40 protein-coding genes (2 of these 40 cut by a window edge) are annotated in these 57,671 nt (G+C 58.1%); 21 read left to right on the forward strand and 19 right to left on the reverse strand.

Annotation, left to right across the window (positions count from 1 at the left end; genetic code table 11):
* Together ileS and I2E69_RS02040 are read left to right on the forward strand one after the other, a co-directional pair.
* On the forward strand, positions 1–2,619 hold the 3' portion of the coding sequence (gene ileS, locus I2E69_RS02035) for an isoleucine--tRNA ligase (protein ID WP_195458480.1). 777 nt of this gene lie to the left of the window's left edge; the window shows 2,619 of its 3,396 coding nt (coding positions 778–3,396); its start codon lies off the left edge, out of view; the stop codon is at positions 2,617–2,619.
* Positions 2,620–2,699: 80 nt separating this feature from the next.
* The gene (locus tag I2E69_RS02040; protein ID WP_009598700.1) at positions 2,700–3,080 is read left to right on the forward strand and encodes a TraR/DksA family transcriptional regulator; all 381 of its coding nucleotides are present in this window, start codon (positions 2,700–2,702) and stop codon (positions 3,078–3,080) included.
* A 286-nt stretch (positions 3,081–3,366) separates the two neighbouring features.
* On the opposite strand, the gene I2E69_RS02045 is transcribed toward I2E69_RS02040, so the two are convergent.
* Positions 3,367–5,490: an LruC domain-containing protein gene (locus I2E69_RS02045; protein WP_195458481.1), complete on the reverse strand. Its 2,124-nt coding sequence runs from the start codon at positions 5,488–5,490 to the stop codon at positions 3,367–3,369.
* Positions 5,491–5,796: 306 nt separating this feature from the next.
* Here I2E69_RS02045 and I2E69_RS02050 point away from each other — a divergent pair, with 306 nt between their 5' ends.
* Complete coding sequence (locus I2E69_RS02050) at positions 5,797–7,632, forward strand: POTRA domain-containing protein (protein ID WP_195458482.1); 1,836 nt, start codon at positions 5,797–5,799, stop codon at positions 7,630–7,632.
* A gap of 90 nt (positions 7,633–7,722) precedes the next feature.
* On the opposite strand, the gene I2E69_RS02055 is transcribed toward I2E69_RS02050, so the two are convergent.
* Positions 7,723–9,675 (reverse strand): M56 family metallopeptidase, encoded by a 1,953-nt coding sequence (locus I2E69_RS02055; protein ID WP_195458483.1) that lies wholly within the window; start codon positions 9,673–9,675, stop codon positions 7,723–7,725.
* Positions 9,676–9,679: 4 nt separating this feature from the next.
* A complete protein-coding gene (locus I2E69_RS02060; protein ID WP_195458484.1) occupies positions 9,680–10,042 on the reverse strand; it encodes a BlaI/MecI/CopY family transcriptional regulator in 363 nt (120 codons plus the stop codon).
* Positions 10,043–10,252: 210 nt separating this feature from the next.
* On the opposite strand from I2E69_RS02060, the gene I2E69_RS02065 reads away from it, so the two are divergent.
* From I2E69_RS02065 to rpsU, 4 genes are all read left to right on the forward strand, one after another.
* Positions 10,253–11,074, forward strand: coding sequence for an ATPase (locus I2E69_RS02065; RefSeq protein ID WP_195458485.1), 822 nt, complete (start codon positions 10,253–10,255; stop codon positions 11,072–11,074).
* Positions 11,064–11,873 carry an N-acetylmuramic acid 6-phosphate etherase gene (locus tag I2E69_RS02070; protein ID WP_195458486.1) on the forward strand — a complete coding sequence of 270 codons (810 nt, stop codon included), beginning with the start codon at positions 11,064–11,066 and terminating at the stop codon, positions 11,871–11,873. The genes I2E69_RS02065 and I2E69_RS02070 overlap by 11 nt, the downstream gene beginning before the upstream one ends.
* Before the next feature lie 6 nt (positions 11,874–11,879).
* On the forward strand, positions 11,880–12,941 hold the full coding sequence (locus I2E69_RS02075; RefSeq protein ID WP_195458487.1) for a helix-hairpin-helix domain-containing protein: 1,062 nt from the start codon (positions 11,880–11,882) through the stop codon (positions 12,939–12,941).
* Between the two features lie 94 nt (positions 12,942–13,035).
* Positions 13,036–13,227, forward strand: coding sequence for a 30S ribosomal protein S21 (gene rpsU, locus I2E69_RS02080; protein ID WP_010263190.1), 192 nt, complete (start codon positions 13,036–13,038; stop codon positions 13,225–13,227).
* Between the two features lie 92 nt (positions 13,228–13,319).
* On the opposite strand, the gene I2E69_RS02085 is transcribed toward rpsU, so the two are convergent.
* The 4 genes from I2E69_RS02085 to I2E69_RS02100 all read right to left on the reverse strand — a co-directional run bounded on the left by I2E69_RS02085 (position 13,320) and on the right by I2E69_RS02100 (position 18,031).
* Entirely contained in the window at positions 13,320–13,661 is a 342-nt protein-coding gene (locus I2E69_RS02085; RefSeq protein ID WP_195458488.1) for a cupin domain-containing protein, read from the reverse strand.
* On the reverse strand, positions 13,658–15,244 hold the full coding sequence (locus tag I2E69_RS02090; protein ID WP_195458489.1) for a pectate lyase: 1,587 nt from the start codon (positions 15,242–15,244) through the stop codon (positions 13,658–13,660). The genes I2E69_RS02085 and I2E69_RS02090 overlap by 4 nt, the downstream gene beginning before the upstream one ends.
* 5 nt (positions 15,245–15,249) lie before the next feature.
* Positions 15,250–16,836 carry a pectate lyase gene (locus I2E69_RS02095; protein WP_195458490.1) on the reverse strand — a complete coding sequence of 529 codons (1,587 nt, stop codon included), beginning with the start codon at positions 16,834–16,836 and terminating at the stop codon, positions 15,250–15,252.
* Between the two features lie 124 nt (positions 16,837–16,960).
* Complete coding sequence (locus I2E69_RS02100) at positions 16,961–18,031, reverse strand: LacI family DNA-binding transcriptional regulator (protein WP_195458491.1); 1,071 nt, start codon at positions 18,029–18,031, stop codon at positions 16,961–16,963.
* A gap of 261 nt (positions 18,032–18,292) precedes the next feature.
* Between I2E69_RS02100 and I2E69_RS02105 the strand changes: the two genes are divergently transcribed.
* Genes I2E69_RS02105 through nagA form a run of 10 tightly spaced genes read left to right on the forward strand, consistent with a single transcriptional unit; the run spans position 18,293 to position 33,337 of the window.
* A complete protein-coding gene (locus I2E69_RS02105) occupies positions 18,293–19,060 on the forward strand; it encodes a rhamnogalacturonan acetylesterase (protein ID WP_195458492.1) in 768 nt (255 codons plus the stop codon).
* Between the two features lie 13 nt (positions 19,061–19,073).
* A complete protein-coding gene (locus I2E69_RS02110; protein ID WP_195458493.1) occupies positions 19,074–19,847 on the forward strand; it encodes a rhamnogalacturonan acetylesterase in 774 nt (257 codons plus the stop codon).
* 23 nt (positions 19,848–19,870) lie between these two features.
* Positions 19,871–23,059 carry a SusC/RagA family TonB-linked outer membrane protein gene (locus I2E69_RS02115; RefSeq protein ID WP_195458494.1) on the forward strand — a complete coding sequence of 1,063 codons (3,189 nt, stop codon included), beginning with the start codon at positions 19,871–19,873 and terminating at the stop codon, positions 23,057–23,059.
* 2 nt (positions 23,060–23,061) lie between these two features.
* Positions 23,062–25,005: a RagB/SusD family nutrient uptake outer membrane protein gene (locus I2E69_RS02120; protein ID WP_195458495.1), complete on the forward strand. Its 1,944-nt coding sequence runs from the start codon at positions 23,062–23,064 to the stop codon at positions 25,003–25,005.
* Positions 25,006–25,021: 16 nt separating this feature from the next.
* On the forward strand, positions 25,022–27,028 hold the full coding sequence (locus I2E69_RS02125; RefSeq protein WP_195458496.1) for a DUF5123 domain-containing protein: 2,007 nt from the start codon (positions 25,022–25,024) through the stop codon (positions 27,026–27,028).
* A gap of 13 nt (positions 27,029–27,041) precedes the next feature.
* Entirely contained in the window at positions 27,042–28,823 is a 1,782-nt protein-coding gene (locus tag I2E69_RS02130; protein ID WP_195458497.1) for a polysaccharide lyase family 1 protein, read from the forward strand.
* Positions 28,824–28,852: 29 nt separating this feature from the next.
* Entirely contained in the window at positions 28,853–29,617 is a 765-nt protein-coding gene (locus I2E69_RS02135) for a glucosamine-6-phosphate deaminase (protein ID WP_195458498.1), read from the forward strand.
* An 18-nt stretch (positions 29,618–29,635) separates the two neighbouring features.
* Positions 29,636–30,607: a hypothetical protein gene (locus I2E69_RS02140; RefSeq protein WP_195458499.1), complete on the forward strand. Its 972-nt coding sequence runs from the start codon at positions 29,636–29,638 to the stop codon at positions 30,605–30,607.
* 11 nt (positions 30,608–30,618) lie between these two features.
* Positions 30,619–32,085 carry an MFS transporter gene (locus tag I2E69_RS02145; RefSeq protein ID WP_195458500.1) on the forward strand — a complete coding sequence of 489 codons (1,467 nt, stop codon included), beginning with the start codon at positions 30,619–30,621 and terminating at the stop codon, positions 32,083–32,085.
* Between the two features lies 1 nt (position 32,086).
* The gene (gene nagA / locus I2E69_RS02150) at positions 32,087–33,337 is read left to right on the forward strand and encodes an N-acetylglucosamine-6-phosphate deacetylase (RefSeq protein ID WP_195458501.1); all 1,251 of its coding nucleotides are present in this window, start codon (positions 32,087–32,089) and stop codon (positions 33,335–33,337) included.
* Positions 33,338–33,574: 237 nt separating this feature from the next.
* On the opposite strand, the gene I2E69_RS02155 is transcribed toward nagA, so the two are convergent.
* Positions 33,575–35,731: a glutamine synthetase III gene (locus I2E69_RS02155; protein ID WP_195458768.1), complete on the reverse strand. Its 2,157-nt coding sequence runs from the start codon at positions 35,729–35,731 to the stop codon at positions 33,575–33,577.
* Positions 35,732–36,343: 612 nt separating this feature from the next.
* Between I2E69_RS02155 and I2E69_RS02160 the strand changes: the two genes are divergently transcribed.
* The 3 genes from I2E69_RS02160 to I2E69_RS02170 all read left to right on the forward strand — a co-directional run bounded on the left by I2E69_RS02160 (position 36,344) and on the right by I2E69_RS02170 (position 41,058).
* Positions 36,344–38,191 (forward strand): methylmalonyl-CoA mutase family protein, encoded by a 1,848-nt coding sequence (locus I2E69_RS02160; protein ID WP_195458502.1) that lies wholly within the window; start codon positions 36,344–36,346, stop codon positions 38,189–38,191.
* A 2-nt stretch (positions 38,192–38,193) separates the two neighbouring features.
* Positions 38,194–40,332: a methylmalonyl-CoA mutase gene (gene scpA, locus I2E69_RS02165; RefSeq protein ID WP_195458503.1), complete on the forward strand. Its 2,139-nt coding sequence runs from the start codon at positions 38,194–38,196 to the stop codon at positions 40,330–40,332.
* A gap of 132 nt (positions 40,333–40,464) precedes the next feature.
* Entirely contained in the window at positions 40,465–41,058 is a 594-nt protein-coding gene (locus I2E69_RS02170; RefSeq protein ID WP_195458504.1) for a hypothetical protein, read from the forward strand.
* A 67-nt stretch (positions 41,059–41,125) separates the two neighbouring features.
* Here I2E69_RS02170 and I2E69_RS02175 read toward each other — a convergent pair whose 3' ends face one another.
* The 11 genes from I2E69_RS02175 to I2E69_RS02225 all read right to left on the reverse strand — a co-directional run bounded on the left by I2E69_RS02175 (position 41,126) and on the right by I2E69_RS02225 (position 57,486).
* The gene (locus tag I2E69_RS02175) at positions 41,126–42,268 is read right to left on the reverse strand and encodes an iron-containing alcohol dehydrogenase (protein WP_195458505.1); all 1,143 of its coding nucleotides are present in this window, start codon (positions 42,266–42,268) and stop codon (positions 41,126–41,128) included.
* Between the two features lie 392 nt (positions 42,269–42,660).
* A complete protein-coding gene (locus I2E69_RS02180) occupies positions 42,661–44,691 on the reverse strand; it encodes a peptidylprolyl isomerase (RefSeq protein ID WP_195458506.1) in 2,031 nt (676 codons plus the stop codon).
* Positions 44,692–44,884: 193 nt separating this feature from the next.
* Complete coding sequence (locus I2E69_RS02185; protein ID WP_195458507.1) at positions 44,885–46,147, reverse strand: hemolysin family protein; 1,263 nt, start codon at positions 46,145–46,147, stop codon at positions 44,885–44,887.
* A 5-nt stretch (positions 46,148–46,152) separates the two neighbouring features.
* Entirely contained in the window at positions 46,153–46,983 is an 831-nt protein-coding gene (lptC, locus tag I2E69_RS02190; protein ID WP_229095329.1) for an LPS export ABC transporter periplasmic protein LptC, read from the reverse strand.
* 45 nt (positions 46,984–47,028) lie between these two features.
* Positions 47,029–48,366, reverse strand: a complete 1,338-nt coding sequence (locus I2E69_RS02195) for a tetratricopeptide repeat protein (protein ID WP_195458509.1) — start codon at positions 48,364–48,366, stop codon at positions 47,029–47,031.
* Between the two features lie 50 nt (positions 48,367–48,416).
* Positions 48,417–49,799, reverse strand: coding sequence for an OmpP1/FadL family transporter (locus I2E69_RS02200; RefSeq protein ID WP_229095330.1), 1,383 nt, complete (start codon positions 49,797–49,799; stop codon positions 48,417–48,419).
* Complete coding sequence (locus I2E69_RS02205; protein ID WP_195458510.1) at positions 49,774–50,514, reverse strand: type III pantothenate kinase; 741 nt, start codon at positions 50,512–50,514, stop codon at positions 49,774–49,776. The genes I2E69_RS02200 and I2E69_RS02205 overlap by 26 nt, the downstream gene beginning before the upstream one ends.
* Positions 50,511–53,849, reverse strand: coding sequence for a transcription-repair coupling factor (mfd, locus tag I2E69_RS02210; RefSeq protein ID WP_195458511.1), 3,339 nt, complete (start codon positions 53,847–53,849; stop codon positions 50,511–50,513). The genes I2E69_RS02205 and mfd overlap by 4 nt, the downstream gene beginning before the upstream one ends.
* Before the next feature lie 3 nt (positions 53,850–53,852).
* Entirely contained in the window at positions 53,853–55,403 is a 1,551-nt protein-coding gene (locus tag I2E69_RS02215; protein ID WP_195458512.1) for an Rne/Rng family ribonuclease, read from the reverse strand.
* A 386-nt stretch (positions 55,404–55,789) separates the two neighbouring features.
* Positions 55,790–56,062 carry an HU family DNA-binding protein gene (locus I2E69_RS02220; protein WP_019149670.1) on the reverse strand — a complete coding sequence of 91 codons (273 nt, stop codon included), beginning with the start codon at positions 56,060–56,062 and terminating at the stop codon, positions 55,790–55,792.
* 260 nt (positions 56,063–56,322) lie between these two features.
* Positions 56,323–57,486, reverse strand: coding sequence for a DUF418 domain-containing protein (locus I2E69_RS02225; protein WP_410489091.1), 1,164 nt, complete (start codon positions 57,484–57,486; stop codon positions 56,323–56,325).
* Positions 57,487–57,613: 127 nt separating this feature from the next.
* Here I2E69_RS02225 and I2E69_RS02230 point away from each other — a divergent pair, with 127 nt between their 5' ends.
* Positions 57,614–57,671, forward strand: the beginning of a protein-coding gene (locus tag I2E69_RS02230) for a response regulator (protein ID WP_195458514.1). Its footprint extends 1,493 nt past the window's final position; 58 of the gene's 1,551 nt are visible here — the first part of the coding sequence; it begins with the start codon at positions 57,614–57,616; its stop codon lies off the right edge, out of view.

Below are 57,671 nucleotides of genomic sequence, written 5' to 3' on the forward strand. Positions count from 1 at the left end.
GTCAAGTGCCGCAACCCCTATACCGACCAGCCGCAGACCGTCATCCTGGCCAAAGAACTCCTGGGTTCCTACTTCACCAAGAAGATGGAGGGAACCTATGAGATCATGGAAGGCGTATGGAAAGGCCCCGAACTGGAAGGCATCCGCTACGAGCAGTTGATTCCGTGGGTGAAACCCATGGGCGACGCGTTCCGCGTTATCGTCGGCGACTACGTGACCACTTCGGACGGTACGGGTATCGTGCACATCGCTCCGACGTTCGGTGCGGACGACGACCGCGTAGCCAAAGTCGCAGGAATCGCACCGCTCTTCATGGTCGACTGCGCCGGCAAGAACCAGCCGATGGTCGACAAGCAGGGCAAATTCTTCCGGATCGAAGACCTCGACCCGGAGTTCGTGAAGACGAACGTGGATACCGAAAAATACGGGGAGTATGCAGGCCGTTACGTGAAGAACGTTTACGACGAAAGGCTGTGCGATACCGATCCGACGCTCGACATCGACATTTCGGTGATGCTGAAAGCCGAGAACAAGGCTTTCAAGATCGAGAAACACACCCACTCCTACCCCCACTGCTGGCGCACGGACAAACCGGTGCTCTACTACCCGCTCGACTCGTGGTTCATCCGCACCACGGCGCTGCGCGACAAGATGATCGAACTGAACAAGACGATCCGCTGGAAACCCGAATCGACCGGAACCGGCCGCTTCGGCAAGTGGCTCGAAGGATTGGTGGACTGGAACCTTTCGCGCTCGCGTTTCTGGGGAACTCCGCTGCCCGTATGGGCCACGGAGGACTACTCGGAGGTGAAGTGCATCGGTTCGGTGGAGGAACTGATGGCCGAAATCGAAAAGTCGATCGCCGCGGGTGTGATGAAGGAGAATCCCTACAAGAATTTTAAGGTCGGGGACATGTCGCCTGAGAACTATTCGACGGCGAACATCGACCTGCACCGCCCCTATGTGGATTCGATCGTGCTCGTCTCTTCGAAGGGCGAGCCGATGAAACGCGAATCGGACCTGATCGACGTATGGTTCGACTCGGGCGCCATGCCCTATGCGCAGGTGCACTATCCGTTCGAGAACAAAGCCGGATTCAACCGGGTTTATCCGGCCGACTTCATCGCTGAGGGCGTCGACCAGACGCGCGGATGGTTCTTCACGCTGCACGCCATCGCCTCGATGCTGTTCGACTCGGTGGCCTTCAAGAACATCATTTCGAACGGTCTGGTACTCGACAAGAACGGCAACAAGATGTCGAAACGCCTGGGCAACGCCGTCGATCCGTTCGAAGTGCTCGACACCTACGGAGCCGATGCGACGCGCTGGTATATGATCTCCAATTCGCAGCCGTGGGACAACCTGAAATTCGACAAGGACGGCGTCGACGAAGTACGCCGCAAGTTCTTCGGAACGCTCTACAACACCTACTCGTTCTTCGCCCTCTACGCCAACGTGGACTCTTTCACGGGCCGCGAACCGGAGGTTCCGATGGAGAAACGTCCTGAAATCGACCGCTGGATCATTTCGCTGCTGAACACCCTGGTGAAGGAGGTGACCGAATCGCTCGAAGGCTACGACCCGACCCCGGCGGCCCGCGCCATCCAGGAGTTTGTGGGCGAGAACCTCTCGAACTGGTACGTGCGGCTCAACCGCAAACGTTTCTGGGGCGGCGGCATGTCCGAAGACAAACTGGCGGCCTACCAGACCCTCTACACCTGCCTGGAGACCGTCACGATGCTCGCAGCGCCGTTCGCACCGTTCATCTCCGACCGCATCTTCACGGACCTCAACGCCGTGAGCGGCCGCCACAAGGACGAATCGGTACACCTCTCGACCTTCCCGAAGGCCGACGAGAAGCTGATCGACGCACGCCTCGAAGACATGATGTCGCTGGCACAGAAAGTATCGTCGATGGTATTGGCCCTGCGCCGCAAGGTATCGATCAAGGTGCGCCAGCCGTTGACCAAGATTATCATTCCGGTGCTCGACCCCTCGACGGCAGAACATATCTCGGCCGTGAAGAACCTCATCATGGGCGAAGTGAACGTCAAGGAGGTGGAACTGATCGAAAAAACGACCGGGCTGATCACCAAACGCATCAAGCCCAACTTCAAAACCTTAGGGCCGCGTTTCGGCCAGTACATGAAGCAGATCGCCGCCCTGACCGCAACCTTCTCGCAGGAGCGCATCGCCGAGATAGAGGCCGCGCCCGAAACGGTGCTCGACCTCGGAACTGCGCAGATCACCGTGACGCCCGCCGATTTCGAGATCACCTCGGAGGACATGCCCGGATGGCTCGTCGCATCGGAGGGAAAATTGACCGTAGCGCTCGACATTACCGTCACGGAGGAGCTGAAAGCGGAAGGTGTGGCACGCGAGTTGATAAACCGCATCCAGAATATCCGCAAGGATTCCGGATTCGAGGTCACGGACAAAATCCGCGTCGAGATCGAACAGAAGCCCGTCGTGGCCGACGGAATCGCAAAATTCGCCGGTTACATCGCTTCGCAGACCCTTGCCGTGGAGGTACGCCCTGCCGCCGAACCGGCAGGCGAGGTGGTCGTCGAGACCGATGTGGACGACCAGCCGCTGCGTATCGCGGTGACCCGGATATAAATCCGATTATACAGAGTAAAATTTGGTATATTCGGAAATATTGCTTAATTTTACTTAAACCTTAAAGAGAGTAGACGACTATGGCAGACGAAAGAACCAGATACAGCGATGCCGAACTCGAAGAGTTCAAGCAGCTTATCCTGAAAAAGCTTGAGAACGCACGCGCGGACTACGAGCTGCTGCGCGCCACGATTACCCATACGGCCGACAACGATACGGAAGATACGTCCCCGACGTTCAAGGTCCTGGAAGAAGGCGCTGCAACCCTTTCCAAAGAGGAAAGCGGTCGTTTGGCTGCCCATCAGATGAAATTCATCCGCAACCTCGAAATGGCGCTCGTGCGCATCGAGAATAAAACCTACGGCATCTGCAAAACGACCGGAAAACTCATTCCCAAGGAGCGCCTGATGAAGGTTCCCCATGCAACGGAATGTATCGAGGCCAAAGAGGGCCGCAGATAAACGGAACGAAGAGGGGGCTTAGAGGCCTCCGAATCGGACAGCAAGTGGAAAAGACGACCTTCGGGCCGTCTTTTTTTGTGCCGTACGGGAGGGAAAACAGAGTGCGGAGAAACAAGGCGGTTATAACAGCAGCGGAAGGATGTGCAGGCAAAGGCGGCAATAAAAGAGGACAACGCGGCCATGAAGGGCGGAAAAGATCACAGCGCGAGCAACAGCCGGAATCGCGGCAAAACAAAAAAAGGACCGCCCTTTGCAGGGACGGTCCCGGTATCACGGCATCGAAGCCTTATTCGGTATAATGAAGATACCAGTCGGTATTCTCCCTGCCTTCGGACTCCACCCATTTGGTAAAGCCGAGGTAGTGCTTGTAGATGGGCTTCGACTCCTGGGTTACCCGGAAGCCATCCATAGCCTCCACACTGTCGTAGGCGATCTTGACGGCCCACGGAAGCTGCATCCCGCGGTCTTCCCCCTCTTTGGCCGTAATGTTCTCGAACGTGATGTAGAAGAGGCCCAGTTCCGGGTTCGACCGGTCGTGCGTACGCTTTTCGAACCACTCCATGTTAACTTCGGGCGAAGGCTTATACTCGGTGAGGTGCACCTCTTTGCCCGATTCGCCTCCGGCAAGGATAAACGGATTGAACGGAGCGTCGACGTAGGAAGCTGCCGGAATCGGGGTCCGGTAGGTATAGTTGGCCGTGAAGGTCACCTTTTCGGCCTTATTGGCATAATTCAGCAGTTTGTCGGCGACATAGACGATGTTGTTCGTGCGGTCGATCATCGGAGCGGGAGCGCCCGTACCGCCGGTAAAGGTCACATCGGCATTTGCAACGTTGTCGTCGACATAGGCAAACGTGTTGTTCAGCGAAGCGCCCGAATGGAAAATCGTAAAGTCGACCTTGGCGGAGACGATCTCGTTCTTCGAATTTTTGGTCTTCCCGGCAACGTATTTGACCACCACGTCGTTCATGTCGAAGTCCCCCTGGAAGGGCCAGATGTCCTCAAAGAGCAGCACTCCCTGATTGGTCACGGTTACAGGCTGGGGATCTTCGGGATCGACATCGGGAACAGGATCCGTGATGGCGCTCGGCACGGATGCCTGCACATTGAACACCAGGTCGAGGTAATCGCGTTTGGTTTTGTCGCCCGTTCCGTCGTCGAAACCGATGACTACGAAATCGCCGACTTTCAGCACGGCCGTATTCGGATACTGCGTAAGGCCCGGGGTCGAATAGTTCGCTCCGTAACCGGCAGCCGGATAACGCACGAGTTTCTGTGTTTCGGGATCGACAGCCAGATTTTTCCTCATGTCGAAACCGTCGCGGTAAAGCACCCAGCCCACCGAAACACCGGCCGGAAATTTATCGTGCATCGCTCCGTCGGCATCCACATATTTCAGTTTCACGCCTTCGCCCTTATACATCGAACCGATGTCGTACATATACGAAACCTCGATTTCAAACTTCTGCTCGATAGCGTTGGCGATTGCGATCGTCTGGAACTTGATGTCACCGACGCTTTTCGGCGGGTTGGCCGTGTCATAGCAGTAATAGGCCAATACATTGTGGTAAGCGCCCCAGTTCTGGATAAAGATCAGGTCCAACTCGGTCTCCTTCGAAACATGGATGTCGCCCGAAGAGAGGAACTTATCGTCGACGATTCCCATACCGTCGCCGGGCAGGGCCGTGCGAATGGCGTTCATGACATCGCCCGATATTTTCAGTGCATCCTTGCCTGCGGCATCGCTCCCGAACCGTGACTTGTCGACATAACTCATATCGGCCGGCCGACCGAAAAACTTGACCTGCTCACCGTTCGCAAGCGTCGTGACAGCGCCGTCGATACTCATGTGCCACTTGCCCAGCGTCAGGGTCCGGGACGTATACGCTTCGGGCTTGAAATAAGCGGTCTGAACCGTATTCATCGGAACGGATACGGCCCGCGTCGATTTTTTTGCAGCAGCACCCGTGGCAGCAGTTCCGGAAATACCGACAGCGACGGGAGTCGAGATCCGGCCGTTCTCCACCCGGGCAACCCGGAACCGCGAATCGACTCCGGCATACGGCGTGTAAATATAAATTTCCTTCACGTAGGCAGGAAGCGCCAGCGGTTGGTTGTAGGAGCCTTTGGAATCCGTAAAGCCCTTTTCGATAGGTTCAACGCCCTTTTTCAGAACTGCCTGGCCATCGCCATCGGTTTCAAAGGGGTTCTCAGCATAGACCTCAAAACCGACGACATAGCCCGCAGGCGTATCGTAGCTGAAGTTCAGATTGGAAGTCGAGACAGTCTCAAAATTGAAGACAGGACCATTTACTTTTTCGGACGGGCCTGTGCCGACCGAATTGTCCTTCACACAGCCGAATTGTACAAAAGCGGCCGCTAAAAGCGACAGTAGAGACGCAACTCTCATAAATAATTAGTTTTTAGTAAATAACGCCACGTCGATAATACGATATCGACCGGGCAAATGTAAATATAATTTCGTCAATTCCGCTCTTTTTCTGATCACATCCGATAAATATTTTTACCGATAGCGCCATCAATTTTACTTATACCCCGTTGCAATGCATTCCGGGGCAGAAAACTCCGATTCTGAGCCATATCCGCGATCTATACCTGCCGACGGTACGAAATAAATGCGGCTGCCGGGGTCCGAATCCTCAATTTAGGCCTCTGGACCGCACTTTTTGCCAAAAAAATCCGTTATCTTTGAACAATGTTCGTTCGGTTTTGCATATTCGTTCTGATCCTGGCTGTTACGGAAACCGTTGTTTTTGCCCGCACAGCAGGTCCCGGTATGCATACACCCGACCGCTTCACGCCGGACAGCGCGCGCGTGGCGAATCCCGACGCATCGGCACGCAACCAGCGCCTGTACGACAGTATCCAGTCGAAAACCAGCCGCCGTGCCGTACCCCGCATGCTCTACCGGATGCTCTTCGTAAAGCCCGTGCTCGACACGACGATGAGCGGTCGCGTAACCGACGAAAGCCGCCTGCTGGAGCCCTACACCGGGAAAACCATCGGCGACATCACCATTGAGCGGGAACAGATCTTCGAACCCGGCGGCAACTGGCTCGAACGCACGGCCAACAAGACCCACATGCTCACGCGCGACCGCGTCATCCGGCGCGACCTGCTGTTCAGTCCCGGCGACACGCTCAATCCGCAGCTCATCGTGCGCAACAAGCAGTTGATCCGCTCACGCGGCTACATCGCCGACATCGACGTGACGGTGCTCCCCGATTCGCTGGACTCGACGCGTGTAAACCTCCACATTACCACACGCGACAGTTGGACCATCTCCGTCGACGGAGGAATCCACTCCGAAGGACGCACGATGGTCGGCCTCTCGGACGCCAACATCTTCGGCTCGGGCAACAAACTCAAATTCATGACCAACTTCAGCCGCAAGGACTTCTCCTACGGCGGCAACATGGTCGAATACGAAATCCCCAACCTGCTCGGAACCTTCTACACCGCAGAGTTCGGCGCCGGGCGCGATTTTTACAACTCGACGCTCAACATGGGGCTGCGCAAGGAGTTCCTCAAGCCCACGGACTACGAAATCGGCCTTACGTACAGCGACATCAAGGCCAAGCGTTACATGATCGAGCAGGACACGTCGCTGCTGGTGAAGGAGCGCAACCTCGACGCCTGGGGCGGCTATTCGCATTACCTGCGAAGGATCAAATCGAGCGTTTACCTCTCGGGACGCTACAACTACCGCCGCGTCAGCCGCAGGCCGCTCGTGGCTCCGGATTTCAACCCCGCGCTGCACGACCAGGACGCCCTGCTGGTCAGCGGAGGTCTCTACCGCGAGAAATTCTACACGGCCAACATGATCTACGGATTCGGTACGCGCGAGTACCTCGCGGCGGGTTACAAAGCCGAACTGACGACGGGCTATTCGTGGGGCGAATTCAACGACGCCCTGTACCTCGGCACAAGTTATGAAACGGGCGGATTCAGCAAACTGGGGTACATCATGGGCGGCTTCACGCTCGGAAGCTACATCGACCTCGACAACGGCATGTGGCAGCGCAGCGCCATCGATATCGACCTGAGGTGGTTCTCGAACCTGTTCCTGTTCAAACGCAGCCGTATCCGCCAGTTCCTCGCCTTCAACTACACGCAGGGCTGGAACCGTTCGACGGGCAGCGACGAGAGCATCCGCTTCACGCGCGTCGACGGACTGCAGGCCCTCAAAGAGTATATCATCGGAACCAACCGCATGATCCTCAACACCGAAACGGTGGTATTCACCCCCTATCAACCGTTGGGATTCCGCATCGCCGTCTTCGGATTCGCCGACTTCGGACTGATCGGCTACTCGCCCAACATCTTCAAGAACGACTTCTTCACCTCGTTCGGACTGGGCGTGCGGCTCAGAAACGAACGGTTGGTGTTCAACACCATCCAGATACGCCTGGGCGTGGCCTTCGGCAAACGCGGGCTGGTCGAGAGCGAGTATTTCCGGCTCTCGAACTCGACGCGCATGGAACAATACCGCTACCGCCCGACGCGGCCCGAAATCGTCGAATTCAAATAAAAAGGCACAAAAAAGGGGAGGGATCAAAATTTGATCCCTCCCCTTTCGTGAACTTTTTATTTTGCTTATGGTATTGGTTATAAGCCTTTCCTATTTGCGGGCGCGAATCTCGACTACGCCCTTACGCCCCTTTTCGCCGTAACGTTTCACGGCCTCATCGCCTTTATAGACGGTCATCCGCTTGATCCGGCCCGGCTTCAAAGCGTCGACATCGGCCTGCGTGGCCTCCTTGCCGTTGATGTAGATCAGCGCGCCTTCGGGGAAAGCGCCGCTGACCGTTACCCGGCCCGTGGTGACCGAAACCGAATTCTCCGGTTTTCCCTGGACGGTTATCTTTTCGACACTCCCGGCGGTTTCATCCAGGGTTTTCCGCGTTTCGGACAACTGCGAGGCTGTCTCTTTTTGGGCCGCTTCGAGTTCCTTCTGGGCCTGGTCCAAAGCTTTCTGAGCCTGCTTCCAAGCGTCCGAATCCATGTACTTGCGGGCTTGCTTCAGCCCCTCACGGGCGGCTTCTATTCCGGCGGTCCCGGTAGAGAGGGCGGCATTCGCGGTTCGTACAGACATCTCCTTTGCATCGGCGGCACGTTTGGTCGTAATCGTTATCACGCCGTCGTAACCCATGTCCGCATATTTCGAAGGCATCGAGTTCTCCTTAAGTACGGAGATATTTTCGATCTCATTCGGATCGACCGAGTCGATCTTATAAACCTGCACGCCGTCGACAATATAAGCCGGATTCGATTTCAGCGACGAGTTGCTTTTAACCGTAAACTGATACGACTTCGCAATTCCGTCGGTATTCAGTTCGACCGTTCCGCCTTTCGGCCTCGTACCGTAACCGATCACCCGCACTTCGTCCGGCTTGTCCGTCCCGGCAGTATCCACCCGGGTAATCTTCACGACTTTGCCCTTCAGTCCCGCAGCCTGCACCGCACCGCCCGGTTCGCCCGTTTTTTTGAGTTCTACAAGAATCACGCCGTCTTTGCCTTTATCGCCGTAAGTCGCTACAGCCGTCGAATCCTTGAGCACGGAAATCGACTCGATACGGTCGGCATTGAGGCTGTCGAGCGTCTTCACCTCCCGGCCGTCGACCAGAATCAACGGCTGTTTCCCGTCGCCCGAAAATTTTACCCCCGAAACGCGGACCGTAACGGTTTCTTTTTTACCTTTGTCTTCCGGAAAGACATACGCGGTTCGGGCGAAAGCCCCGAGGGCAACGCCCATTAACGGCAGGAGAAGGAGTACTTTGGCTCCGGCCCACCGCGACGATTTTTTGCACAACATCATGGTAATACGGTTTTTAAGTTTACTGTGATTGAAGCTGTTGGCGACTGAGTACCACCTCCCGCCGGCAGCTTTCTTTATTAATAACAACTGATAACTCCGGGCATCGACGCCGCTGTCGAGCACGGCCTCGTCGGCTTCGTATTCGTGGATGGCCCGCAGTTCGCGGCGCAGCAGCCACATCGCCGGGTTGAACCATTGCAGGCAGCCCGCAACGTCGGTCACGATCAGGTCGAACGAATGACGCAGCCGCAGGTGGGCCCGCTCGTGGAGCAGGATCGCATCGCCGTTCTCGGCCAGGTCTTTTTCGGACATCACGATATAGCGTCCCCAACTGAAAGGCATTACGGCCTGTTCCGTACGCACCAGCACGGCCTTGTCCTCCAGCCGTTCACGGCGTCCGCTGCGGATCAGGCGCAGCACCCCGACGAGCGAACAGAGCGTCCACAGCAATGTTGCGGCGGCCCCGACAAGGAATGCCGCCCCGGCCAGCAGTTCCCACGGAAAAGGTTCGGGAAGCGGCTCCGCCACGGTTGTAGCCACAACCCCTTCTTCTGCCGGGAGTTCCGGGAGGACGGGCATTTCGCGATAGACCGTAATCACACACAGCGGCAGGACGAACGAAAGAACCATTGCCCCCAACACCACGATCCGGTTGAAGCGGTGGAATGTCTCACGGCTCAGCAGCAACTTGAAAAAGAGGTAGAAAACAGCCAGGCAAACGCCGACTTTCAGGCTGTAAATCATCAGGTCGTACATGGCTTTACCGGTTTTGGTTTTCGATACGGTCGATCAGTTCGCGCAGTTCACGGACCGAAATCTTCTCCTCCTCGACCAAGGCCGAGACGGCTCCGAGATAGGAATTTTCGAAATAACGGTTGATCACGCTGCCGAGCGTCGAACGCGAAAACTCCTCTTCGCTCACCACCGGGTAGTACTGGTAGGTGCTGCCGAACGAATTGTGGCCGACGTAACCTTTGGTTTCGAGCGCGCGAACCATCGTCGAAAGGGTGTTGAAATGGGGTTTGGGATCGGGCGAAAGAGCGACCAGTTCGCGTACGAACAGCGGTCCGTGCTCCCAGAAGCAGCGCATCAGTTCTTCTTCCCTGCGTGTCAGTTTTTCCATAGCGTCATACCGTTAATCTTGTCATCGGGAAAGGGCGCATATCCGGCCCGGAAACCCGGAAACCTTCCATTACCCCCGTAACCCAGGTCTTACATGAGCAAAGGTAACTAAAAAATATTCACATACAACTATTTTACATAGTTTTTTAACTAAAAAATTTAGTTAATCTGTTTTTTCCGGATTTTCAAGATTAATACGTATATTTGAATCATGGTACTCATAGCAGACAGCGGATCGACCAAATGTTCGTGGATAGCCGGCGACGGCGCACACCCGGCGCAACTGCGCACGCGGGGAATCAACGCCGTGCAGCACACGGCCGAACAAATACGCGAAGTCCTTGGGGAACTGCCCCCATGCGACGGCGTGACGGCCGTGCGGTTTTACGGCGCGGGATGCGGCCCGACCTTTCCGGAAGCCAGCGAGAAATTGCGCCGGGAGTTGGAAGCACACTTCAAAACGGACGACATTGCGATCGAATCGGACCTGCTGGGCGCCGCACGGGCGCTCTGGGGCCATGGGGAGGGCATCGCCTGCATCCTCGGCACAGGGTCCAACTCCTGCTGGTACAGGGACGACCGGATCGTGCAGCACGTCTCCCCGCTGGGTTACGTGCTGGGCGACGAAGGCGGCGGAGCCGTATTGGGGCGTAACCTGGTGAACGGCATCTTCAAGGGGCACATTCCCCTGAAAGAGGAGTTCCTTGCGGCACACGGGCTGAGTTACGAGGAGATCATCCGCCGGGTCTACCGCGAACCTTACGCCAATCGTTTCCTGGCCTCGTTCGCACCTTTTATATATGCACACATAACCCGTCCCGATATCCGGGAGATGGTACTCGCATCGTTCCGCGACTTTGCGGCCCGCAACCTGAGCCGTTATCCGGCAGGACTCCCGGTATCGTTCGTAGGCGGCGTGGCGGCCCATTTCGAAGCGTTGCTGCGCGAAGCGCTGGAAGCGGAGGGTTACCGCGTGGAAACCATCGTAGAATCGCCCGCCGAAGGGCTTTTGAAATACCATCATGGAACATAGAATTACGGAACAGGCCTCGGTTTACGACGACCTGCAGCAGATGTCGGTACACGACATCCTCACGGGTATCAATCGCGAGGACGCCCGCGTGCACGAAGCCGTGCGGCAAACCATTCCCGTCATGGAACAACTCGTCGAACGCATCGTCGAACGCATGCAGCGCGGCGGCCGGATATTTTACATCGGCGCCGGGACGAGCGGCCGGCTGGGCGTCACCGACGCTTCGGAACTGCCTCCGACCTACGGCGTGCCGTTCGATTTGGTGATCGGGCTGATCGCCGGAGGCGACGGAGCCCTGCGGCGGGCCGTGGAACATGCCGAGGACGACACCGAAGGAGCCTGGCGCGACATGGCGCCCTACCGCCCCACGGCCGACGATACGCTGATCGGCATTGCGGCATCGGGAACGACGCCCTACGTAATCGGCGGCCTGCGCGAAGCGCGTCGTCACGGGCTGCTGACGGGATCGGTCACCTGCAACCCCGCTTCGCCCGTAGCAGCCGAAGCGGAATATGCGCTCGAAGCGGTCGTAGGACCGGAGTTCGTGACCGGTTCGACCCGCATGAAGGCCGGAACGGCCCAAAAGTTGATGCTCAACATGCTGTCCACAGCCGTGATGATCCGCCTGGGGCGCGTCGAGGGCAACCGCATGGTAAACATGCAGTTGACGAACGACAAACTCGTGGCGCGCGGCACGCGGATGGTGGCTGAGGCTTCGGGGCTCGACGAAGCCGAATCCCGGAAACTGCTGCTCCGCTGGGGCTCGGTGAAACAGGCATTGGAACACGTAACGGAATAGGTTAAAATGGCAAACCTCTTTTCCAACCGCGAAATACGCGCGATAGCGGTATTCCTGCCGCTGGCAGGGCTGCTGATCGCAGCCCTGCAACTCGTGCGCCCGGCGGCCGATCCGGCTGCGGCACGCCTCGCCGAAGCGGAGATGGAAGAGGCAATGCCCGCAGACAGCGTCGTAATGACGCACTTCGACCCCAACACAGCCTCGCTCGACGAACTGCGCCGGCTGGGGCTGACCAAACACGAAGCGGTAAGCCTGCTGAAATACCGCGCAGCGGGGAAGGTATTCCGCATTCCCGAAGACCTGACGCTCTGCTACGGCATCAGCGACTCGCTCTACCGGAAACTCGAACCGTGGATCCGCATCGGCCGCAAATATGCCATTGCGCCCCACGAATACCGCACCGAACGCATCCTCCCCGAGCCGCTGGCTCCCCGTCCGTTCCGCATCGACACCGTGAGCGCCCGTTACCTGCGGGCCATCGGAGCCCTGTCGAAACGACAGGCCGACGTGTTCATCCGCTGGCGGGACCTGAGCGGTATTTACGACATGGAGGACCTGCGTGAATGCTATGTCGTGAGCGATTCCGTGGCCACGGCGCTGGAACCTTACGTCATCTTCCCCGAACGGAAGGTCTCCCCGGTCGAACAGCCTATCGAACTGAACACGGCCGATTCGGCGGCGCTGCGGTCGGTTACGGGCATCGGACCCAAAACCGTGGTGGCGATCATGCACTACCGCGAACGGCTCGGCGGATTCGTCCGCGCGGAGCAACTCGCAGAGGTTCCGGGAGTCAGGGAACGCAATTACGAAAGAATTTTGAAACAAATTTACTGCGATAGTTGCAAAATTCGGAAAATTGATATTAACTTTGCAAGCCCGAAAGTGTTGGGGAGACACCCCTATATAGCACCGCAGGCATTACGAAAATTGCTGAAAGCAAGACAGTTGAAAGGAGGTTGGAGTACCGCTAAAGAATTAGTAGAACAGAACATATTGACCCGCGGGGAGGCAGCACGGCTGGCTCCGTACCTGCAATTCGGGTCAGACAGCGGACCTGCCGACGAGTAAAACGACCATTTTCGGGGAAGATGCATCCAGGATGTACACCCCGCAGTTTTCAGACGAAAAAACGAATTTAAAACAATAAAAAACAAAGAATATTATGATTATCATGCCGGTAAAAGAGGGCGAAAACATCGAGCGCGCCCTGAAGAAGTTCAAACGTAAATACGAGCGCACGGGCGTCCTGAAGGAGCTCCGCCGCCGCCAGTACTTCACCAAGCCTTCGATTGCGAAGCGCGAGGCGATGCAGCACGCCGTATACGTGGAACACATGTACCGCGACGAGGAATAGGCCCTACGGGCTTCCGAAAACGGACGACTCTTTTCTGAGTCGTCCGTTTTTCTTTGCGGCAGCATATCCCGACACCGGGAATCGGGAAGGCCTTACTTCAAAAAATCGGCCCGCAGGGGCGAAAAGATGTCGAGGATCGTCCCGGCTTCGAGACAAAGCAGTTCATGCGGCTCGTCCGGGGCGACATAATATCCGTCGCCGGGACCGAGCAGCCGCCGGTCCTCTCCGACGCAGGCTTCGAAACGCCCGCTCACGACATAGGTAGCCTGGGAGTGGTAATGCGTGTGCCGCGCACCGACGGCGCCTTTTTCAAAAGCCACTTTCACCACCATAAGGTGCGGATCGTAGCCCATAATCTGGCGGCGGAGTCCTTCGCCGCAGGATTCCCACGCCGTTTCGCTTTCGGGAATAAAGGTGTTGCTTCGGGTTTTCATCGGTCTTGGTTATTTGCGAGCGATGCGATCAGCGTCGCCATGTTATCGATATAAGTCTTCAGGCAGACGCCTTCCACCGGTTCGGCGACCAGCGAAGCCGTGTTGTGCGGATCGCCGAGGGTCTGCTCGTAGGTATCGGGAACCGGATCGTCGGCATGCCCCGGTCCGATATAGGGGACCAGCACCCAGTTCAGCGGTCCGATCCAACGGCCCTCGCCGTCGAGCGAGGAGAGGATGTCGCCCACGCGCGCCACGTCGGCGGCGGCAATGGCCGGGGTATGGTAGCGCGGCAGTTCCAGACGGCCGTTGCCCAGCAGCGGGGAGTCTTTGGTGGCTTCGGCGACGGGAAGTGCGCAAAGCGCATCGTACTGCCGCTGGAGATCGTCGATATTGATTACGACGAGCGCGGCGTAATGACCGATGACGTTGTGCGGATTCTGGTCGATATAGTAAGTTCCGTTATCCACGTGTAACCCTTTGCGGTGCATGTACAGCGGCGTAAGCGTCCCGGGCTTGACGAAACGCGGACAGAGCAGGCGTCCCTTCCCCGGCTTGCGGCCCAGATCGGCCGCCGAAGCCTCGTCGAGCGCCGCGGCACGCAGGAAATCAAACGCCGCGGGAATGCCGTCGAGGAATTTACGATCGCCGGTCAGGCGGTAGAAATCCATCAGCAGGCGGATGCAGTCGCGGGTGCGGACGGTGGAGACCGCCGCCGGCTCGAAGTCGCGCGCCTTGGCAGGCGTGAGGTCGAGGTAGTACTGATCGGCCCAGCCCGCCGCGGGGGTTCCCTGCTGAAGGGTCCGCACGCAGTTCATGGCGCGGATCAGCGGCTCCGTGGCCCGGGCATCGCCCATCACATAGGCCACGTGCATCAGAATCTCGATGTTATTGGGAATTACGTCGTCGTTAAACGTGATGCAGGCCGAATAGTCGGGCGTGCCGTCAGCATCGGGGTGGTCGTCCATCAACGGCCAGCGCTGGGGCCATCCCCCGACGGGATACTGGCTTTCGAAGATCATCCCGATAGCCTTGTCGAGGGCCGGCTTGAACTGCGGGTCGTACTTTTCGAGGTAGATACGCATCAGGAAATTAAGCGCCGAAGCCGTCACGTCGTCATCGAAGGTGGCATTGCCGTAATAATGGCCATGCTCGCCCATGCCCCACGCATTGCGGCCGATGGTCTCGAACCACCGCCGCTCGGAGGCCGCCCCGGCCAGATCGAACTTGTAGTTCCAGCCTCCGCAGGGAAGCTGCCCCCGGATAAGGATGCGGGCCGAACGCACTGCCATATCATAGTAGTATTCATCGCCCGTGGCGTGATAGGCGTCGATCATCAACTGCCCCACTTCAGGCGTGCCCTTCTCGACCCAGACCATGGTGGGATAAGCCTCCAGTTCGCCCCAGCGGCGCGAAAGGTCCGTAGTGTAGTTCCAGACGAACCCGCCGTCGGTACTCACACGGTCGTACATGAATCGGGTGGCTTTTTTCATAGCCGGAAGCACCTTTCCGGAGTCGTTTTTCGGCGCAGCGACAACAGCCGACAGTCCGGCCGATAATAGGATCGACAATAGAATACGTTTCATTCGGTTCAGAGTTTTGCTTGGTTGTTCTGTGCATTGGTAATCGTTTCGACCAGGCTGTTCAGGTAACATTCGAGCCAGGTATAGCCGCTTTCGGAGTCAATTTTCGCAGCATCCGCAGGATCGGCTGGATCGAGTCCGTGCTGCTGCTCCCAGGCATCGGGAATACCGTCGCCGTCGCTGTCTTCCGGGACGGACGACTGCCGGTACTCGGGCCAGCCGCCGACGGCACGCTGCGTATCGACGAAGCCGCCCGTACTGCCGTTGCCGCCGTCCGTCACGGCAGCCGTTCCGGTACGCACGTCGCGGACAATGCGTTCGTCTACGGCGTCCCTCACATGCGAAGCTCCGGCCCACGCCAGCACGAGCGTATAGGCACGCTGCGCGTCATGCGTCGTGGTATGGCCTTCGCCGAGGCCATTGACGGGCATCGGTTCATCCAGCAACGCTCCCTTCTCGCCGCCGGTCTTCGCATAACGAACCCCGTCATAGTTCGACCGCGTGATCTCGCGGTTGCCCTCCATGACATTCCCGGACATGTAGAGCGTGGGATAAGCCGATTCGTAATAGACTTGTCCCTCCTTGTTATGAAGGTCCGGCGTACGTCCGTAAGCGGTGATAAATGCCGCCGGACCCTTAGCCGGGGTCGCCGGACCAGGCTTGTAATAGTTGCCTACCATGTTGAAACGCCCGCCTTCGCCGCCGTAGGTATTGTTGGAGCCCCAGTTGTAGACGACGTTATTCCGGAAATCCACCACGCCGCGGAAATCGTCCAACGCTACGTTGGGCAGGTACAACAGCGGATGGTCGAAACGCGGATTGCGGCTGTCGTGCGAAGCGAGGAGATTATGGTGGAACGAGGCGTTCTTTCCGCCCCAGATACCGCCGTAGCCGTGACTGCCCTTGGCGTGCAGCGAGCGGCGCAAGCTCTCGGAGAGGATGCACCACTGCATCGTGAAGTTTTCGTTGGCATAAAAGGAGGCACATTCGTCGGTACTCCAGCTGATCGAACAATGGTCGATGAGGATATTGCGGTGGTAACGGCCGCCGAGGGCATCTTCGTCGTGCGCAGCAACCCCCATTTCATCACCCATACGGAAACGCAGGTAACGCAGGATAACATTGTCGGCCCGCACGGCCACACCGAAACCCGCGATGCAGATTCCATCGCCGGGAGCGCTCTGCCCGGCAATCGTCACATCGTTACCCGTGATATTCAATCGCTTCTGGAGACGGATGACACCGGAGACCCTGAACAGAATCGTCCGGGGATATTTGCGGGTCACGGCCCAGCGCAGCGATCCCTCCTGGTCGTCGTCATCCAGGCGCGTTACATAGAGCACGCGACCGCCGCGGCCGCCCGTGGTATACATGCCGCCGCCCTCCGCACCGGGAAAAGCCGGAAGCGACACGGCCGGCTGCGGAGATTCCGCAGCCGGAACGCCAGGCACGCAAACAGCCGGGGAGTCCGTCCGGGAATGCGACGAAGTCCGCCCGACAGCCTGCGGACCGGTATCTTCCACGTGCCGCCACGAAATACCGGCCATCGAAACAACCGGAACGGTAAGCAGCAGGAACAGAAACAGTTTTTTCATATTTTTATCGGTTTTTCAGGTAGTTTCAGGCCTTTCGCGTCTTCGTTAACGTTAACGGAACGAAAAAACAAAAATACGATAATAAATCCGGTTTCCAAAAAATTCGGACCGGAACAACTTTTTTTTACTCTTCGGCGAGGTAGAAATCGACATTATAGCGTGTCAGGATATCGATCGTGCTGAAATTGTCGCGGCGACGCGGACGCTGCCGCAACACCAGAAAGTCGATCAATGACTTTACAGCTTTAAACGCCTCTGTATCTGTACGCTCTGCGATAAGCACAGAGATCGTACCATTCTTCAGAGCCCGTATATTTGCCTGAAGCATATCGAAGCCCAGCAACTTTTTGTCCCGGATTCCACGAATTTCCATCCAGTCCGAAATCAAATGCGCACGCGAATTAAACGTGATGATATGCTTTACATCGGGGTGTTCCTCGAAAAAAGCATCGAACAACCGCATGTTATAGAGGAAATCAAAGGGCGACATCGAACAGTCGGTGAGTGTGCAGCCGGGATTGTTGTCTTTCAAATAGGCCAGAAACCCCCGATGGCGGTTGAGCGTCGAATCGTTGGGAGGCGCCTCTCCGCGGTCGATATTGAAGCTGACAACCTCTTTTACGGCCGAATCATTACCCACAAGCAGGTCTGCGGCCAAATAGCCGCTCTCGAAAAGCGGCATGCCGAAATAAGCGAGGTAGTCGGTATTTTCCGGCTTCGTGTCGATATATGCGACCGGAATCGATAACGATGTCAACTGATGCACCAGACGGATGGTCTCTTCCTTATAAATAGGTGCAATGAAAAGGGCGTCGGGCTGCACGCCGATCGTATTGCGGCAAGCCCCGCGAAACGACTCCAACTCGAACTGGTTGTAGTAGAAAATCTTCAGGTCGATATTGAGCCCCTGCGACTGTTTTACGGCCCTGGTTATCCCATTATAGACCAGTTCCCAATACTCGCCGGTCTGGAAATAAGGGATGATGGCAACGATAGTGAACTCTTTCCTGCGCGACAGGATAGAAGCGTATATATTTGGTTTATAGCCTATTTCGTTAATTACTTTGAAGACCTTCTCCCGGGTTTTTTCCGAGACGCCCTCGCGGTTGTGCAACACGCGGTCCACCGTACCGATCGACACTCCGGCCGCCTGCGCGACCTGCTCCATCGTTGCTGTTTTATCCGATTCAATCATAGCCGACAACCTGATAGATTTGGGTTGAAAAAGTAGATTCTTTGAGTTTAACGAGTGTAAATATATCATTTTTTTTACGAAAAATTTGCATCTGGACTGAATAAATTATAGATTTGTAAACGTTAAAATATTCCAAAAAGCCTTTTACGCCCGACCACCAAAAGATCAACATATTTACAACCAACAATTTACACCACAATTAAACTCCAGAATAAAAACCGTGTACGTTAACGAAAATAAACCGAAAGAAACTTCAGTTCTATGAAAACCTCCCGATATTTCGGAATTCTCTTCGCCGCAGCCCTGCTATTTTCCGCAGGCGCATCCCGCGCCCAACAACGAATGCGGCTGTTCACCATCGGCGACTCGACCATGTCCTATAATAACAGGCCTTATGATCCGGCCTACGACCGGGGTTACGGCTGGGGCGACGCACTCAAACGGGTATTCGACACGACACGCCTCGAAATCCATAACTGCGCCCGCTCGGGCCGCAGTTCGAAAAGTTTTATCGACGAAGGGCTTTGGGACAAAGTGCTCGCACAACTGATGCCGGGCGACTGGCTGCTGATCCAGTTCGGCGGCAATGACCAGAAAACCGATCCCAAGCGCCATACCGACGCCGAGGCCTCGTTCCGCGACAATTTCCGCCGCTTTATCCGCGAGGCCCGCGAAAAAGGCGCCCGGCCCCTGCTGGCAACGTCGGTCGTACGCCGCCGCTTCGACAAGGAGGGAAAACTGATCGACACTTACGGCCCCTACATCACGGCTGTCGAGGCCGTCGGAGCCGAATGCAACGTTCCGGTCATAGACCTCAAAACGGCTACGTGGGAGCTGGTCGAACAGGCCGGCGTCGAAGGTTCGAAGCGCTATTTCAACCATATCGAACCGGGCATTACCGAACGTTTCCCCGAGGGCAACGCCGACAATTCGCACTGGAACTACGACGGGGCCTACGAGGTGGCCCGGCTTTTCAGCGCCGAACTTACCGAAACACGGCATCCGCTTGCCGCCTACCTGCAGAAATAAACCGTATACAACTATGAAAACTCTAAAACTTTTCCTCTGTGCATTGCTGCTGCTCCCGGCAGTGAAGGTCCTGGCCGAAGGCCCGGCGACGCTCTACACCATCGGCGACTCGACGATGGCCGAAAATACCAAGTGCGACGAAGACCCGGGCGATCCGGGCCGCGGCTGGGCCGAACCCCTGCAACGATTCTTCGATCCTTCGCAACTCGTCGTGCGCAACTGCGCCGTTTCGGGCCGCAGCACCAAGAGTTTTATCGACGAAGGCCGGTGGCAGAAGGTTCTCGACCGCATCGCCCCGGGCGACCTGCTGCTGATCCAGTTCGGGCACAACGACGCCAAGAAAAGCGACCCGAAACGTTACACCGACCCCGAAACAAGCTTTAAGGAAAACCTGCGCCGTTTCGTCAGCGAAGCCCGTGAAAAAGGCGCGACCCCGATCCTTGCAACCTCCGTCGTACGGCGGCAGTTCAACAGGGACGGCACGCTGCGCGATTCCCACGGACGTTACGTTCCGGCCGCCGCCGAAGTGGCTGCCGAACTGAACGTTCCGCTGGTGGACATGAACCGCCTGACGGGCGAACTCGTCCAGAAATACGGTCCCGAGGAGTCCAAAAAACTCTATCTCTACGTCGAACCCAACGTCGCCGAACGCTTTCCCGACGGCAATGCCGACGATACGCATCTCTGCGTCCGCGGAGCCGAGGAGTTCGCAACGCTCTTCGTCGAAGCCTGCGCCGCCTCGCACAACCCGCTGGGCAAATACGTGAACCCAACCCCCAACCGATAACCAACCCCCAACCTGAAACCGCTATGACCAAATTTTACCTGACCCTGTGCTGCCTGCTGTCCGCCCTTCTACCAGCGGCGGCCCAGCAGTTGACGGGCGTCGTGACCGACATCAACGGCGAACCGCTGCTCGGCGCCGTGGCGGCCCTCAAAGGCAAAACCACAGCTACGACGACCGGAGCCCGAGGCGAGTACGCTTTGCAGGGCGTGGACCTGCGCAGGGATACGCTCGTCTTCACCTACGTCGGGATGAAGAAACTCGAAGTGCCCGTCGCAGGCCGCACGAAAATCGACGTACGGCTCGAAGAAATGAATACGTCCATCAACGAAGTAGTCGTGATCGGCTACGGAACCGTGCGCCGCGCCGACCTCACCGGGGCCGTTTCGTCGGTTTCGGCCGAGGACATCGTCCGCACTCCCGTCAACAACATCGCTGAGGCCATTTCGGGTAAACTGGCCGGCGTACAGGTGCTCACCACCGACGGAGCCCCGGACGCCGAGGTGTCGATGTATGTCCGCGGGCGTAACTCCATCACCCAAAGCAGTTCGCCGCTCTACATCGTGGACGGCTTCCCCGTCTCGTCGATCTCCGACATCTCGCCCTCGGACATTCAGTCGATCGACGTACTGAAAGACGCCTCTTCGACAGCCATCTACGGCTCGCGCGGCGCCAACGGCGTAATCATGATCACGACCAAAAGCGCCCACCAGAACGGCGTCAAGGTGTCGTTCAACGCCTATGCGGGACTGAAATACGTGACCCCGATGCCCGACATGCTCGATCCGTACGAGTACGCCCTCTGGCAGTACGAGCAATCGGTCTACCGGAACGCCGTCGGTTCGATGTACGAGCCCTATTTCGGTGTCTACGAAGACATGCACCTCTATAAGAACTATGCGGGCAACGACTGGAAGAAGATCGTCTTCGGGCGCTCGGCCACCACGCAGAACTACAACGTGGCCCTCACGGGCAAAGGCGACAAGATGACCTACTCGGCCAGCTATACCCGCCAGATGGACGACGCGGTGATGATCACCTCGGACTTCGTACGCGACAATTTCACCTTCAAATTCCAGCACAAGCCCTCGCGCAAAGTCACGCTCGACTTCCAGACCCGCTTTTCAGACACGAAAATCTCAGGATCGGGCGCCAACGAGCAGAGCGGCGGACGCAGCAGCGACCCGCGCATGCGTTATGTCATGCAGTATTCGCCGATCCCGCTCAAAGGGCTCTCGATGGAGGGTTTCGACGACGACGAATTCTACAAGAACAGCGGCCTGTTCACCCCGACGGAATATATCCGCGACAACGACCGCATCCAAAAACGGCGCAACCTGGCGCTCTCGGGCGGTTTTAGCTGGACCATTGCCAAAAACCTGGTTTTCCGCTCGAACCTCAACTTCGAATTCAACTGGAACGAGAACCAGCGGTTTTTCGGCATCACGACCTACTATGCGCGCATGAACTCCGTGGTTAAGGACCATCCGGCCATCGAACTGACGAATACCGATTCGCGCCGCATCTCCAACTACAATACACTCAGCTACGACTTCAAGGACCTGCTGCCGAAGAAACACCGGCTCAGCGTGCTCGTCGGACAGGAACTGAACACGACCAAATCGCGGACGCTGACCACCGACATCGACGGATTCCCCGTCACCTTCTCGTCGCGGCAGGCGTTTCGCTTCACGACCGAAGGCACGGCCGTATCGACCAATAACTTCTATGCAACGCCCGACAACCTGTTCTCGTTCTTCACGCGTATCAACTACTCCTACGACGACCGCTACCTGGTAACCGGCACGCTGCGCGCCGACGGATCGAGCAAGTTCCAGAAGAGCGAGCCCTGGGGTTATTTCCCCTCGGGAGCCGTTGCCTGGCGCATCTCCGAAGAGTCGTTCCTCAAGGACGCCGAGTGGCTTTCGCAACTGAAGCTGCGCGCCAGCATCGGACTGGCGGGCAACGACAACATTCCCGGCGGCCAGACCCTTGCCGAATATACGTCCGACAACACACAGTTGCTGCCCTTCGAAACATCGGTCTCCTACTGGTCGCAGGGCAAGTACATGACCAATCCCGACCTGGTGTGGGAAACCACCGTATCCCGGAACGTGGGACTCGATTTCGGGTTCTTCAACAACCGCCTGAGCGGTAACCTGGACCTCTACCTGAACACCACGCACGACCAGTTGATCCTCTTCCCCATCAAGGGCGCGGGCTACACGCACCAGTACCGCAACATGGGCAACACGCAGAACAAAGGTCTCGAACTGGCGCTGAACGCCGTGCTGGTCGACAAACGCGACTATTCGCTGCAATTCTCGTTCAACATCGCCATGAACCGCAACAAGGTGCTCGACCTGGGCGGACTGGACCGCATCGAAGCCTACTCTTCGTGGGCCTCGACACAGATCGACTACGACTTCGTAGTGATGCCGGGCCAATCGCTGGGACAGATCTGGGGATATGTCTCCGACGGCCGTTACCCGGCTTCCGACTTTACATGGACCGGTTCCTCGTGGCAGGCCAACGAAGGCGTGCTGGACAATTCCCACATCGCCGGCAACGGCTGGGGTCCGGGCGCCGTGCGGTTCCGCGACCTGGGAGGCGACCCCGACGCCATTTCGGCCGGAACCGACCGCACGGTGCTGGGCTGCACGCTGCCCAAGGCTACCGGCGGTTTCTCGCTGGCGGGACGCATCAAGGGATTCGACTTCAACGCCAACTTCACCTATACGCTGGGCAACAAGATCCTCAACGTCAACAAAGCCGAGTATACCTCGACGGCAGGCTACCGCTACCAGAACCTGCTCACGACGATGGATTCCCGCAACCGCTGGCAGAGCATCGACGCCGCAGGACAGCGCATCACCGACCCGGCTCTGCTGGACGAAATCAACCGCGGCACTTCGATGTGGACCCCCATGAGCGCTTATCGCTACGTCAGCTCCTACATCGTCGAGGACGGTTCGTTCCTGCGTCTCAACTCAGCTACGATCGGCTACTCGCTGCCCGACGCACTGCTGCGCAAAATGCGACTGAGCCAGTTGCGCATCTACGTCACGGGGACGAACCTCTTCTGCTGGACCGGCTACTCGGGCTTCGACCCCGAAGTAGACACCCGGCGCTCCACGCCCCTTACGCCCGGCGTAGACTATTCGCCCTATCCCAAGACCCGGGGCTTCATTGTCGGACTTAACCTTACCTTCTAAAGATGAAAACGCTGAAAACAATCATACTCTTCGCCGCGGCGGTCTGCCTGAGTTCCTGCCTGAACGACTTTCTGGAGGCAGAGACCGAGTCGTCGTTCACAGGCGAGGCGATCTTCTCCGATCCCACGCTCGCCACGGGAGCCGTGATGGGTATCTACGAGTCGATCAACTACAACTCGTTCAACGGCCGTCTGTGGGCTTATCACGGGTATAACAACGACAGCGAACGGCATCTCAGTTCCACGTCGGGCGTCACGCCCGCCCAAAACGACAGCCATTCCGCCTATGCCGTCTACAAATACAGCGAGACGGACAACTATTTCGGCGACGCTTTCTCCTACGCCATGATCGCTATCGAGCGGGCCAACAACTGTATCGAGGGACTGCGCACCTACGGCAACACGGAACACAATGCCGACCTGGCTTACCTGCTGGGCGAGGCGCTCTTCCTGCGCGCCTGGATTTACTACGAACTGGTGGGTATCTGGGGCAACATCCCGGCCCGCTTCGACGCGCTCTCCAACACAAACCTGTATGCCGGGCGCGCCGACCGCGACGTGATCTGGAAACAATTGCTCACCGACCTGGAGGAATCCGCGCGGCTGATGCCGTGGCCCGGTCAGGGCGTCACGAGCACGGTATTGCGTCCCAACCGCGCCGCCGCCAAGGCATTGCGCGCCCGCATCGCCCTCACGGCAGGCGGCTACGCCTACCACCTCTACGGCGAACTGAACACCGCGCAACTGAGCGCCGACCCCGAACTTACGGTCGAGAAGACCTACACCATCGCCCGCGACGAGTGCCGCGAAATCATGCAGCACGAAGGCAGCGGATTCATCCTCGAAAACGACTTCGCCAAGATATTCAAGGACAACTGCGCCGTGAAAGTCTCGGCCGGAGGCGAACCCCTCTGGGAACTGCCCTTCAAATACAATTCGCGCGGCAACTGGATGGTTGCGGCGGGCGTTTACCACCGCGGCCCGGGCGGCAGCGGGACCATCTCGTCCGACAGCGACCCCTATACCAGCGTCTACATGGGCGGCACGATGGGCGTCGTGCCCACGCTCTATTACGATTTCGACGTAAAGGACAAGCGACGCGACATCTCGGTCGTAGCATTCCGCTGGGCCGACGGCGTACAGGAACTGACGCGCCCGAGCATGATGACCGGCGGCAAGCTGCGCGCCGAGTGGAAAGACCCGTCGATGGCCAAATTCTCGGCAAACGCCAACGACGGCATCACGCCCATCGTGCTGCGCTATGCCGATGTACTGCTGATGTTCGCCGAAGCCGACAACCGCCTCAACGGCGGTCCGACCGACGACGCGAAACAGGCGCTCCAGCGTATCCGCGAGCGCGCTTTCGGCACGTCGCAGGCCGAATACGTCGCCTCGGTCTCCGGCTCGGAAGCCGACTTCCTGAAAGCCATTCAGACGGAGCGGCGCCTCGAATTCGTCGGCGAGATGATCCGCAAACAGGACCTCATCCGCTGGAACCTGCTGAAGGCCAACATGGACCAGGTAAAGCAGGACATGTACGACCTCAGGACACTCTCGGGCAACTATGCCGACGTTCCGGCTTACGTCTTCTGGAAATACAAGAGCAACGCCGCCGGAGAGCGCGAAATCGTCTGGTACGGACTCAACCGCGGCGAAACGGCGCCCGGAACCGAAGGACAGCAGGTCACCGACCAGGCGGCACTCGATGCCTGGATGAAAGCCGGGGGCTGGCGCAACTGGAATCCTTCGGGCAATGCCGAAGCCGCACCCGCCACTCCGTCGCTGTGGATCACCTCGTCGCCCACGTCGGGTTACCTCTCCGACGCTTACATCGAAGCACAGTACCACACCGACCCGGACCGCAGGCTCGACATGCCGCTGCCCTCGTCGGTCATCATGAACAGCCAGGGCCACCTGAACAATGCCTCACTGGGCTATAACAACTAAAACCGTGCGACCAACCATGAAAAACGCTATCCATATCCTGAAACTACTCGCCGCGGCCGTACTGGCAACAGGACTCGGAGCCTGCCAGGATGCCGCCGTCGAGGTGTACGATGCTTCGCTGAGCAGCCTGCTCCGCCCCTCAGCAGTCAGGGCAATCGCCAACGATTCCGAAAACATCACCGTCTCATGGCGCGGCGCGGCCGGTTCGTTCCGGCTCGAATATGCCCTGAGCGCCGATTTCGCAGGCGACATCGCCGTCATCGAATCCATCGAAGGCAACAAATACACTGTCGGAGAACTTGCAGAAGCTACGAGTTACTACTTCCGCGTAAAGAGCCTATCGGACAAAACGGGCGTCTCGTCGTCGGAATACTCCGCCGTAGCAACGGCCCGGACGCTCACCGAACCGAAGATACCGAACGTCAAAGCCACCTCGGAAATGGTTTACACCACTACGCCGTGGTCCGTAACCTGCACCGTGACGATGACCTGGGGCGACAGCGAAACCGAGCCGGAAGCCATCACCGAGGTACGCGCCACACCGACCGAAGGCGGCGAACCGCTTCTCTTCCCCGTTTCGGAAGAGGAGGCCGCGGCGCAGCAAATCGCATTCAGCGAAGGCGTGCTCACCGACACGGAATACTCGCTGGAACTCTACGCCGGGAAGAAGATGCGCGGTTCGTGCACGCACCGCACCGTTCCGGGACCTGTTCCGGCGCTCTACGCCTCGGCACATCTCGACTTCACGACCGACCCCGTCAGCGCCTCGGCGGAAATTCGCTGGGAACTCTATTACGTCGAACCCGAAACGCTCTCCGAAATCGTCCTCGCGCGCAAAGGTTCCGAAACGCCCGAACAGCAGGTTCCCGTCACTCCGGCCGACATCACCGCAGGCTCGATGACCGTGACGAACCTCGCACCCGGCGCGGAATACACCGCTACATTGAAAGCCAAGGACGGGCAGGCGGTCGCCTCGTCCGAATTCACGACCCCCGCAGCACCGTCATCCGATGTGATCGTAGCACGTCCGGGCGATGACCTCGCCGCGATCATCAGCGATCCCGACCGCCAGCGCGACACCGTCTACCTCGTGGCAGGAGAATATACGTTCACCGAAAATGCGCCCGTAGTAACGCGCAACCTGGTGCTCACCTCGGACGATCCGTCGCGGACCGTCGTCAACGCCGGAACCGCTTTCCGCGGCTCGGGGACCTTCGATCGCCTCGTATTGCGCAACATCCGCTTCAACTGCGCGACCTACCTGTGCCAGATCACCAACACCGATTACGACATCGGCCTCTACCGCATCGAAAACTGCATCGTGGACCTCAATTCGGGCGCCACGGGCAATTCGACGCTCTTCAGCACTTCGGGTACGGCGGCAAACGCCTCGCTGCAAATCCTGCGGACGTTCGAAGTCGAAAATTCGCTGGTCTTCGCCAACAAGGGACAGACGCAGAATATCGTCTACACGATGTCCTCGACCTCGGGTATCCCCCGGTTCGGCAAACTCCTGCTCCGCAACTCGACCTTCGCCAACTGTGCCCGCGGACTGGTGGCGAACTCCGGACCGGAAGACTATGCCTTCGAAGTCACCATCGAAAACTGCACGCTCTACAACATCGCGTGCGGCGGAAACTACGCGGTGGTCGACATCCGCAACAAGGGAAATGCGAACCAATCGAAACGCTCCGTCTCGCTGCGCAACTCGATACTCTGGTTCGGCGGGTCGAACTATAAAATACTCCAGTTTGCCGGAAGCGGCGAGGGGCAGTATGTTCCCAAGGAGCAGATCGACTGCGCGAACTTCTACCACTTCGCCGCGCAGACCCCGACGTTCGGGTCGAGCGCCTACAACATCGCCGATCGGATGACCGCCTACAACGGCGCGCCCGCCGACCTGTGGCAGAACCCCATGGCCAACCCGTCGGCGGCCGGAGCCTCGTTCCGGATCAAGGACCAGTCGGTACGTGCCGCACAGGAAGCAGCCGGAACCACACTCGGCGATCCCCGCTGGGAATAAAGCATACAAAACGATGAAACGAACCTCTCTCATAGCCGCCATCTGCCTGCTCGCCGCCTGTACGGACGGCGGGCAGCGGCAGGGCGCTCCGCTGAGCGCTTCGCGCAACGACGAAGCCTCCTTCGAAGCGGTCGAAGGGACGACCGTGCGGCTGGAAGAATACCTGTGCGTCACGGGCGGCACGCCGCCTTACAGCTATGCAACCTCGCTGCAGGGAGATTTCACCCCCACACTCGAACGCACCGTACCGACGCCGGAACATTCCCCCGTCGAATACGGCGTCTACGCCTGCGACAGCGAAGGCAACCGTACGAAGAACCCGGTGGTCGTCTCGCTGCAAATCCGCCCCGCCGCCGGAGAACGGACACCGGCGTTCCCCGGCGCCGAGGGCGGCGGACGCTACGTCACGGGAGGCCGCGGCGGCAAAGTCTACTACGTCACCAACCTGCTCGACGCCTACCCCACGCCGCCCGAGGGATCGCTGCGCTGGGCGCTGACGCAGCCCGGCCCCAAAATCATTATGTTCAAGGTCTCGGGCGTCATCCCGCTCGCAGCGAAACTCTACATCCGCAACGACGGGCGTTACGCCGGGCAGGGATGCGACATCACCGTTGCGGGCGAGACCGCCCCGGGCGACGGGATTTGCCTGAAGAACTGGCCGCTGGCGATCACCTATGCCGAAAACGTCATCGTCCGCTTCCTGCGCTTCCGCCTCGGGGACGAATTCGACACCGGATCGGCGCAGGACGCCTGCGAAGGACAGAGCAGCGACGGCGTGATCCTGGACCACTGTTCGATGAGCTGGAGCGTAGACGAGTGCGCTTCGTTCTACCGCAACCGCAATTTCACGCTCCAATGGTGCATCCTCACCGAAAGCCTGCGGTTCTCGACCCACGAAAAAGAGTCGCCGCACGGTTACGGCGGCATCTGGGGCGGCCGCGACGCATCGTACCACCACAACCTCATCTCGCGTCACGACAGCCGCAACCCGCGCTTCGACGCCGCATCGAGCTATCCCGAGGCCTATCCGGCTTCGGAATGGCGGGGCAACGTCGATTTCCGCAACAACGTCGTTTACGGCTGGGGAGGCGAGGTCTCCTACGGCGGCGAAGGAGGGCACTTCAACCTGGTGAACAACTACTACAAGGAAGGCCCCCACTCTCCGGCCCGCAACCGGTTCCTGACGGCCTACGCTGCAACTTCGCTGACACCGGCAGGCATCCCGGCAGCCTATCCCGAGATTTATATCGACGGAAACCGCTACATGACCCGTTCAGGCACGGGACTGTCCCGTATCGAAACGGACAACTACAACGGAATCGTCTGGTCGGGCGCCGGAGGCGAGGGAATGCCCTCACCGCCGGGGCGTATTGCGGAACTCCCCATCGGGGGCACGACGGGCCACACGGCGACGCAGCGCGCCGACGAGGCATTTCTCTCGGTCGTCGAAAGCGCAGGGGCATGGCCGCGCGACAAGGTGGACCTGCGGGCTGCGACCGATGCCCTCGACGGCACGTCGACAGGATATACAGCCTCGGCAGAACCGAGCAAGGCGGGACTGATCGACACGCCGTCGCAGGTCGGCGGATACCCCGTCTACGAAACCGCCGAAGCCCCCGTGGACAGCGACGGCGACGGGATGCCCGACGCCTGGGAGCAAGCCCGCGGACTCGACCTGTCGGATGCGGCCGACGGCGCGGCCTACACCCTTTCGGAAACCTATACCAATATAGAGATATATCTGCACGAATGTGCCGCGGCACTGCTCCGCGGAAAACGCATCAACGAAAAATAAACAACAAACTTTTTAAACTATTCAACGACATGGTAACCCGATTGACCAAAGGACGACTCAAAGTCACGATTTCTGAAACCCGCGCCGAACTGGGCGAGGTGGCGGCCCGCGAGGTGGCGGCATACATCCGTTCACTGCTGGACACCAAACCCGAAGTGAACATCATCTTCGCTTCGGCCCCCTCGCAGAACGACTTTCTCGCCAACCTGCTGCTGGAAGAGATCGACTGGTCGCGCATCAACGCGTTCCACATGGACGAGTACATCGGCATCGACCCCCATGCCCCGCAGGCGTTCGGGCAGTTTCTGCGCGACCGCATCTTCTCGAAAAAGAACTTCAAATCGGTGAATTACATCGACTCGAAGGCCGCCGATCCGGCTGCCGAGTGCGAGCGTTACGCCGGACTGCTCAGGCAGATGCCCGCCGACATCGTATTCCTGGGCATCGGCGAAAACGGCCACCTGGCTTTCAACGATCCCCACGTGGCGTTCTTCGACGACCCGCTCTCGGTCAAGACCGTCGACCTCGACCCGACGTGTATCCGCCAGCAGGTCAACGACGGCTGTTTCAAGAGCATCGAAGAGGTCCCGACGCATGCTTACACGATCACCATTCCCGAACTGCTGTTCGTAAAGAAACTCTACGCCATCGTGCCCACCATCGCCAAGGCAAACGCCATCAAGGGCACGTGCGACGGCCCGATCGTCACATCGTGCCCGGCATCGATCCTGCGTACGCACCGCGACTGCACGCTCTACGTGGACCGCGACAGCGCTTCGCTGGTAAACAAGTAACCTAAAAAGGTACAGAAAATGAAAAATTTATTAGTAACTTGCATCTGTGCGCTGCTGGCGTTTCCGGCAGGAGCCGCCACCCGGCACGTCACCGCGGGCGACGACCTGGGACGGGCGATCCGCACGCTCAAAGACAATGACACGCTCGTGGTCGCGGCAGGCAGCTACACCATCGAAAGCACGCTGCCCGTAAAGCGTAATACGGTCATCGTAGGCGAAACGGGTGCACGCCCCCGCATCGCTATCGGACCGTTCCGTATCGGCATCGGGGCCGAGCACCTCGTACTGCGGGGTCTCGCCCTGACGCTCGGCAGCAAATTCCTCGTCGACACCCCCTCGGAAGGGAGCGTGGAGATCGGCCTTGTCGCCATCGAGGATTGCACGGTCGACCTGGGCGGCGACACGGGCGCCGGACTGGTCGGCAGCCGTACGCCCGGCTCCGGACGCAACCGCATCGGAGAGATTCGCGTGAAGGACTGCGTGGTCTTCAACGGAGGGTTTCCGCAGCACTTCGTCTTCTCGGCGGCCAGCACGTCGCAGACCGAGGTGGGAAAAATACAACTCGCCAACAGCACTTTCGCCGATATGGCCCGGGGAGCCATCGTGACCAACGCCGCCATGCAGACCCGGATCGAGATCGACCGCTGCACGTTCTACGACATCAACCGCGCGGACAACAATGCCGGAACGATCCGGCTGAGCAATGCCGCAGCCGACATTCGCGTCACGGAATCGGTCTTCACCTTCGCAGGTCCCGCCAGCCGCTTCATCGTCGTGGGTCCCGGCAGCAAAGTCGAAGTGGAGAATAGTTACGCGACAGGCGAACTGGCCTCGATACCCGGTGCACGCGGACTGAAACGACTCGCCGCAAAGGCTGCCGAAGCCTACGAAGCGCCCGCCCGCAATCCGCTTGCGGAAGGGGCATCGCTACGCCTCGGCCAAGATATGACGCCCGGTCTCCAGATCGGGGATCCCAGATGGAACAAATAAATGAAATGAATATGAAAGTCAATGGATTAAGATGGATCATACTGAGCCTGATCATGCTCGTATCCATCATCAACTACCTCGACCGCGGTACGCTCAACTACATGTGGGTGGCCAACACCAAAAGCGAATACCCGGCCGACAGGGCAGTCTTCGATGCCGCAAGCGGCACGTACACACTGACCGCCGCAGACGGCACGACGATCGTCGCGGCTGCCGACCGTGTCGCACAACAGGCCGACGGCAGCTACGTCTACACCGCCGTAGGCGGCATCGCCGCCGAGCTGGGAATTCTCGACCCCGCCATGCCCGAAGCCGAATTCAAAGCGCAGTCCAAAAAACTGCTGGCCGACATCACGATCTTCTTCATGATCGCCTACGGCCTGAGCCAGCTTTTCTCTGGAAAACTCTACGACCGCATCGGCACACGCCGCGGCTTCGCCTTCTCGGCCCTGCTGTGGGGCGCAGCGGACGCCTTCACGGCCTTCGCCGCCGGATTCAAATCGCTCACGGCGTTCCGCTTCATGCTCGGGCTGGGCGAAGCGGGACCGTGGCCCGGCACGACCAAGTCCAACGCCGAATGGTTCCCGACCAAGGAGCGGGCCCTGGCGCAGGGGTTGTTCAACGCCTCGACCTCGGTAGGCTCGATCCTCGCCCCGATCGTCATTTCGTTCCTCTACCTCGCATTCGGCTGGAAAGCGACCTTCGCCGTAGTGGGTTCGCTGGCCGTATTGTGGATCATCCCCTGGCTCTGGGTCAACAAGAAGGGACCCAAGGAACACCCCTGGATCACCGACAAAGAGCGCGACTACATCCTCTCCGGCCAGCCCGAGGGGCACAAGACCGAGCCCTGCCGCTGCAAAAGCTGGGGCGAGCTGCTGCGCGAACGGAAAAACTACGCGCTGATCGTGGGCCGCTTCTTCATCGACCCGGTCTGGTGGATTTTCGTAACGTTCATCCCCATCTACCTGATCGAAGTCTTCAACCTCGACATCCGCGAAGTGGCCATGTCGGCCTGGGTTCCCTACGTGGGTGCAGCCATCGGAGCCTTTGCCGGCGGATGGTTCTCGGGATTGCTGCAAAAGCGCGGACGTTCGCTCAACTTCGCCCGCAAATGCTCGATGATCGTCGGCGTGTGCATCGCCCTGCCGGGCGTCGTGGGGGCTACGATGGCTTCGTCGGCAACCTTCGCCGTGGTGATGATGGCCCTGATCCTGGGCGGCTACCAGTTCGTACAGTCCAACCTGATGACCCTGGCCGCCGACTTCCATTACGGCCGCACGGTCGGCTCGCTGGCCGGCCTGGGCGGAGCCGCAGCCGTATTGGGAACCATCCTCGCAATGATCGTCGTGCCGATGATCACCCGCGCGGGCTGGGCTCCGTTCTTCGTTTTCGGCGGCCTGCTCTTCCCCGTATCCATCCTCGCCGTATTCCTGTTCGGCGGACGCATCCAGAATATCGACGAAGAAAAACAGCAATAACATGAAAACCTTACTTTCCATTTTCGGACTGCTGGCATGCTGCCTTCCTGCGGCAGCCGAAGCGCCCCACCGGGTGAAGATCGTCAACGCGGCAGTGGTGATGCCCTCCCGAGTCGTGGAAAACGCGACGATCCTGATCGAAGACGGCCGCATAGCAGCCGTCGGAGTGGACCTCAAGGATGCGTTCGAAGGCGCCGAGGTCATCGATGCCGCAGGCCGCTACGCCGCCCCCGGCTTTATCGACGTGCACTGCCACGGCGGCGGGGGCCACGACTTCTCGGACGGCACGGTCGAAGCGATGCTCGGCGCCGCCGAAATGCACGCACAGCACGGCACGACGCTGATCTACCCCACCACCGCTTCGTGCTCCAACGCCACGCTTTTCAGCCTGTTCGACACTTACCGTAAAGCCGCGAAGCGAAACACGCGCGGCGCAGCGTTCGGCGGCATCCACATCGAAGGCGGCTATCTCTCGATGGAGATGAAAGGCGGACAGGACCCGCGCTACATCAAGAATCCCACGCCGGAAGACTATAACGCCATCCTTGCCAAAGGCGGCGACCTGATCGCCCGCTGGACCTTCGCGCCCGAACTGCCGGGCAGCGCGGCGCTGATCGGCGAACTCTCCCGCCGCGGCATCCAGATGTCGATGGGCCACACTTCGGCGCTCTACGACGAGGCCGTCGACGCCTACGACGCCGGCGTGAACAGCATCACCCACTTTTACTCGATGTGCTCGGGCGTCACACGCCGCAACGCCCTGCGTTACGCGGGCGTAATCGAGGCGGGCTACCTGCTCGACGGCATCTACGTCGAGACCATCGGCGACGGCATCCACCTGCCCGAACCGCTGCTCCGGCTGATCTGGAAAGTGAAAGGCCCCGACCGCATCGTCGGTATCACCGATGCCATGCGCGGCGCGGGTATGCCCGACGGCCCCACCATCCTGGGCAGCCTCGACGACGGCATGGCGGCCATCATCGAGGACGGCGTAGCCAAACTGCCCGACCGCAGTTCATTCGCCGGATCGGTCTGCACGACGGACCGCGTGGTGCGCAACTACGTGACCAAAGCGGGCGCTTCGCTGCCCGAAGCGGTACAGGTGATGACGCTCTCCCCGGCACGGCTGATGCACATCGACGACCGCAAAGGCTCGATCGCCCCGGGCAAGGACGCCGACATCGTGCTTTTCGACGAAGGGATCGACATTTCGCTGACGATGATCGGCGGGAAAGTCGTCTACCGGAAATAGGAACCGGAGAACACCCGGTTGTTAAAATCAAAGAAGCCGGAACAGGGGAATACGCATGTATTCCCCTGTTCCGGTTTGTCGGTGTTATGCGGAAATCGCCGCTTACAAAGAAATGGTTTTTGATTTCAGGGGAACGGTTTGCGTTTAAACGAAGTGTGGCACGGATGGGTAGTATCGAAATACGTCCCATTCGTGCCACACGAGAGCAAGCGTAAAGATGCCCGCTGAAATCGAAAACTATCGCAGGAAGAGCAGTTCGCGGTATTTCGGCAGCGGCCAGATCTGGTCGTCGACGATCTCTTCGAGCTTGTCGATATGGCGGCGGATCTCGTCGAAGCAGACCGCGACGGTATCGTGGTAAGCGATCGCTTTTTCACGCGGGTCTTCGATCCGGTTGGCCACCTTGCGGGCGTCGACCATCTCGTCGGTGAGTTTCTGGATCGAAGCCGTATGGTCCTGAATCCGCTTGATCAGTTCGATGTCGGGCGCAGCGTTCAAACCCGGAATCTGCGACATCTTATAGACTTTGTCGAGCAGCACCGCCTCGTATTTCGAGGCGATGGGCACGATGTGATTCATCGCCAGGTCGCCCAACACGCGGCCCTCGATCTGGATTTTCTTGGTGTAGGTCTCCCACTTCACTTCGGTACGGGCTTCGAGCTCGACTTTGGTGAAGACACCCATGTCGCCGAACATCTTGAGGCTCGCCTTGTCCAGGTAGCGGTCGAAGATCAGCGGCGTAGAGGTCTCGCAGTCGAGGCCGCGCTTCTTCGCCTCGGCCTTCCATGCGTCGGAATAGCCGTTACCGTCGAAACGGATGGGCTTGCAGGCCTTGATCATCTGTTTGAGCACCTCGTAAATGGCCTTCTCCTTCTTGGCGCCGGCCTCGATCTTGGCGTCCACAGCCTTCTTGAATTCGGTCAGTTCGTTGGCCATGGCCGAGTTGAGTACGATCATCGCCTCGGCGCAGTTGTCCGACGACCCCACGGCGCGGAACTCGAAGCGGTTGCCCGTGAAGGCGAACGGCGAAGTCCGGTTACGGTCGGTATTGTCGAGCAGCAGCGTCGGGATATGCGAAATACCGCTCATCTTGAAGACGTTCTTGGCATCGAACCGGATGGCATCGTCGCCCTTTGAAGCGGCCAGCTTGTCCAGCACGGCCGAAACCTGTGTCCCGAGGAAGGTCGAGATGATGGCGGGAGGCGCCTCATTGGCGCCCAGGCGATGGGCATTCGTAGCGCTCATGATCGACGCTTTCAGCAGCCCGTTATGCTTGTATACCGCCGCGATGGCATTGACCAGGAAGGTGATAAACTGGAGGTTCTCCGAAGCGGTCTTGCCCGGGCCCATCAGGTTCACGCCCGTATCGGTTCCCAGCGACCAGTTGTTGTGCTTGCCCGAACCGTTGATACCCTTGAAAGGCTTTTCGTGGAGCAGCACCCGGAACTGGTGGCGGCGGGCGATCTTATCCATGATAGTCATCAGCAACTGGTTGTGGTCGTTGGCCAAGTTGGCCTCCTCGTAGACCGGAGCCAGTTCGAACTGATTGGGAGCTACCTCGTTGTGACGGGTCTTGACCGGAATACCCAGTTTCAGGCACTCGTATTCGAGGTCCCGCATGAAGGCCATCACGCGCGTCGGGATCGCCCCGAAATAGTGGTCTTCGAGCTGCTGGTTCTTGGCCGATTCGTGGCCCATGAGCGTACGGCCCGTAAGCATCAGGTCGGGACGCACGGCCCAAAGGCTCTCGTCCACAAGGAAGTATTCCTGCTCCCAGCCCAGGTAGCAGAAAACCTTCTCGACATTCTTGTCGAAGTAGCGGCACACCTCCGTGGCGGCCTTGTCGACGGCCGTCAGCGAACGCAGCAGGGGGACCTTGTAATCGAGCGCCTCGCCCGTATAGGCGATAAAGACCGTGGGGATGCAAAGCGTCGTATCGACGATGAAGGCGGGCGACGTGGGGTCCCAGGCCGAGTAGCCGCGGGCCTCGAACGTATTGCGAATGCCGCCGTTGGGGAATGACGAAGCGTCGGGCTCCTGCTGCACGAGCAGCTTGCCGGAGAACTCCTCCAGCACACCGCCCAGGCCGTCCGGCTCGGCAAAGGCGTCGTGTTTCTCGGCAGTACCGCCCGTCAGGGGTTGAAACCAGTGGGTATAGTGGTCGGCGCCGTGCTCCAGCGCCCACTGGCGCATGCCGGCTGCGATGCTGTCCGCAACTTCACGCGTAAGCGGAGCGCGTTTTTCCATCGTTTCGAGCAGGACCGCATACGTGCGCTTGTCGAGATACTTCCGCATGGCCGCACGCCCGAATACCTTCTTCCCGAAATAGTCGGAAGGGCGTCCCTCGGGGATTTTCACTTCGACGGCCGTGTGATTTATGGCCGCATCGACCATCTTGAATCTGAGTAATGATGACATATACCTGACTGATTAAGGATTAGTGTTCGTAAGAAAAACCGCGCGGGGAAGAACCCAATAATTGCAAACTAAAACCTAACCAAAATTCAACCGGACAACTGCCTCTCGGCAGAACGTGCCGACCTGACTATCCGGGGCGCTCCCCCGCTGCGGTACAACTTTTGTTCCGGTTACAAATGTACGAATAATTCCAGAATATTCATTTTACAAAACCACTATTTTTTCGAAAAACAGTCTATTTTTTCATCATTTTTGCGAAAAACAACTCATTTTTCACGCATACACCTCGAAATTTTCAGCATTTTTCGGAAAAATACACCCATTTTCACACCAACTACTGAAAAATATCAAATTTTGATTTTTCAGAAAATTAAGGGTATTTAGACCAAAATTACACCAAATAACCTCTAAAATATTAATCCCGGTTTTGAAATGCCCGAAAATAAAACAGACACCGGAATCGACAAAAAATCCGGCGCACTGTTATTTTAGTAACAATTTCTTGTTACAATTAAGTAATTAATTTGTACCTTTACGTGCAATTTTGAAACATATCGAAACTATACTCATACTAATCTCTAAATAGTCATGGCAAATACCAAACGTGAAAAGCTGTTCACCGAGTTCCCGCCGGTTCCGACCGAGAAGTGGGAGGAGGTGATTACAGCCGACCTGAAAGGAGCCGATTACGAGCGTAAGCTGGTGTGGCGTACGGGTGAAGGATTCAACGTCCGCCCCTACTACCGCGCCGAAAACCTCGAAGGCATCCAGTTTCTGGGCTCGCAGGCAGGCGAGTTCCCGTACGTCAGAGGTACGCGCAGCCACAACCGCTGGAACGTACATCAGACCGTCGAGGTAAAATGTCCCAAGGAGGCCAACGCCGAAGCGCTGAAGCTCCTCAACTCGGGCGTCGACTCGCTGGGCTTCTCGATCGCGAAGGAAGGCTTCACGGCCGAAGAGCTCGACCAGTTGCTCGACGGAATCTCGATCCCCGCGATCAAAATCACCTTCTGCGGCGTGCAGACGGGTAGCATCGCCGACCTGGTGATCGCAAAACTCGAAAAGGAGGGCCTTGCAGCCGACGCGCACGTGGCGTTCTCGATCGACCCGCTCGTGAAAGGGCTTTCCCAGAAGGGCGAATTCTGCTCGCCCAACGGCGAGAAGTGCTTCGCACGCATCGCATCGCTGATCGAAAAGACCCGGGAGTACAAGCACATCCGCATCGTGACCGTTTCGGCCGGCATCTTCTCGAACGCCGGATCGACCATCGTCGAGGAGCTCGCATTCGCACTGGCCGCCGGTAACGACTACATCGCCCGCCTGACGGACGCCGGTGTAGACGCCGAACTGGCCGCCCGCAAGCTGCGCTTCTCGTTCGCGGTGACTTCGAACTACTTCCTCGAAATCGCCAAGTTCCGTGCGGCACGCATGCTGTGGGCCAACATCGTCAAGGGTTACAATCCCGCGAAGAACTGCGCCTGCAAGATGTACATCCACGCCCGCACGGCGGACTGGAACCAGACCGTTTACGACCCCTATGTAAATATGCTCCGCGGCACGACAGAGGCTATGTCGGCTATCATCGCCGGTGTACACTCGCTGGAGGTTACGCCGTTCGACAACGCCTTCGAAACCCCGACGGAATTCTCGAAGCGCATCGCCCGCAATGTCGAACTGCTGCTCAAGCACGAGTCGCACTTCGACCAGGTCGTAGACCCCGCAGGCGGTTCGTATTACGTCGAGAACCTCACGCAGTCGATCGCCGCCGAGGCCTGGAAGCTCTTCCTCGAAATCGAGGAGAAGGGCGGCTATGCCGAGGCATATAAGGCCGGCTTCATCAAGGAGCGCGTAGCCGCTTCGGCCGCCGCCAAGGACAAAGCGATCGCAACGCGCCGCCAGACGCTGCTCGGCGCCAACCAGTTCCCCAACTTCACGGAGGTCGCCCCGAAGGAGATCACGGCAGAAGCCGTTACCCGTCCCGTTGCCGAAGGCAATGTCCTCGCACCCTACCGCGGCGCCATGGCCTTCGAGGCGATGCGTCTGCATGTAGACCGCTCGGGCAAGCAGCCCAAAGCGTTCATGCTTACCTGCGGCAACCTGGCTATGGCCCGTGCCCGCGCCCAGTTCTCGTGCAACTTCTTCGGCTGCGCCGGAATCCGCGTACAGGACAACACGTTCTTCAAGTCGATCGAGGAAGGCGTGAAGGCCGCACTCGAATCGAAGGCCGAAATCGTGGTAGTCTGCGCTTCGGACGACGACTATGCAGAGGCCGCGCCGAAGGTGAAGGAATTGCTTGCAGGCAAGGCCATCCTCGTGGTTGCGGGCGCTCCCGCATGCACGCCCGAACTGGAGGCCCAGGGCATTACGAACTTCATCAACGTGAAGTCGAACGTCCTCGAAACACTGAAGTTCTACCTTAAAGAGATGGGAATCTAATCATGAGAGCTAAATTTTCAGAACTGACATACGAAGCAGGCGGGCAGAAAAGCTGCTGCGCCTCGAAAGGCTGCGGACAGGTAGAGCCGTGGCTGACGGCCGAGCGTATTCCCGTCAAGGGCGCTTACACGGCCGAAGACCTCGAAGGCATGGAGCACCTGAACTATGCGGCAGGTATCGCCCCGTTCCTGCGCGGCCCCTACTCGACGATGTACGTGATGCGTCCGTGGACCATCCGCCAGTATGCCGGCTTCTCGACCGCCGAGGAGTCGAACGCATTCTACCGCCGCAACCTCGCCGCAGGCCAGAAGGGCCTGTCGGTAGCCTTCGACCTCGCTACGCACCGCGGCTACGACGCCGACCATCCGCGCGTGGTGGGCGACGTGGGCAAAGCCGGTGTGTCGATCTGCTCGGTGGAGGACATGAAGGTGCTGTTCAACGGCATTCCGCTCGACCGGATGTCGGTGTCGATGACCATGAACGGAGCCGTGCTGCCCGTACTGGCCTTCTACATCGTGACCGGACTGGAGCAGGGCTGCACGCTCGACCAGTTGGCCGGTACGATCCAGAACGACATCCTCAAGGAGTTCATGGTGCGTAATACCTATATATATCCGCCCGAGTTCTCGATGCGCATCATCGCCGACATCTTCGAGTACACGTCGAAGAACATGCCCAAGTTCAACTCGATCTCGATTTCGGGTTACCACATGCAGGAGGCAGGCGCCACGAACGACATCGAGTTGGCTTACACGCTCGCCGACGGTCTGGAGTACCTCCGTGCCGGCGTCAACGCAGGTATGTCGATCGATGCCTTCGCACCTCGTCTGTCGTTCTTCTGGGCTATCGGCATGAACCACTTCATGGAGATCGCCAAGATGCGCGCCGCGCGTATGCTGTGGGCCAAGATCGTCAAGCAGTTCAATCCGAAGAACCCCAAATCGCTGGCTCTGCGTACCCACTCGCAGACCTCGGGATGGTCGCTCACGGAGCAGGATCCGTTCAACAACGTGGCCCGTACGGCTATCGAAGCCATGGGCGCCGCCCTGGGTCACACCCAGTCGCTGCACACCAACGCCCTGGACGAAGCCATCGCCCTGCCGACCGACTTCTCGGCGCGTATTGCGCGTAACACGCAGATTTACATCCAGGAAGAGACCAACATCTGCCGCGAGGTAGACCCGTGGGCCGGTTCCTACTACATCGAGACGCTGACCAACGAGATCGCCCAGAAAGCCTGGGAGCGCATCGAAGAGGTCGAGAAGCTGGGCGGTATGGCCAAGGCCATCGAGACCGGCATTCCGAAGATGCGTATCGAGGAGGCCTCGGCCCGCAAGCAGGCCCGCATCGATTCCGGCGAGGAGAAGATCATCGGTATCAACGAATACCGCCTGGAGAAAGAGGCTCCGATCGACATTCTCGCCGTGGACAACACGGCCGTGCGCGAAAGCCAGATCAAGCGTCTGCAGGAGCTGCGCGCCAACCGCGACGAGGCCGCTGTGAAGAAGGCGCTGGCCGCTATCACCGAGTGTGTGAAGACCAAGCAGGGCAATCTGCTCGAACTGGCCGTCGAGGCCGCCAAGGTCCGCGCGTCGCTGGGTGAAATCTCCGATGCCTGCGAGGTTGTCGTAGGCCGCTACAAAGCTGTTATCCGTTCCATTTCAGGTGTATACTCTTCAGAAGTGAAAAACGACAAATCGTTCGAGCGCGCCAAGGAGCTGTGCGCCGAATTCGCCAAGAAAGAGGGCCGTCAGCCGCGCGTCATGATCGCCAAGCTCGGCCAGGACGGACACGACCGCGGCGCCAAAGTGGTTGCCACGGGTTATGCCGACATCGGCTTCGATGTCGACATGGGTCCGCTGTTCCAGACTCCGGAAGAGGCCGCCAAGCAGGCCGTCGAGAACGACGTGCATGTTGTCGGCGTATCGTCGCTGGCCGCCGGCCACCTGACGCTCGTGCCGCAGATCATCGCAGAGCTCAAGAAGCTCGGCCGCGAGGACATCATCGTCATCGTCGGCGGCGTGATTCCCGCACAGGACTACGACCAGTTGTACAAGGACGGCGCCGCCGCCATCTTCGGCCCCGGTACGCCGATCGCCACGGCAGCTATCAAGATGCTCGAAATCCTGCTTGCCGAATAAAGGGCACAACGATTCTCTCAAATCCCCTCCGGAGTATTTCGGAGGGGATTTTTTGTCCGGGAAACACCAGAATCGGAGTTTTTACGTTATCTTTACAGGCAAAAGAGACAACTAACACCAACGCCTATTCACATGAAAAAAATCCTCATCTTGCTGCTCGCATGCAGTGCCGGCATCCAGTCGCAAGCTCAGGCTCCGGAAGCAACCGATACTCCGGAAACTACCGCAACACAGTCCCTCGTCTTCCCCGAGCCCGAATTCGTCGGCCAGACTTTAGCCATTCGCACCGACAATAAGGCCGAACAGCTCGTCCAGGAGAGCCTGACTCCCCGCCACCGTTCGTCCACCGGCCAGAAATTATTCGGTATCGGAAAGGACCATATCGACGAAATGACCCTGAAGGGTCCCCGGGCCTTCGTCCGGTTCAAAAAAGACGACGGCATCGCATTTATCATCCGCGTTCCGGATAACCAGATCGACCCGATGTCGGTAATCAGCGTCTTCCGGTTCAAGGTCAAAAAGAAAATGCGGATCGCCGAATACGCGTCGGTCGGAACCTTCGGCGACCAACAGAGCAACACGCTGGAGCGGCAGCCCTTCACATCGCGCCGCTTCGGGGGCAGTTCCTACCTCATCATCCTCAAAGATGTACAGGCAGGCGAATACGGCATCACGGTCGATGCGCTCGGCAGTCTGAACGTCTCGACATTCGGGGTCGACGAATAAAACACAATTACGAAAAAGCCCGCGTCGTGTATAACCGGACGCGGGCTTTTTCGTTGAATGGCTCCGATCAGAGGCAGGCTTCCAGAATCCGGCGGGCCATGGCTCCGTCGACATTCTGCGCCTCGCCGAACTTGTCGCCCGCAGCATTGAAGCGGCGTTCGACCTCAGCAATCGTCTGCTCGTCGATCCCCTCTTCCGAAAGGCGCGTCGAGAGGCCCAGCGAACGGAAGAACGCTTCGTTGGCCGCAATCGTGCGGTCGATGCGCTCCTCGTCCGATCCCTCGGTGATGCCCCAGATGCGTTCGCCGTATTGCAGCAGTTTGCCGCGTTTTTGCTCACGCAGCACCCGCAGGGTCCCGTTGATAACGATAGCCAGCGTCGCGCCGTGTGTGAGCCCGTGCAGCGCCGTCAGTTCGTGGCCGATCATATGCGTCGCCCAATCCTGCGTCACTCCCATGCGGATCATGTCGTTCAAGGCCAACGTCGCCGAAAGCATGTATTCCGACATTACGTCGTAATCGCGCTCGTCGGCCAGCGCCTTGGGAGCGATCTCGACCACTGTATGCAGGATGCCTTCGGCCCAGCGGTCCATCAGGCGCGACTGATCGGGCGTAGTCATATACTGCTCCAGCACGTGCACGAAAGTATCTGCAAGTCCGCAGGCTACCTGACGCTTCGGCAGCGAATAGAGCGTCTCGGGATCGAGAATCGAAAAGACCGGGTAATCGCCGTAGAAAGCGTATTTTTCCTTGGTTTCGTAGCGTGAAATAACTGCTCCGGAATTCATCTCGGAGCCCGTAGCCGCCATGGTGAGGACCGTAGCCAGCGGCACGGTCTTTTCGGCCTGCCCCTTGAGCACGATATCCCACGCATCGCCGTCGTAGAGAAGTCCCGCAGCGATGAGTTTCGTACCGTCGATAACCGATCCGCCGCCGATCGCCAGCAGGAAATCGACCTTCTGTTCCTTACCCAGTGCAATGGCTTCGCGCAGGGTCTCGACGGAAGGATTCGCCTCGATACCCCAGAACTCGACGAAGTCACGGCCTTCGAGCGCGGCAACGACCTGGTCGTAGACACCGTTGCGCCTGACGCTGCCGCCGCCGAAAGTCAGCATGATGCGCTTTCCGGCGGGAATAAGTTTCGGCAGACGGGCAATCTGGCCCTTGCCAAAAACCAGTTTGGTAGGATTGTGATAGATGAAGTTATTCATGGCGAATATGTTTAAGTGATACAAAGCAGTGTGCATGCCGGACGCAAACCGGATTTGCCGGAGTTTCATCCGTCCAAGCCGAAGTTTACCCTCAGCAAAGATACGAAAAAGCCGGACAGATACAAGGCCGGATTGCATGCGGCCCGGCAAAATCCTCCGACCAAAAAGCGTCGTCACGACACCAAAGATAGCAAAAAGAACGCCGGAACGGAAGAAATCATCCGACATTTGCCAGAGATGCCTCCGAGAGTTCGATCTAACGCTCTTACGGCCAACATTTCCCAAATCATTACCTTCTATACACAAATAAGGTTGTAACTTAAAAAGTTACAACCTTATTTAAGATGAGTATTCCATCGGGTATGCGGCAGGTACACCGCAATCACTCCAAATTAAAAGTACTTGCCGCGCAGGTCCTGAATTTTTGCCATCTGCTGGATCGCCGGAATAGCGAACTGCTGGGCTACGCCCTCAGCCATAGCCTGAGCACGAACCTTCTCGCCTTCGGCGGTCTGCTTGTCATCGGCCGTGATATCCTCGACTTCGAAGACATAGACACCCGAAAGGCCCTTCACGGGAGCAGACAGCGCACCCTTCTCAGCCGATGCGATAGCGCCGACCAAACGGGGCTCCATGCCTACGCCGTTCACGTAGAACGATCCGAAGGTCACATCCGAAAAGTCTTCCACCTCCGAACCGAGGCTTGCGGCCTGCTCGGCGAGGGTCGAACCCGAAAGGTTCTTGACGATATAGTCGTATTTTTTGTCACGGAGCAACTGCGCACGGATCTGGGCCGCAACCTTATCTACCGGAGCATATTCGTTGTCGTCGATCTCAGTCAGCGTAGCGATCACGTAGTCCTTGCCTACATTGAAAATCGCCGAAAGGTCGCCTTTCTTCGCGCCATGCGCCCAGCGGGCTACCTCACGCGAATCCTCCAGACCGCGGATCGTACGGTCGCTCTGGGCGATCGAAGCGATGCGGGGAGTCACGGCAGCCGTCGAAGCGGCATCCGCAAACGCGCTGGGTGCACCTTTGGCGTTGACCATGAAGGAACCGGCCTGGTTGTGCACGTCGCGGCGCGTAGCGGCCGAAGCCTCCACGGGATAGGTGATCGTAGCCACCTGCACATGCTTCGAAGGCTTGTCGGCGCGGTATACCTGCATCAGCTGAATAGCGTCGCCGGAAGCAATCTTCACGATATCGCCCTGCTTGGCATTGGCAAGAGCTGCGGCAAACTCACCCGAGAAGGCCGAGAAAGGCAGCACGCCCACTTCACCGCCATTGGCAGCCGTCGCATCGTAAACCGAATACCGGGCAGCAGTCTGTGCGAAATCAGCACCGTTTTTCAGCACCGTCAGCAGGCTGTCGGCAAGTGCTTCCTGCGTATAGGGCAACACGATGTGGCGCACGCCTACCGAGTCGGGAACCATCTTCGTATCGAGTACGCGGGCCATCGTCCATTCGTTGTTCTTCAGCACGGGACCGTACATCTCACCGTTCATCAGCGCCTTGGCCTCCTCGTCGGAAAGCTGGGCCGCCGTGACATAACCTTCGGCGATCTTGCCGTTGCGATTACCGCGAACGAAGGTTTTCACCTCCTCGGCGGCGGCAAACTCCCGGCCTACCTCCATGACGTTCTTCTCGAGCGCCAGCATATCGTCTTCCGTAGGAGCTACCTCGAATACAACGTATGAAATCGTACGCGACGGGGTCTGCTTGAACTGGTTCTTATGGCTGTTGTAATAAGCCTTCACGTCGCTCGACGAAACGTTGACCAGCGAGTCGGGAACAGCCGAGAACTTCTTGCCGGCCCATTTGCCCGAAAAAGTCTTGTTGGCAGCGTCGACACCGCGGGCAACCTCCAGCGAATTGACGTAAACACCACCCTTCACCAAGCCGAAGTATTTCTGCACCTCACGCTCCAGACGGGCCTGCTCGTTGAGCTGCGCCCATGCACTGGCAGCCTCCCGGTTGGTCTCGGCCTGCGCGAGGAACTGGCTGATGGCAGCCACGTTGTACTCACCCGTACGCGGATCGGCAAAAGCATTGTAGAAAGCCTGCGAAGGATGCTGACCGCTGACCATGGCCAGGCGCTCGGGCTCCGTAACGCGGAGACCCATCTGATCGAAACCAGGCGTAAGCACATGCTTGGCGATCAGCGACTGCCACGCGGCATTGGCCAGCATAGCCGACTGCTGTTCGTCGCTCTCCTGTACGTTGTTCTGCGACTTGATCTGCTCGTACTGCTCGTAGTACTCCGAATAGTTGATCTTCTCGCCGTCGATCACGCCGACACGCGGGTCGTTACCCGAGAAACCCATTTCGGTCTTCAGAGAGAGGATGAATGCCAAGAGGGCCAGTGCGATAATGATAGAAAGCACGATGCCGAACTTGGTTCGTAAAGTGTTTAAACTTGCCATATAAATTGTTAATTATTCGTATTGTTTCGAATTATCAGCCAAAGGTAGTAAAATTAATTGTAAAACGAACAGAATAAAAGTAAAAATATACGTACGACGTGCAGCCGCGATTACAAGCCCGAGCCGCGCCAGACCGCCGTTCAGGCGGGGACTCGCCGAAGAAGCCCGGCAACGCGGCGGAAAGCGGCTGCCGCTACAATTTTTTCACCCGCGCCAGTTCGATGCGCGAACGCGTCGTGCGAAGAATCCGCAGTTGCAGGCCGCCGATGAAAACCGTCTCCCCGGCGGTGGGAATACCTTCGTAATTATAGATGATGAAGCCGGCGAGCGTATCGTATTCCTTACTCTCTTCGATACCCAGGCTGTACTTCTCGTTCAGGTATTTCACCTCCAGGCGGCACGAGAGAACATACTCGTCGGGGCCGACCTGCTTTTCGGTGAGGTCCGGGATGTCGTGCTCGTCCTCGATTTCGCCGAAAATCTGCTCCAGCACGTCTTCGAGGGAGATGACGCCCGCCGTACCGCCGAACTCGTCGATCACGACCGCGATATTCGAGCGGTGCTTGATGAAATTTTCCAGCATCAGTTGCAGGGGCATGGTCTCGGGGACGAAATTTACCTCCATCATCACGTCGGCGATCTGCCGGGGCCGCGTAAAGAGACTTTTCGAATTGACGTAACCGACGATGTTGTCGATCGACTTGCGCCAGACGAAGATGCGCGAATACTTCGAATCGACGAAGCGCGCCGTGAGTTGCTCGATCGAGGTGTCGTCAATGTCCACGGCCTCGACATCCACACGCGGAACCATGCAGTCCCGCACGCGCAGGTCGGCGAAATCCAGCGCATTCTGAAAAAGTTTCAGCTCGTTGTCCGGCTCGGAATGCTGCTCCGAATTGTTCGAGTCGAGCAGCGCCGCAAGGTCCTCGCGGTCGAAACTCGGCGTGATGTTCTTCTCCTCGACACGACGGCCCAGAAGGCGCAGGATGCCGTGGGAAAGCAGCGTCGTGAAACGCGCTACCGGGTAGAGGACGATGTAGAAAAAGTAGATTACCGGCGCCAGCGCGCGGTAGTAGAAATTGGGGTTGTTTTTGAAGATCGACTTGGGCAGGAACTCGGCGCAGAAAATGATGATGATGGTCGAGATGGCGGTATCCACGGCGACCGAACCGCTCCGGGCGAGTTGTTCCCACCCCAGCGAAGCGTAGATTCCGCGCAGGAGCATCGACATCGACAACGAGTAGACGACCAGTGCGATGTTGTTGCCGACGAGGATCGTGGTGATATACTGCCCCGGATGGCGGGCGAAAACCTCGGCGATCTGGTCGAACATGCGGTTCTGCTTGCGGTCGATCTCCAACTTGAGGCGGTTCTTGCTCGTGAAGGCAATCTCCATCCCCGAAAAAAAGGCCGACAACAGCAGCATTACAACGATCAGGATGACGGTAGTAAGCATCGCGTTCAGTTTTTGGGTTTTCCGGACTGCGGTTCGGCGGAAGCCTTCACATCGTGCGAAGCCGGACGGGCCTCCGCCTGGAAGTCGTCCATCTTTCGCAACGACTTGACCGGAGCATCCGCCTTTTCAGCCCGCTTTTCGGCCATCCCGTCAGGAACTTCCCGGGCAGGAACGGCCTCAGGCGACACCGAAGGAGCCTTCGCGGGTTCAGGTTTTACATCCGCAGGGCGGGATTCGGCCGGCGGACGCACGGCCGTGGAATCGGAAGCCGTGGAATCGGCGTTCTGCTTCATCTCGACCTCCATGCGGCCCTTCATGCGGCGGAAGCGCCAGTCCTTGAACTCTTCGTCCGATTCGAAACCTTCGCCGATGAAGACATCGCGGCCGTTGTTCTGCACGATCTTCGAATCGACGTTCGAATAGATTTTCTTGGTCCGCGCATTCCAGAACAGTTGCTGGGTGTAAAGGGTCTTACCGTCGGATTTTTCGACGACAACGTTACCTTTGGCCTCCCACAATTCGCGGTTCTCGTAGTAAATGGCGTAGTTGGCTGTCAGCACAGCGTCGACAGTCGTCAGCGAGTCGTTTTGGTAGGTGGTGATTTTCACCCCCTTGCGGAACTCACGGTAAGGCTCGCGGCCCAGTGAATATCCTTCGAGCAACGGCGTCACGAAATGGTAAGACCGGCGGCCGTTCTGCGACATCACGACCGAAAGGTCCTCGCTGTATTCGGTCATCAGGGCCTCGTCGGAGCCCGACGTATGGCCCGCATCCTTGCCCGCACATGAGAATAGCAAGATAGCACTCCCCGTCATGGAGAGTGCTACCCTGATCATTCTTATCATGCGTTTTCCCATCGAAAAACCCTATCGGAAGCGATTTTAGCGGGGACGAACGGTAGTCGAGATACCGGCAGCGAGTCCACAGGTCACCGTGTAACGCGCACCCTCCTGCAGCTCGTTGAAGAAGCAGTCCTCCGAGCTGGGGAAAGCCGAACGGAACTTGCCGAGAGCGCTCTTGGCATGCTCCATATACTCCGAATCGCTCGGCAGCAGCTCGACGGCTTTGGCCATCGTATCGTATGCGGCCCAGTAGGTAGCCAGACCGGCAAAACCGCTGCACGAACCGGCCGACGATGCGTAGCACTGCGCCAGGATGAAGTAAGGAACACCGTCCTCGGGATTGAGGTCGCGGGCCTGGCGTGCAGCATTGGCAGAACCCGGAAGGTCATTGGACACAAGGCCGACCAGTGCGATGCGCACAAGCAGTTTCTGACGCTCGGCGGGGTCCGTCTCAACGGCCAACGCTTCGTTCAGGTAAGTCTTGGCCTTCACATAGTCCTTCTTGTTCTGGAAAGCCTGGGCCAGGAACATCGCCGTCTCCGACGACGGTTTCACCTGGTAGTATTTCTCAGCGAGCGAAAAGTAGAAATCACCGTCGCACTTGGCACGCGACATCAGGGCCACGGCCTGCGAAAGCAGCGCCTCGTCGTCAGGAGCAGCAGCCAGCTTGCCGCGGAAAAGTTTCTCCAGGTTCTCGCAGCTTGCGGCGCCGCTCAATCCGAATGCAGCATCGAACTGGCTCTTATACTCGGCGGCAGCGGGATTTTTCTCGAAGAACGGCGTCAGGCGATCGTACTCGGCGATGATCTCGTCGGGCATCACCTCGTCGGTATTTTTGTAGTCGTCGCAAAGATTCGAGAAATAAGCCACGACAGTCTCGGGATCGGTGTTGTCGCCACCGGCTTCGATAGCCGCGCGGAACGCCTCACGGATGCCTTTACGGTCGCTGGGCTTATACATCAGGTACTCGCGGGCCTTGCGGTCGAGGATATACGGCGTGCCGTACTTTTCATGATCGCCGAAATACTGGTTGCGAAGATCGTAAACGATCATCAGCGAGTCGGTGTACATGTTCTTCTCGTCGATGCTCTTGGCGCGGGCGATCTTGTTCTTGTAAAGCGTGATACCGCGCACGAAAGTGTTCTGCGAGGCCTTCGGGCACTTGTCGAGCAGCTCTTTGAGGTAATGTGCGGCGGCATTGTAATCCTTGTTGTCGAGCGACTCCTTGAGGAAATTGCTGTTCAGGATATTCTGCTCCCGCTCCTGAGGAGTATCACCCCAGACCGCGTACTTCGGATCACTGAAATCTTGCTGTGCCATCGCCGCGACTGCAAAAAGCGCACACGCAGCAGAAAGCAGGAATTTAACGTTTTTCATCGGTCAGATCAATTTTTGTGTTGTCTATCTTAAGTGTTTTGCCTGTCTCATCAATCGAACTTGGAGCGCATGAACCAATATTCGCCGTTCTCCAACTGCCCTGCAAAGAGCGTAAAGCCGACCGCAAATTTGAAATACTGCTGCCGGACCAATCCCACACGTTCGGCGACGTTATAGCCGCGGCGTCCGTATTCGATACCGATATCGATCGCCGAAAAGGCTCCGCGCCTCACGGGAATACCGATACCCGCCGTCACGGCATACTGTGCGAGCTTATCGCCGTTGAAGGTCTGGTTATAGGTCCCGTAGCGGAAACCCGCACGGTAGGACCAGCGCTTCAGGAAGTGGCGCGCATCGTAACGGTTCGGGGTGTATTCCACACCCATCTTGATCGTACTCGTATTGGTATACGCCACTTTGTAAGCCGTCGTGTTCTCCCCGCTGCCGCTGGTTCCCGTCATCTCGTAGCCCGAGTTGCGGCCGCCCCAGTTCTGGTAGGCGTAATCCACACCGAGGGCCCACCGGCCCGTCTGGTAGAAGACACCCACAGCCAACTGCGTAGGAAGTACCAGTTTCAGGTGCGTCGTATCGCCCTTGACGATCGTATTGTAGAGGTCCCCGATATAGAGGCTTTTGGTCACCTCCGGATTCAGGTCGCCGCCGAAATCATACGTCGCACCGACGGTCAGGATGCGCTTTTGATTCCAAATCGCATTCCATTGCACACCGAGTTGCCCCTTGATGCTCGAAATACTGTAATTGTCCTGTCCCACCGTCGAGGTGAAGGTTCCTTCGCCGGTAATTGCAGTCGGGGTCATCACGAACGTACGGTCGATGTCGCCCCAGTAGTACTGCGCGGCGATACCCACTGAGAAATTCTTGAACGGCTCCCAGCCCAGGCCGACCTTGACCTCCGTTACGTCGCCCTCGCCCTGGTAGTTGTACTGAATGTTACCCACCTCGGAGTAAACCGGGTCGTTGGGGTCGAACGGGTGGTAATACTTGGTCCGGTAACCCACCGAACTGTAAGGCGTGAGACTGAAACCGAGTCCCAGCCGCTTTGCCACGGGCATCTGGAACGCGATGTCGTGGAAGTTGAACGTATTGTAAGCCGTTCGTTTCCCGACGCCTTCGACCGTCTGCGCATTGTAGTAGTTCTGCCCCTCCAATCCGAAGTTGAAGAGGAAACTCTTTTGCGGAGCGGCGCTGTAAGCCGCAGGGTTGAGCAGGTTGATCGTGCTCACCGAACGCATAGCTACACCCACGCCGCCCATCGAGCGCATCTGCAGCGTACCGGGGGTGTTCTGTTCGCCGATGCCGTACATCGTATAGGGCGAGAATGCGTTAATACTGCTTGTCTGGGCCGAAACGGCAAAAGGAAACATCGCTGCAGCCGCGACAACCAGCTTAATTAAGGTGTTCTTCACTTGCATTGTACTCTAAAATTCGATCCAATCCGCAAAAGACCAGATTACAATTTGCAAATATCGTATTTTTAATTCTTTTCACAAAGTATTTCGCGTCTCCTCCGGTAAAAATAACACACAAATCGTCGATTTTCGCCTCCATGCGGGCCATATAGCCCTCGATTTCGAAGGCCAGCGAGTTCATTACCCCCAGGCGGATGGCCTCTTCGGTGGTGAGTCCCTGCAATTCGTCGCTTTCGGTCGGCCCGCACAACGGCAGCTTGGCCGTATAGTCGTGCAAGGCCCGGAAACGGGTTTTCATCCCCGGCGAGATGCACCCGCCGCGGAAGGTATTGTCGGCCGTTACCAGATCGATCGTGACCGCCGTACCGAAATCGACGATCAGCACGTTACGCCCCGGATAGAGCACCGTAGCGCCCACGGCGGCGGCCAGCCGGTCACGCCCCAGCGTTTCGGGCGTAAGGTAGGCATTGCCGATCGGCACGGGGGTCTGCGAGGTGAATTCCAGCACGTAATCGGCGCGCGAACGGACCATCTCCGTCACGTCGTCCGCTTCGCCGCGCGTCGAGGCGACAACGGCTTTCGCGGCCCTGCGGCCCTCCAGCAATTCGTCGAGCATCGACGGATGCAACCGCTCCACGCAGTGCTGGGCAACAATCTTCCCGCCGTCGGAAACGGCCAGTTTGACAAGGGTATTGCCTATGTCTACGATCAGATTCAAAGTTGCTGCAGCGTTTTATATGCGTCTTCCACGTCTTTGACATTCCTAACGGTCATCGCCAAACTATTATTGTGCTGTTTCAGCACAAATCTGTCGGGGTGTTTCGTAACCCGCTGCAACAACGTCATAAAGGCTTCGCTCTTGTAAAACGGCGAATTTTCCTCACCCACGAAATGCACGATCATCAGGCCGTTTTTGACCTTCACGCGCTCCATGCCCAGGCGGATAGCCTCCCACCTGAGGCGCACGACGTTCAACAGTTCCTTCGCGGCACGCGGCAGGGGACCGAAACGGTCTGCAAGACGGCTCTCAAAGGCCTGCAAAGCCTCTTCGTCTTTCGTGGAATCGAGTTCGCGGTAGAGTTTCAGACGCTCGGCCTGCTGGGCCACATAGGCGTCCGGCAGCGCCGCCTCGACCTCGATGTCGATATGCGCGTCGTCGATGAAACGCATCTGCTCCACGACCTCCTGTTCATCGTCGCTCAGGCCCGGAACATGCAAGCCCTCGGCACGCAGTTCGGCGACGGCCTCGTTCATGATCTTCTGGTAGGTCTCGAACCCGATGTCGGCGATAAATCCGCTCTGCTCGGCCCCCAGCAGGTTGCCTGCGCCCCGGATGTCCAGATCCTGCATGGCGATGTTGAAACCGGAACCCAGGTCGGAGAACTCCTCGATGGCCCGCAGTCGCCTCCGCGCATCGGACGACAGCATCTCCTCGGGCGGCGAGAGCAGGTAGCAGTAGGCCTTCTGGTTCGAACGCCCCACGCGGCCGCGCAACTGGTGCAAATCGCTCAGACCGAAATTCTGCGCATTGTCGACAATGATCGTATTGGCATTGGGGATATCGATGCCGTTCTCGACGATAGTCGTCGACACCAGCACATCGAACTCCCCGTAGATGAAGTCCATGATGAGTTTTTCCAACTGCTCGGCGGGCATCTTGCCGTGCCCCACGGCCACACGGGCCTTCGGACAGAGGCGCGTGATCAGCCCCTGCAACGTCACGAGGTCTTCGACACGGTTATGGACGAAATAGACCTGTCCGCCCCGCGCGAGTTCCGCCTCGATGGCGTCGCGGATAATCTCCTCCGAGAAGGCGTGCGACTCGGTGAGGATCGGCTGACGGTTGGGCGGCGGCGTAGATATGACGGACAAATCGCGGGAACCCATCAGCGAGAATTGCAGCGTACGCGGGATCGGCGTAGCGGTCAGCGTCAGCGTATCGACCGAGACGCTCATCTGCGTGAGTTTCTCCTTGGCCGCAACACCGAACTTCTGCTCTTCGTCGATGATAAGCAACCCCAGGTCGCGGAAAGCGATCTGCTTGCCCAGCATCTTGTGCGTGCCGATCAGGATGTCGATCCGGCCCGAAGCCAGCTCCTCGCGGATACGGTTGACCTCTTTGGCCGATTTCGTCCGGTTGATATACTCCACCCGTACCGGGAAATCGCGCAGGCGCTCGGTAAAAGAACGGTAATGCTGCAACGCGAGGATCGTCGTCGGAACCAGCACAGCGACCTGCTTGCCGTCGACGGCGGCCTTGAACGCCGCACGGATCGCCACCTCGGTTTTTCCGAAGCCCACGTCGCCGCACACCAGCCGGTCCATCGGCTGGTCCGACTCCATGTCCTTCTTGACGGCCGCCGTGGCGGACTGCTGGTCGGGGGTATCCTCCCAGCGGAACGAAGCCTCCAGTTCGTGCTGCAAATAGCTGTCGTGCGAGAAAGCGAACCCCTTCGAGGCTTTGCGCTTGGCATAGAGGGCGATCAGCTCGCGCGAAATATCCTTAACGGCCTTCTTGGTGGCATTCTTGAGTTTCTGCCAGGCCCCGTTGCCCAGTTTATAGACCTTCGGCGGTTCGCCGTCGCCCGACTTGTAGCGCGAAATGCGGTGAAGCGAGTGGACGTTGACAAACAGCACGTCGCCGTCCTTGTAGACCAGTTTGATCGCCTCCTGCATCCGGCCGTCGCCCGCGGCGATCTTCACCAGTCCGTCGAAGCGGCCCACGCCGTGGTCGATGTGGACCACGTAGTCGCCCGGACGCAACTGGTTGAGTTCGGCGACGGTCATCTGCTCGTCGCGCCGGATTTCGCCGTTAATGCGGTAACGCTGGTAACGGTCGAAAATCTGGTGGTCGGTGTAAAGGCACAGTTTTAGGTCGTTGTCCACGAATCCCTCGTGCAGGGTCGTCGACAGCGACCGCACGACGGCCTGCCCGCGGCCGATCTGGTGGAAGATATTTTCGAGACGCTCGACCTGCGCCTTGTTCTCCGAAAGTATATAAGTATCGTAGCCGCGCAGCGCATTGCGGATCATATCGTCGGCCAGCATCTCGAAATTCTTGTTAAATTTCGGCTGGGGAGCTGTCGAGAACTTTACATTCACCTCCGCAGGCCGCTCCGGAAGGTTGTCGCGCAGGGTGAAAATCCGACTTTCGGACAGGTCGTTCAACAACGAGTTGCGGCTCGTAAGCAGCGAGTCGATCTCCTCGGGATGCTCCATGTCCGAGAGCGTCTTGCGGCGGATATCGTTGACCCTGCGCAGGACGAAATCGGCATCGTAAAACCAATAGGAAGCGTCCGCCCCCGCAAACCGGGCGAAGGAGACCTTCGCCGAAGCGGGAATTCCGGCGTTCAGGTCGGGAATGATCTCGACCCGGTCGAGTTTATCCGACGAAAGCTGGCTCGAAATGTTGAACCGGCGGATCGAGTCGACCTCGTCGCCGAAGAAATCGAGTCGGTAGGGCTTGCTCTCCGAGAAGGAAAAGACATCGACGATACCGCCGCGCACTGAATACTGACCGGGCTCGTAAACGAAATCAACGCGCGTGAAAGCCGCATCGACGAGCGCCTGTTCGAGCACTTCGATCGAGATTTTATCGCCGATCTTTACGGCGATCGTCTCCCGCCGCAGGGCTTCGGCGTCGGCGACCCGTTCGGCCAGCGCCTCCGGACAGGTGCAGACCACCAGGTAGCCCTTCCCGGAAAACCCACGCACGGCCTGCATCGTCGCCGTACGCTGCACGACACCCTGCGCGTCCTCGGCTCCGTAAGCCGCCGAACGTTTGTAGGACGACGGAAAAAAGTAAACCTGCTTCTCATCCAGCAGGTTATAGAAATCGTTGAGCAAATAGGCTGCGGCATCGCGGTCCTCGGCAACGAAAACGTGCACGCCCCCGGATTCCGCTACGGCAGCCGCGGCATAAAACGAAAGAGCACCGCCGACCAACTCTTCGAGGTGGACGGTAGCACTCCTGTTTTTGTATTCGCGGCACAGTTTGCCGAGGGCTTTCGACCCGGCAGCGAACTGCGCCAGTTGCTCACGGGCTGTTGCCATAGCTTATTTCTGAATCAGGTCGTTATCCTTCTTATCGTGGTAATGCACCTCTACGATGCCGACACTCTGATCCTCGCTGATCTGCAGACGCACCTTGTATTTCCACTCCCAACGGCGGCGCAGCGACCAGAAACCCTTTCGGAGGAACGCCGCCACATAAGGACTGACGACCAGTTTGATAAACTTATGTCCGCGATCCTGCGTAAGGAAAGAAATCTGGTTCTCGATCTTCTTATCCAGCAGCACCGTAGGTTCGATCTTACCCGTACCGTTACACGTCGGGCAAACGTCCGAAACACTCTCGACGGCCACGGGACGCACCCGCTGGCGGGTAATCTGCATCAGGCCGAACTTCGTGAGCGGCAGCACCGTGTGCTTGGCCTTGTCGTCGGCCATCAGCTTCACCATTTCGTCGAACAGCGCCTGCTTGTTCTGCGCCTTGTGCAGGTCGATGAAGTCGATGATGACGATACCGCCCAAATCGCGCAGGCGCAACTGGCGGGCGATCTCCTTCGCCGCAGCGAGGTTCACATCCATGGCGGTCTGCTCCTGGTTGTCCTCGGCCTTGGTACGGTTGCCCGAGTTCACGTCGATGACGTTCATGGCCTCCGTGTGTTCGATGATCAGGTAGGCGCCGCGCTTGAGCGACACATACTTGGCGAACAGCGACTTGATCTGCTTCGAAATATCGAAATTATCGAAAATGGGCACGTTGCCCCTGTACAACTTGACGATCTTCTCCTTCTCGGGGTCGATCTGGCGGATGTAACTGCGAATCTCCTCGTACATCGCCTCGTCGTCGACGGCAATCTGTGAGAAAGAACCGTTCAGCGAGTCGCGGATGATCGTATTGGCACGGTTCATTTCGCTCATCAACTGCGCCGGGGCCGCGCTTTTCTTGATCGCCGCGCAGGTTTTGCGCCAACGGTCGATCTGGGTCTGAATGTCGTGTTCGATATCCTCGTCCTTGGCCTCCATAGCCGCCGTACGGATAATGACGCCGAAATTCTTGGGCAGCACCGCCGCAGCGATACGTTTCAGGCGCTTTTTCTCGTCCGTCGAGCGGATTTTCTGCGAAAGGAAAACCTTCGAGGTGAAGGGAACCAGCACGACATTGCGGCCGGCCAGCGAAATGTCGGCCGTCAGGCGCGGTCCCTTGGTCGAGATGGCCTCTTTGGCCACCTGAACCATGATCTGCTGCCCAACCTGGAGGTATTCGCCGATCTTCCCCGTCTTCTCGACGGCGGCTTCGAGCTTCATGCTCTCGACCCTCAGGCCCCGTTTTCCGGGCTGCTGCGAGGCGACGAGTTTCTGCAACGAAGGAAACTGCGGCCCCAGGTCGAGGTAGTGGATAAAGGCATCTTTTTCGTGCCCTATGTTGACGAACGCCGCGTTCAGGCCCGGCATGATCTTACGAACCTTCCCGAGGTAGATATCCCCTACGGCGAATCCCGTCTGGCACTGCTCCTTGTTGAGCTCGACGAGCACCTTATCCTCGCACATGGCGATGGATATTTCGGTCGGGTTTACATTTACAATTAATTCTTTGTTCATCTATCGTGTGTCGCGCACCGGGGAGCCGGGCGCGGTCTGCTGAAATTAGTACTGAGCCGCATTTTGCTGTGAAGTGGCGGCGAACTCCAAAGGGAAAATGGATGCCGGGGAAGGCCGGCTGAACGCAGGGAATCCGGCGTCCGGAAAACCTGCGAAAAGGGCGGAAAATCCGCCTGAAAAATCGGAAACCCGAAAACAGGTAAAGCTAAAAGAACCCCTGGGCCCCTTTAGCTTTATCTATCGTTAGCACGAAGGTGCTACCCTACTTTTTCTTATGGCGGTTCTTACGAAGACGTTTTTTCCGCTTGTGGGTAGCCATCTTGTGACGCTTATGCTTCTTTCCGTTTGGCATAGTCCTTAAATTTTAGAGGTTCTTGATTTATCCGTTATTTCACCTTCGCCGCAAAGCTCTTGGCGGGCTTGAAAGCGGGGATGTTGTGCTCGGGAATGGTAATTGTCGTGTTCTTCGAGATGTTGCGGGCAACCTTCTTGGCACGCTTCTTCACGATGAAGCTGCCGAAGCCACGGAGATACACGTTGTTCTTCTGGGTGAGCGACGTCTTGATGCTGTCCATGAAAGCCTCGACGATAGCCTGCACCTGCACCTTCTCAACGCCGGTGCTCTTAGCGATTTCGCTTACGATATCTGCCTTTGTCATGTTTATATTGTATTTAAAATTAAGTTCATCCAAATGATTCGGACTGCAAATATACGCTTTATTTACATATCCGCCAACAATCGGCTATTTTTTTTCATTTTTTTCCGGCAACCGTGTAGTTTGCAGGTTCACAATGTGATAACAAACATCGGGCAAAACCCGGGCCAAAATTAAAATATTCTATATCAGTTGTTTATTCGGGAGAGCAAAACGCCTGCCAAAACCGTGTCCGGCAATATGACCGCAGGGCGGATAAATATCTAATTCGAGCCAAGCCACGTCAGGCGATGCCAGAGGCTTTCCAGCGGCCCCTGCCGGTGGTTGCGCAGCCACCGGCGGCAAAAAGCCACCTGCAAAACGAAGACCGCAAGGCCGACGAGCAGGCTCAGCGTATATCCGCACCGGGAAGCGAGGCCCAAGCCGAAGGGAAAGAAGATCAAAGCCCCGGCGACGGACTGTACGATATAATTCGTAAGACTCATGCGCCCGTAAAAACGCAGGCTGTCGGTCGCCCGGCGGAAACGGGCCGTCCGGTAGAGCAGCACGAACGAAGCCACGAGCACGGCCGTGAAGGCGAACTTCTGCCACATGTCCAGCACCGTCGCAGCCATACGGGCCGCCGTTGCTTCGCCGAAAATCCCGTGCAGGGCCTGGAGCGGCACGAAGGCAACGGCCCCGACGATCAGCGTCCGCACCCAGAAGCGCACATTCGCCGCCGAATCGAGGAACAGCCCCCGGCGGCCGAGCAGCAATCCCAGCAGGAAAAGGCCCGCCGTCTGGCTGTACCGTCCGGCATTCACAGCCCACAGCAGGCTGGCTTTCTGCCCGAGGGTGACATTTCCGGCAACAAACTGCCAGAAACTACCGTCCTTCGTATAGGCCGCAACCTCGCCGTACATGGCCCCGACGCCCAAATCGGGCGGAGCGAAACCCGTGTCAACCAACGCGCGGAAGCAGTTGTACCATTCGACGGGCTGCAACAGGAACAACAGCGCCAGGATCAGCACGGTCCGGTCATTCAAACGCCGGACAACGAAAAGCACGACCCCGACGATGCTGAACAGCAGCAGCACGTCCCCGGCGGGAAAGAAGGCGGCATTGAGCGTGGCAAAACCCGCCAGCAGCAATAACCGCCAGAGGAACCTCCATCCGAAGTCCTCCCCGCGGCTCCGCCGGGAGGCGTATTGCAGGTGGAAAGTGAAACCGAACAGCAATGCGAAGATCGCATAGGCCTTGCCCGCGAAAAGGGCGAATACGACGGCGAAAACACCGTCGTCGAGGGCGGCGAGCCAGGCGGGAGACGAAGCCGGATAAACCGGAAAGATAAAGTGTTCGAGGCTGTGTACCAGCAGGATCGCCATCACGGCAAAGCCGCGCAGGGCATCCACCGCGTCGATACGGGACTTTTCTGTTTTAAGCACGATTGTCGTCATTTTGTCATTTATCGGAGTAAAGATAGTATTTAATCGGCGGCCGGGCCAATAAACCGTGCGGTTTTTGCGTTTGATAATAAAATCACTAATTTTGTAAACTCTAAATCCGAATAACGGTATGGTCAAAATACTCTGGGTCGACGACGAAGTCGAACTGCTCAAACCCCACGTGCTGT

Source organism: Alistipes sp. D31t1_170403_E11, assembly GCF_015553985.1.
GTDB classification, from domain to species: Bacteria; Bacteroidota; Bacteroidia; order Bacteroidales; family Rikenellaceae; genus Alistipes; species Alistipes montrealensis.

Excerpts from the sequence above, each read along its gene's own strand:
- I2E69_RS02040 (WP_009598700.1), top strand. The coding sequence starts at position 2,700 with ATGGCAGACGAAAGAACCAGATACAGCGATGCCGAACTCGAAGAGTTC.
- I2E69_RS02045 (WP_195458481.1), bottom strand. The coding sequence starts at position 5,490 with ATGAGAGTTGCGTCTCTACTGTCGCTTTTAGCGGCCGCTTTTGTACAA.
- I2E69_RS02050 (WP_195458482.1), top strand. The coding sequence starts at position 5,797 with ATGTTCGTTCGGTTTTGCATATTCGTTCTGATCCTGGCTGTTACGGAA.
- I2E69_RS02055 (WP_195458483.1), bottom strand. The coding sequence starts at position 9,675 with ATGTACGACCTGATGATTTACAGCCTGAAAGTCGGCGTTTGCCTGGCT.
- I2E69_RS02060 (WP_195458484.1), bottom strand. The coding sequence starts at position 10,042 with ATGGAAAAACTGACACGCAGGGAAGAAGAACTGATGCGCTGCTTCTGG.
- I2E69_RS02065 (WP_195458485.1), top strand. The coding sequence starts at position 10,253 with ATGGTACTCATAGCAGACAGCGGATCGACCAAATGTTCGTGGATAGCC.
- I2E69_RS02070 (WP_195458486.1), top strand. The coding sequence starts at position 11,064 with ATGGAACATAGAATTACGGAACAGGCCTCGGTTTACGACGACCTGCAG.
- I2E69_RS02075 (WP_195458487.1), top strand. The coding sequence starts at position 11,880 with ATGGCAAACCTCTTTTCCAACCGCGAAATACGCGCGATAGCGGTATTC.
- rpsU (WP_010263190.1), top strand. The coding sequence starts at position 13,036 with ATGATTATCATGCCGGTAAAAGAGGGCGAAAACATCGAGCGCGCCCTG.
- I2E69_RS02085 (WP_195458488.1), bottom strand. The coding sequence starts at position 13,661 with ATGAAAACCCGAAGCAACACCTTTATTCCCGAAAGCGAAACGGCGTGG.
- I2E69_RS02090 (WP_195458489.1), bottom strand. The coding sequence starts at position 15,244 with ATGAAACGTATTCTATTGTCGATCCTATTATCGGCCGGACTGTCGGCT.
- I2E69_RS02095 (WP_195458490.1), bottom strand. The coding sequence starts at position 16,836 with ATGAAAAAACTGTTTCTGTTCCTGCTGCTTACCGTTCCGGTTGTTTCG.
- I2E69_RS02100 (WP_195458491.1), bottom strand. The coding sequence starts at position 18,031 with ATGATTGAATCGGATAAAACAGCAACGATGGAGCAGGTCGCGCAGGCG.
- I2E69_RS02105 (WP_195458492.1), top strand. The coding sequence starts at position 18,293 with ATGAAAACCTCCCGATATTTCGGAATTCTCTTCGCCGCAGCCCTGCTA.
- I2E69_RS02110 (WP_195458493.1), top strand. The coding sequence starts at position 19,074 with ATGAAAACTCTAAAACTTTTCCTCTGTGCATTGCTGCTGCTCCCGGCA.
- I2E69_RS02115 (WP_195458494.1), top strand. The coding sequence starts at position 19,871 with ATGACCAAATTTTACCTGACCCTGTGCTGCCTGCTGTCCGCCCTTCTA.
- I2E69_RS02120 (WP_195458495.1), top strand. The coding sequence starts at position 23,062 with ATGAAAACGCTGAAAACAATCATACTCTTCGCCGCGGCGGTCTGCCTG.
- I2E69_RS02125 (WP_195458496.1), top strand. The coding sequence starts at position 25,022 with ATGAAAAACGCTATCCATATCCTGAAACTACTCGCCGCGGCCGTACTG.
- I2E69_RS02130 (WP_195458497.1), top strand. The coding sequence starts at position 27,042 with ATGAAACGAACCTCTCTCATAGCCGCCATCTGCCTGCTCGCCGCCTGT.
- I2E69_RS02135 (WP_195458498.1), top strand. The coding sequence starts at position 28,853 with ATGGTAACCCGATTGACCAAAGGACGACTCAAAGTCACGATTTCTGAA.
- I2E69_RS02140 (WP_195458499.1), top strand. The coding sequence starts at position 29,636 with ATGAAAAATTTATTAGTAACTTGCATCTGTGCGCTGCTGGCGTTTCCG.
- I2E69_RS02145 (WP_195458500.1), top strand. The coding sequence starts at position 30,619 with ATGAAAGTCAATGGATTAAGATGGATCATACTGAGCCTGATCATGCTC.
- nagA (WP_195458501.1), top strand. The coding sequence starts at position 32,087 with ATGAAAACCTTACTTTCCATTTTCGGACTGCTGGCATGCTGCCTTCCT.
- I2E69_RS02155 (WP_195458768.1), bottom strand. The coding sequence starts at position 35,731 with ATGGTCGATGCGGCCATAAATCACACGGCCGTCGAAGTGAAAATCCCC.
- I2E69_RS02160 (WP_195458502.1), top strand. The coding sequence starts at position 36,344 with ATGGCAAATACCAAACGTGAAAAGCTGTTCACCGAGTTCCCGCCGGTT.
- scpA (WP_195458503.1), top strand. The coding sequence starts at position 38,194 with ATGAGAGCTAAATTTTCAGAACTGACATACGAAGCAGGCGGGCAGAAA.
- I2E69_RS02170 (WP_195458504.1), top strand. The coding sequence starts at position 40,465 with ATGAAAAAAATCCTCATCTTGCTGCTCGCATGCAGTGCCGGCATCCAG.
- I2E69_RS02175 (WP_195458505.1), bottom strand. The coding sequence starts at position 42,268 with ATGAATAACTTCATCTATCACAATCCTACCAAACTGGTTTTTGGCAAG.
- I2E69_RS02180 (WP_195458506.1), bottom strand. The coding sequence starts at position 44,691 with ATGGCAAGTTTAAACACTTTACGAACCAAGTTCGGCATCGTGCTTTCT.
- I2E69_RS02185 (WP_195458507.1), bottom strand. The coding sequence starts at position 46,147 with ATGCTTACTACCGTCATCCTGATCGTTGTAATGCTGCTGTTGTCGGCC.
- lptC (WP_229095329.1), bottom strand. The coding sequence starts at position 46,983 with ATGATCAGGGTAGCACTCTCCATGACGGGGAGTGCTATCTTGCTATTC.
- I2E69_RS02195 (WP_195458509.1), bottom strand. The coding sequence starts at position 48,366 with ATGAAAAACGTTAAATTCCTGCTTTCTGCTGCGTGTGCGCTTTTTGCA.
- I2E69_RS02200 (WP_229095330.1), bottom strand. The coding sequence starts at position 49,799 with ATGCAAGTGAAGAACACCTTAATTAAGCTGGTTGTCGCGGCTGCAGCG.
- mfd (WP_195458511.1), bottom strand. The coding sequence starts at position 53,849 with ATGGCAACAGCCCGTGAGCAACTGGCGCAGTTCGCTGCCGGGTCGAAA.
- I2E69_RS02215 (WP_195458512.1), bottom strand. The coding sequence starts at position 55,403 with ATGAACAAAGAATTAATTGTAAATGTAAACCCGACCGAAATATCCATC.
- I2E69_RS02220 (WP_019149670.1), bottom strand. The coding sequence starts at position 56,062 with ATGACAAAGGCAGATATCGTAAGCGAAATCGCTAAGAGCACCGGCGTT.